Source organism: Hydrogenophaga sp. FW305-3-2-15-A-LB1, assembly GCF_058787875.1.
Genome location: NZ_JBYTAE010000036.1, coordinates 1 through 52,907 on the forward strand (window position 1 = coordinate 1; position 52,907 = coordinate 52,907).

Sequence of the window (52,907 nt, forward strand, 5' to 3'; positions counted from 1 at the left end):
CATCTGGAAATCCCGCAGGGGTTGGGGGTGGGTGAGAATCGGGCACTATAGACCAAACCGCTATGCTTGCGCCCCATGAAACACCTCTCTGAATTCACCCAGGCCGACGTGCAGGAGCTGGCCCGGCGCGACGTGGCGCTGGCGCTGGCCGAAGACGTGGGCGCGGGTGACCTGACCGCCGCGCTGGTGGACGCGCAGCGCCCCGCGCAGGCGCGCATTCTGGCGCGCGAAGCGGCCGTGATCTGCGGCACGCCCTGGGTGGAAGCCGCCGTGCACGCGCTCGACCCCCAGGCCACGCTGACCTGGCACGTGGGCGAAGGCCAGCGCTGCGCCGCCGACCAGACCGTGCTCGCCATCGAAGGCCGCGCGCAGGCGCTGCTCACGGCCGAGCGCACCGCGCTCAACTTCCTGCAGCTGCTCTCGGCCGTGGCCACCAAGACCGCCACCTTCGTCGACACCGTGGCCGGCACGCGCGCGCAGATCGTGGACACGCGCAAGACCCTGCCGGGCCTGCGCCTGGCCCAGAAATACGCGGTGAAGGCCGGCGGCGGCGTGAACCACCGCATCGGCCTGTACGACGCGGTGCTGATCAAGGAAAACCACATTGCCGCGGCCGGCGGCGTGGCCCAGGTGCTGCAGCGCGTGCGCGAGACCGCGCCGGAGGCGCGTTTTGTCGAGATCGAGGTCGAGACCCTGGCCCAGCTCGAAGAGGCCCTGGCCTGCGGCGCCACCATGGTGCTGCTCGACAACATGGACATCCCCACGCTCCACGCGGCGGTGCGGCTCAACGCCGGCCGCGCGATTCTTGAAATCTCCGGTGGCGTGAACCTGGACACCGTGCGGGCCCTTGCAGAAACCGGGGTCGACCGCATCTCTGTCGGCGCCCTCACCAAGGACGTCAAGGCCACCGACTTTTCCATGCGTTTCCAGACGCTCTGAGGCGTCGGAACTCCGAGACACAACGACCCCATGAACACCGCAGATCCTTCCGTCATCGACGTGGAATACGAACAGCCGGCCTGCCCCACGCAGCATGCCTGGGCGCGCGTGCCGGTCGAGCCCGGCCCGAAGCAGCGCGCCGCGCTCAAGGAGCGCATCCGCCAGTTGCTGAAGGAGCGCAACGCGGTCATGGTGTCGCACTACTACGTGCACCCCGACCTGCAGGACCTCGCCATCGAGACCGGCGGCATCGTGAGCGATTCGCTGGAGATGGCGCGCTTCGGCCGCGACCACGCGGCCACCACGCTGGTGGTCTCGGGCGTGCGCTTCATGGGCGAGACCGCCAAGATCCTGAGCCCCGAAAAGACCGTGCTCATGCCCGACCTCGATGCGAACTGCTCGCTTGACCTGGGTTGCCCGATCGACGAGTTCAACGCCTTCTGCGACGCCCACCCCGACCGCACCGTGGTGGTCTACGCCAACACCAGCGCGGCCGTGAAGGCGCGCTCGGACTGGCTGGTCACCTCCAGCTGCGCGCTCGACATCGTGCAGGCGCTCAAGGAGAAGGGCCACAAGATCCTGTGGGCGCCCGACAAGCACCTGGGGGCCTACATCCAGCGCGAGACCGGCGCCGACATGGTGATGTGGACCGGCTCGTGCATCGTGCACGATGAGTTCAAGGCCTTCGAGCTCGAAGCGCTCAAGAAGGAGCACCCCAAAGCCAAGGTGCTGGTGCACCCGGAAAGCCCGGCCGACGTGATCGCGCTGGCCGATGCCGTGGGCTCGACCTCGGCCATCCTGAAGGCCGCGCGCACGCTGGACGCGCCCGAGTTCATCGTCGCGACCGACAACGGCATGATGCACATGCTGCGCCAGCAGAATCCGGGCAAGGTGTTCATCGAGGCGCCCACGGCCGGCAACAGCGCCACCTGCAAGAGCTGCGCGCACTGCCCCTGGATGGCCATGAACGGCCTGGCGGGCGTGGCGCAGATCCTGGAAAAAGGCCTCAACGAGATCCACGTCGACCCGGCGCTGATCCCGTTGGCGCGCCGGCCGATCGACCGCATGCTGGCCTTCACCGGTGCGCAGCGCAACGGTCAGAACCCCGGCGCGCTCATCCCGAACATCGGCGCGGCCTGAACCCGGTTTATCGGCTCGGGGGAACGAGGATCGTCGGTTTCGCCTCGGGCAGCAGCCCGGGGTAGTCGCGGCTGAAATGCAGGCCTCGGCTCTCGTGCCGCAACAGGGCGGACTTCACGATCAGGTCGGCCACCTGCACCAGGTTGCGCAGCTCCAGCAGGTCGCGCGTGACGTGGAACTGCGAGTAGAACTCCTGGATCTCGCGCTGCAGCAGCGCGATGCGGTGGGCCGCGCGCTCCAGCCGCTTGTTGGTGCGCACGATGCCCACGTAGTCCCACATGAAGCGGCGCAGCTCGTCCCAGTTGTGCGAGATCACCACCTGCTCGTCGGCGTCGGTCACGCGGCTGTCGTCCCACAGCGGCGCGGCCGGCGCGGCCGGCGCCGCCGGGGCGTTGCGGATCGCGTTGACCGCGCCTTGCGCGAACACCATGCACTCCACCAGCGAGTTGCTGGCCAGGCGGTTGGCGCCGTGCAGGCCGGTGCAGGTGGTTTCGCCCACCGCGTACAGGCCGGCGATGTCGGTGTGGCCGGCAAGGTCGGTCACCACGCCGCCGCAGGTGTAGTGCGCGGCCGGCACCACGGGAATCGGCTCGCGCGTGATGTCGATGCCCAGCTCGGCGCAGCGCGCGAGGATGTTGGGGAAGTGCTCGTGCAGGAACTCGGGCGGCTGGTGCGAGATGTCCAGGTGCACGCAGTCCAGCCCGTGCTTCTTCATCTCGAAGTCGATCGCGCGCGCCACCACGTCGCGCGGCGCGAGTTCGGCGCGCGGGTCGTGGTCGGGCATGAAACGGTGGCTGCCCAGGTGGGGCGGCAGCTTGAGGTGGCCGCCCTCGCCGCGCACCGCCTCGGTGATGAGGAAGCTCTTGGCGTGCGGGTGGTACAGGCAGGTCGGGTGGAACTGGATGAATTCCATGTTCCCCACCTGGCAGCCGGCGCGCCAGGCCGCGGCGATGCCGTCACCGGTCGCGGTGTCGGGGTTGGTGGTGTAGAGGTAGACCTTGCCCGCGCCGCCCGTGGCCAGCACGGTATGGGTGGCGCTGAAGGTCAGGACCTCGTCGCGCTCGGTGTCCAGCACGTAGGCGCCGAAGCAGCGCGGCTGGCCATCGGTGCCCGGGTGTTTGCGGTCGGTGATGAGGTCGACCAGCATGTGGTGCTCGAACAGCTGGATCTCGGGCGTGGCGCGCACGCGATCGATCAGCGTGGCCTGCACCGCCGCGCCGGTGGCGTCGGCCGCGTGCACGATGCGGCGGTGGCTGTGGCCGCCCTCGCGGGTCAGGTGCAGCTCGCCGTCTTCCAGCGAGAACGGCACGCCGAGTTCCTGCAGCCAGGCGATGGCGGCCGGGGCGTTCTCCACCGTGAACTGCGTGGCTTCCAGGTCGCACAGGCCGGCGCCGGCCACCAGGGTGTCTTCCACGTGCGAGGCCACGCTGTCGCCCTGGGCCAGCACGGCGGCAATGCCGCCCTGCGCCCAGTTGCTCGAGCCGTCGCTGAGCGCGCGCTTGGTGATCACCGCCACGCGGTGGGTCTTGGCCAGGTGCAGCGCGGCGGTGAGACCGGCCAGGCCGCTGCCGATGATGAGGACGTCGAAGCGGTGTTGGTCGGTCATGGCGGAGAGAGGAGGAAGAGGGACAGGGCCGACGCCGGGCCGCTCCCAAGGCGGCCCAGCCCCCTCGGGGGGCAGCGACCCGCGCAGCGGCGGAGCGTGGGGGTGCTCATGCAGGGGTGTAGGCGAGCCGCACGTAGATGGGGGCGAAGGCCTCGGCCTGGGTCAGCTCGATCAGCGTTTCCTTGGCGAGTTCGAGCATGGCGATGAAGGTGACCACCAGCACCGGCGAGCCTTGCGAGGGATCGAACAGTTCGCCGAACTCGACGAACTTGCGGCCCTGCAGGTGGCGCAGCACGATGCTCATGTGCTCGCGCACCGAGAGCTCCTCGCGGCTGATCTTGTGGTGCTGCACGAGCTTGGCGCGCTTGAGGATGTCGCGCCAGGCGCTTTGCAGGTCGATCGCGTTCACGTCCGGGAAGCGCGGCGCCAGCGCCTGTTCCACATAGACCTGGGCGCGCAGGAAATCGCGGCCGTACTGCGGGCTGTCGGCCAGGCGGTGCGCGGCCAGCTTCATTTGTTCGTACTCGAGCAGGCGGCGCACCAGCTCGGCGCGCGGGTCTTCCGGTTCCTCGCCCTCGGCCGTCTTCTTGGGCGGCAGCAGCATGCGCGACTTGATCTCGATCAGCATGGCCGCCATCAGCAGGTACTCGGCCGCCAGCTCCAGGTTGCTGGCGCGGATCTCATCGACGTAGGTGAGGTACTGGCGGGTCACCGCCGCCATCGGAATGTCGAGGATGTTGAAGTTCTGCTTGCGGATCAGGTAGAGCAGCAGGTCCAGCGGGCCCTCGAAGGCCTCCAGGAAGATCTGCAGCGCGTCCGGCGGGATGTACAGGTCGCGCGGCATGGCGAACAGCGGTTCGCCGTAGAGCCGCGCCAGCGCCACGTGGTCCACCACCGATGGCAGGACATCGTCCAGGCCCTGAGGGGCCTCGTTGAGCGTGTGCGGATCGCTCATTCAGGAGGCCGGTCAGGCGTGGTCGGAAGCGGTCTGGTAGACGTAGGGCTGCTGGGGCACGCGGGCGGCCTCGGCCTTGGCCTGGAATTCGCGGTCGATCTGCTTGTCCCAGAGCAGGGCGCGCCCCTGGCGCTGCGACTGCTCCAGCCCCGGCTTGCCGGCCTTGAGCTGTTCGATGAACTGCGTCGTGTCGGATTGGTAGTCGGGGCGGCGGAAGATGGACATGGTGGGCTCGGTGGTGCGCGGGGGGAAAGAGGCCGATTTTACCGGGCCGCCCCGGGGCCTCACTGGAAGGTGTTCAGCCGCCCCGCGAAGCCCGAGCGTTCGATCAGCGAACGCGGCTGGGCGTGCAGGCCCACCATGCCCAGGTGGCCGCCGCGCTTGTGCACCGCCTTGTGCAGCTGTTCCAGCGCGTCCAGCCCGGTGGTGTCGAGCGAGATCATGTGGCTGGCGTCCAGCATCACGTTGATCGGCGTGGGCGAGCGCTCCACGTCCGCGACGATGGGGTCGATCTTGGCCACGGCGCCGAAGAACAGCGAGCCGTAGAGCTTGTAGGTGGCCTGCTGCTCGGTGCGCGCCACCGGCTCGGCGCGGAAGATCTCGCTCTGGCGGCGCACGAACAGCACCACCGCCAGCACCAGGCCGAGCTCGACCGCCACGGTGAGGTCGAAGACGATGGTGACGAAAAAGGTGGACAGCAGCATCAACCGGTAGTGGTTGCTGAACTGCCTCAGGCGCCCGAACTCGCGCCACTCGCCCATGTTCCAGGCCACGAACAGCAGCACACCGGCCAGCACCGCCAGCGGGATGTGGTACGCCAGGGGCGCGGCCACCAGCACCACGGCGGCCAGCGTGAGCGCGTGCACCATGCCGGCCACCGGCGAGGCGGCGCCCGAGCGGATGTTGGTCACGGTGCGCGCGATGGTGCCGGTGGCGGGCATGCCGCCGAAAAACGGCACCACGGCGTTGGCGATGCCTTGCGCCATCAGCTCCTGGTTGGGGTCGTGTTTGGGCGCGTCGCTCAGCTGGTCGGCCACGCGCGCGCACAGCAGCGATTCGATGGCGCCCAGCAGCGCGATGGTCAGCGTGGGCGTGACCAGCAGGCGCACCGTCTCCCACGAGAAGTCGGGCAGCTCGAAGGCCGGCGTGCCGCGCGGGATGCCGCCAAAGCGCGTGCCGATGGTCTCCACCGGCAGGCTCAGGGCCCAGGCCAGCAGCGTGAGCGTGACCAGGGCCACCACCGGGCCGGGCAGGCGCGAGGTGGCCTTGAGCGCGCTCACCCGGTCCAGCTTCTCGATCTGGCGGCGGAACTGGAAGTCCACCGCCCACAGGCGCGGCCAGACGAACAGGCCCAGCACGCACAGGCCGCCGAGCGCGAAGGCGAAGGGGTTGAAGCTGTCGAGGTGCTGCGCCAGGGCCTTCATCTGACCGAAAAAGCTGCCCGGCATCTTCGCGATGTCCAGCCCGAGCAGGTCGCGCACCTGCGACAGCGCGATCAGCACCGCGATGCCGTTGGTGAAGCCGATCACGACACTCACCGGCACGTAGCGCACCAGCGTGCCCAGGCGGAACAGGCCCAGCAGGAACAGCAACACGCCCGCGCTGGCGGTGGCGATCAGCAGGTTGGCCACGCCGTAGCGCTCGACGATGCCGTAGACGATGACGATGAAGGCGCCGGCCGGGCCGCCGATCTGCATCGATGTACCGCCCAGGGCCGAGATCAGGAAGCCCGCGATGATCGCGGTCCACAGACCGGCCTCAGGCTTGAGGCCGCTGGCGATCGCGAAGGCCATGGCCAGCGGCAGCGCCACGATGCCCACCGTGGCACCCGCACCCACGTCGCGCGCGAGCTTGTCGCGGTTGTAGCCTTGCAGGTCTTTCAGCAGGCGGGGGCGGAACGGCGCCAGGGGCGGCAGGCCTTGGAACATGGGCCGATGTTACCTTTGGCTACGGTTCGTGCCGCCCGCCAAGCTTGAGCCATGGGGTCGGGCATTAGACTGGCCTTTTGATCTGGACAAGGACCGACATGCGAACAGCGGCGATGGGCAAGACGTGGCGTGGCGCGCTGGCGTTGCTGGGCGGGCTCGGCCTGGCGGGCCTGCTCGCGGCCTGCGACCCGCAGAACATCAGCGAGCTGGAAGAGGGTGTGTCCACCGAGGCCGACGTGCGCGATCGCTTCGGCGCGCCCGAGGCGGTGTGGGAAGGCGAGGACGGCGCGCAGATCTACGAGTACAACCGCCAGCCCGCGGGCCACACCAACTACATGATCACCATCGGCCCGGACGGCAAGATGGCCTCGCTGCGCCAGGTGCTCAACCCGCGCACCTTTGCCCAGGTGCAGCCCGGCATGCCCATGGAGGCGGTGCGCCGCATGCTGGGCAAGCCCATGAAGATCACCACCTACGCGCTCAAGCGCGAGACGCACTACGACTGGCGCTACTTCGAAAGCCCGAACGTGGGCGAGTCCCAGGTCTTCACCGTGGTGTTCGACGCCGACCTCAAGGTGGTGCGCACGATGTCGGTGCGCGACCCGGACCTGGACAAGAACCGCTGAGCGGCGGCGTCAGGCGGCTGCCCGCAGCCGCTGCCAGTCGTCCAGTGCCGGGCGCATCACCAGCAGCAGGAGCATCAGCGCCAGCGGCAGGGTGCTGATGAAACCCAGGTGCTTGAAGCCCAGCGCGCCGGCCAGCCCGCCGAAGAAGAAGCAGGCGATCAGCTGGCCGTGCACGCGCAGCCGGCCGCGGTGGGCCCGCACCGGCGCGGCGCCCGGTTGCCGGTTCACGTAGAGCAGCTTGCCCAGCTCGATGCCCAGGTCGGTCACCAGGCCGGTGACGTGGGTGGTGCGGATGGTCGCGCGCGAGATCTTGGTGATCACCGCGTTCTGCAGGCCCATGATGAAACACAGCAGCACCACGGTGAGCGGCAGGAAGACCGGCGTCATGAAACCCATGGCGGCACCGAACAGGCCGAACACCAGCAGCGCGGCGGCCTCCAGCACCAGGGGCAGGCCGTAGGCGCTGCGCAGTTCGCGGCGCAGGCCCCAGTTCACCAGCCAGGCCGTGGTCATGGCCCCGAGCAGGAAGGCCAGCACCGAGCCCAGGCCGGCCAGGGCCAGCGTGAGTTCGCCCAGTACCAGGTGGTCGGCCACCGAGGACACGATGCCCGTCATGTGCGAGGTGTACTGGCCCACGGCCAGCAGGCCGCCCGCGTTGGCCGCTCCGGCCACGAAGGCCAGCACCGAGCCGAGCTTCAGATCGGTCTGCGGCGTGCGCTGCAGACTGGTGAAGCCCCGGATCGGTTTGAACACGGGCGGACCGCCGTTCAGCGCACCCGCATGCCCGGCGTGGCGCCCGGCCAGGGGTTGAGCACGTGGATGCCGGGTTCGGCGTTCTCGTCGGCGTGGCTGGCGGCCAGCACCATGCCTTCGCTGACGCCGAACTTCATCTTGCGCGGCGCGAGGTTGGCCACCACCACGGTGAGCTTGCCCACCAGGTCTTCGGGCGCGTAGGCGCTGGCGATGCCGCTGAACACGTTGCGCGTGCGGCCCTCGCCCACGTCGAGCGTGAGGCGCAGCAGCTTGCTCGAACCTTCCACCGCCTCGCAGTTCACGATCTGCGCGATGCGCAGGTCGATCTTGGCGAAGTCGTCGATGGTGATCGTGTCGGCGATGGGCTCGCCCCCCGGCACCGTGGCGGCCTGCGCGGGCGCGGGTGGGGGCTCGAACAGGGCGTCGAGCTGCTTCACGTCCACGCGCTGCATCAGGTGCTGGTAGGCCTTGATCGCGTGCCCCTTGCCGAGCAGGCGCGTGGTGTGGGCGAACTGCAGCGGCGCGGCCTGCAGGAAGTCCTCCACCTGCGCGGCGAGCGCGGGCAGCACCGGCTTGAGGTAGAGCGTGAGCAGGCGGAAAGCCTCGATGCAGGTGGTGCACACGTCGTGCAGGCGGCCGTCCATGCCCTCCTGCTTGGCGAGTTCCCAGGGTTTGTTCTGGTCCACATAGGCGTTCACGCGGTCGGCCAGCAGCATGATCTCGCGCAGCGCCTTGCCGTACTCGCGCTCGGCGTAGAGCTCGGCGACGCTGGGCGCGGCGCTCTGCAGGTGGTCGAGCAGCGCGTCGCCGTCGGCCGAGACCTCACCCAGGCGGCCCTCGAAGCGCTTGGCGATGAAGCCGGCCGCGCGCGAGGCGATGTTGATGTACTTGCCCACCAGGTCGCTGTTCACGCGCAGCATGAAGTCTTCGGGGTTGAAGTCGATGTCTTCGTTGCGGCTGCTCAGCTTGGCGGCCAGGTAGTAGCGCAGCCACTCGGGGTTCATGCCCAGCTGCAGGTACTTCAGCGGGTCCAGGCCGGTGCCCCGGCTCTTGCTCATCTTCTCGCCGTTGTTGATGGTGAGGAAGCCGTGCACGAACACCGCGTTGGGCACCTTGCGGCCGCTGAACTTCAGCATCGCGGGCCAGAACAGGGTGTGGAAGGTGATGATGTCCTTGCCGATGAAGTGGTACTGCTCGGTGCTCGGGTCGGCCATGAAGGCATCGAAGTCGCGGCCGGTCTTGTCGAACAGGTTCTTCAGCGAGGCCAGGTAGCCCACCGGCGCGTCCAGCCACACGTAGAAGTACTTGCCCGGGGCGTCCGGGATCTCGATGCCGAAGTAGGGCGCGTCGCGGCTGATGTCCCAGTCGCCCATCCTGGGCTTGCCGTCCTCGCCGGGTTCGATCCACTCGCTGATCTTGTTGAGCACCTCGGGCTGCACCGCGCCGCTCTGGGTCCACTGGTCAAGAAAGGCCAGGCAGCGCGGGTCGGAGAGCTTGAAGAAGAAGTGCTCCGACTGCTTGAGCACCGGCTTGGCGCCCGAGAGGGCCGAGTAGGGGTTGATCAGGTCGGTCGGGCTGTAGACCTTGCTGCAGACCTCGCAGTTGTCGCCGTACTGGTCCTTGGCGTGGCAGTTCGGGCACTCGCCCTTGATGAAGCGGTCGGGCAGGAACATGTTCTTCTCGGGGTCGAAGAACTGCTCGATGGTGCGCGTCTCGATCAGGCCGTTGGCCTTGAGCGCGCGGTACACGTCCTGGGCCAGCGCGTGGTTTTCCGGGCCGTCGGTGCTGTGCCAGTTGTCGAAGCCGATGTGGAAGCCGTCCAGGTAGGGCTTGCGGCCGGCGGCGATGTCGGCCACGAACTGCTGCGGGGTTTTGCCGGCCTTGTCGGCGGCGATCATGATGGGGGCGCCGTGCGCGTCGTCGGCGCAGACGAAGTTCACCTCATGGCCCTGCATGCGCTGGAAACGCACCCAGATGTCGGCCTGGATGTACTCCATGATGTGGCCGATGTGGAAATGGCCGTTGGCATAGGGCAGGGCGGTGGTGACGAACAGGCGTCGCTGGCTCATGGGAAGGGCTTTCTGTCGGGGAACCGGCCATTTTACGGGCCGATGCCCTCATGGCGCCTGTGTGTATGCCCTTGACCCGGGGGTCACGTTAGACTTCCCCACGCTCCCGCACCCCTCACAACACCGATACCCCACCCCCTCTCAGGAGACCGTTTCCCATGGCCGTTGATTCCCAGGCACTGCTGACCGCGCTGCAAGCCGTTGTCGATCCGAACACCGGCAAGGATTTTGTCTCCACGAAGGCGGTGAAGAACCTGCAGGTGGCCGAGGGCGATGTCTCGTTCGAGGTGGAAATGGGCTACCCGGCCAAGAGCCAGCTGCCGTCGCTGCGCCGCGCGCTGATCGCGGCGGCCAAGAGCGTGCCCGGCGTGGACAACGTCTCGGTCAACATGGGCACCAAGATCGTCGCGCACGCCGTGCAGCGCGGTGTGCAGCTCATGCCCAACGTGAAGAACATCATCGCCGTGGCCTCGGGCAAGGGCGGCGTGGGCAAGAGCACCACCGCCGTCAACCTCGCGCTGGCGCTGGCCGCCGAGGGCGCGAAGGTCGGCATCCTGGACGCCGACATCTACGGCCCCAGCCAGCCCATGATGATGGGCGTGGAAGGCCGGCCCGAGAGTTCGGACGGCAAGACCATGGACCCGCTGGAAAACTACGGCGTGCAGGTGATCTCCATCGGCTTCCTGATCGACCGCGACGAAGCCATGATCTGGCGCGGCCCCATGGCCACGCAGGCGCTGGAACAGCTGCTGCGCCAGACCAACTGGAGCGACCTCGACTACCTCATCGTCGACATGCCGCCGGGCACCGGCGACATCCAGCTCACGTTGAGCCAGCGCGTGCCGCTCACCGGCGCCGTGATCGTGACCACGCCGCAGGACATCGCGCTGCTCGACGCGCGCAAGGGCATCAAGATGTTCGAGAAGGTGGGCGTGCCCATCCTGGGCATCGTGGAGAACATGGCGGTGCACGTGTGCGAGAAGTGCGGCCACGTGGAGCACATCTTCGGCGCCGACGGCGGCAAGAAGATGGCGGCCGAATACGGCATGGACTACCTGGGCGCGCTGCCGCTGAACATGAGCATCCGTGTGCAGGCCGACAGCGGCATGCCCACGGTGGTGGCCGACCCCGAGGGCGAGATCGCCAGCCTCTACAAGGGTGTGGCGCGGCAGGTGGCGATCAAGATCGCGGCCAAGTCCAAGGACTTCTCCAGCAAGTTCCCTTCGATCAAGATTTCGAAGGACACCTGAGGCCTTCCTGCCGTCAGTAGTGGTACCGCAACTGGGCCAGTTGCAGCGCATCGCCTTCGATGCGGTACACCATGCGGTGCTCGTCCGTGATGCGCCGGGACCAGAAACCCGACAGCGCGTGCTTGAGCGGTTCGGGCTTGCCCACGCCGGCAAAAGGCTCTCGCATCACCTCGCGGATCAGCTTGTTGATGCGCTCGACCATTTTGCGGTCTTGCTTTTGCCAGTACAGGTAGTCTTCCCAGGCTTCGTCCGAGAACACCCGCTTCACTCGGCCAGCCCCCGCTCGCTTCCCTTCCCGGCGGCCAGCTGGGATACCGACGACAGCAGGCGCCGTGCGTTGGTGGGGTTGCGCAGCAGGTAGGCGGTTTCTTCCAGCGCCTTGTAGTCTTCCAGCGAGAGCATCACCACCGAACGTTCTCCGCCCCGGGTGATGATCATGGGCTCATGGTCCTCGCACACCTGGTCCATGGTGGTGGCCAGGTTGGCTCGGGCGGCGCTGTAGCTGATGGTGTTCATGCGTACTCCTTCTTGTACAGGTACGCATTATTGTACGCTTCTGTCGTCCGGCCTGCTTGGCCAGGTCGTCAGGTCCCTGTCTCCCGCTCCCGCAACCGGAAGCGCTGGATCTTGCCCGTGGCCGTCTTCGGCAGTTCCGGCAGGAACTCGATGAAGCGCGGGTACTTGTAGGGCGCGAGCTTTTCCTTCACGAAGGCCTGCAGTTCGGCTTCGGTGGCCTGAGCGCCGGCCTTGAGCACCACGAAGGCCTTGGTCTTGGTCAGGCCGTCGGCGTCGGTCTTGCCGATCACGGCGGCTTCGAGCACGGCGGGGTGCTGCACCAGCGTGGCCTCCACCTCGAACGGGCTCACGTAGATGCCGCTGACCTTGAGCATGTCGTCGTTGCGGCCCGCGTAGGTGCAGTAGCCGTCCACGTCGCGCGTGTACTTGTCGCCGGCCTTGGTCCAGCCGCCCTGGAAGGTGTCGCGGCTCTTGCCGCGGTTGTTCCAGTACATCAGCGCGGCGCTCGGGCCCTTGATGTAGAGGTCGCCGATCTCGCCGTCGGCCACGGGCTGGCCGTGCTCGCCACGCAGTTCGATCTGGTAGCCCGGCACGGGTTTGCCGGTGGTGCCGTAGCGCACGTCGCCGGGGCGGTTGGAGAGGAACACGTGCAGCATCTCGGTGGAGCCGATGCCGTCGATGATCTCGACGCCGAAGTGGTTCGTCCAGCGCTGGCCGATGTCCTGCGGCAGGGCCTCGCCGGCCGAGGAGCACAGGCGCAGGGCCACCTCGCTCTTCTTCGGCAGGTCGGCAGCGGCGAGCATGCCGCCGTAGCCGGTGGGCGCGCCGTAGAACACCGTGGGCTGCTGGTCCTTGAAGCGCTTGAAGCAGGCCTGCGGCGTCGGGCGCTCGGCCATCAGCACCACGCTGGCGCCCACGGTGAGCGGGAAGCTCAGCGCGTTGCCCAGGCCGTAGGCGAAGAACAGCTTGGCGGCGGAGAACACCACGTCGTTCTCGCGCAGCGCCAGCACGCCCTTGCCATACAGCTCGGCGGTCCAGTACAGGTTGGCCTGGGTGTGCACCGTGCCCTTGGGCGCGCCGGTGGAGCCCGAGGAATACAGCCAGAACGCGGGCTCGTCGCCGTGCGTGTCGGCGGCCTGCGCCGCCGGTGCGTGGCTGCCCACCAGGGTGGTGAAGTGGTGCACGCCCTCGGGCAGGGCGCCCGTGGCGCGCGAGGCGATGACGTGTTTCACCTCGTGGCCGCCCTGGGCACTCAGGTGGTCCAGCGCGGTCTGCAGCGTGGGCAGCAGCGCGGCCGACACCAGCGCGGCCTGGGCGCGGCTGTTGGCCATCATGTACGCGTAGTCCTGCGCGGTCAGGAGGGTGTTCACCGCCACCGGCACCACGCCCGCATGCAGCGCACCGAGGAAGGCCACCACCCAGTCGCTGCTGTCGTGCATGAGCAGCAGCACGCGCTCTTCGCGGCGCAGGCCCAAGGCGCTGAGCGCGGCGGAAAACCGCCGCACCTGGTCGGCGAGCTCGCCGTAGCTCAGCTGGCCCTGGTCGTCGATCAGGGCGGTCTTGGCCGCGCGGCCGCTGTTGAGGTCCAGCAGGTGGCGCGCGAAGTTGAAGCGCTCGGGGGGCGGCGCGACGGTGGTGTCCATGGGGTTGTCTCCTCTGCGGTTCGCGGGGTTCGGGCTCAATACTTCAAGGCTACCGCCGAGGCGGCCAGGGCGTCCAGCGCGGCGCTGCTGGCCTGCACCGCGCTGCGGCGGTGGTAGAAGCCGAGCGCGCGCAGGCCGCCGAGTTCTTCACCGCCACCGGCGCGGCCCGGGCCGCCGTGCAGCGACATGGGCATCACGTTGCCGTGGCCGGTCTGGCTGGCCGCCACGTCGGGCGAGATGGCGTGCACGCGGCCGTGGGCCGAGCCCAGCTCCAGCGCGGCGCTGGCGGTGAAGGCCGGGTCGGCGCTGTAGACCGAACACACCAGCGATCCCTCGCCGCGGCGAATGAGTTCGTAGGCCTGTTCGATGCCGTCGTAGGCCATCAGCGTGGCCACCGGGCCGAACACCTCGACCTCGTGCAGCACCTTCGCCTTCGCGGGTTCGCGCGAGCCGAGCAGCGTGGGCGCCACGCAGGCCGCCACGGCCGCGTCGGCGTCCACCAGGGCAGCGCCGCTGCCGTCGAACAACACCTCGGCTTCGGTGCGCAGCCTGGCGATGCCTTCGAGCACGCTGGCCTTCTGCTCCTGGCTCACCAGCGAACCCATGCGCACGCCCTCGTTGCGCGGGTTGCCCACGCTGGTCTTGGCGAGCTTGGCGCCGATGGCCTGGGCGGCCGCGTCGTACAGCGCGCGCGGCACGAACACGCGGCGGATCGCGGTGCACTTCTGGCCGGCCTTCACCGTCATCTCGCGCACCACCTCGCTCACCAGCAGGTTGAAGGCCTCGCTGTCGGCCGTGGCGGCCGGGTCGAGCAGGGCGCTGTTGAGGCTGTCGGCCTCGATGTTGCAACGCACCGAGCGCTCGGCCACGGCCGGGTGGCTGCGGATGATGCGCGCGGTGTCGGCCGAGCCGGTGAACGAGACCACGTCGAAGGGTTGCAGCTGGTCCATGAGGCCTGCGGAGGAGCCGCAGACCACCGAGAGCGCGCCCGGCGGCAGGATGTTCGCGTCGATCACATCCTTGACCATGCGCTGGGTCAACCACGCGGTGGCCGTGGCGGGCTTGATGATCACCGGCACGCCCGAGAGCAGGGCGGGCGCGGCCTTTTCCCACAGGCCCCAGCTCGGGAAGTTGAAGGCGTTGATGAACAGCGCCACGCCGTGCGTGGGCTGCAGCACGTGCTGGGTCTGGAACACCGGGTCCTTGCCCATGCGGATGCGCTCGCCGTCGAGCAGCGCGCGCGCGCCGCCCAGGGCCTCGCCCTGCTTGGCGTAGTAGCCCAGCGTGAAGATGCCGCCGTCGATGTCCACCGCCGAGTCCTTGGTGGTGGTGCCCGAGTTGGCGGTGGCGATCTCGTCGTAGGCGTCGCGGTTGGCTTGCAGCACCTTGACGATGGCCGCCAGCAGCCCGGCGCGTTCCCCGTAGCTCAGGGCGCGCAAGGCCTGGCCGCCCTGTTCGCGGGCGAACCGGAAACCGGCGGCGAGGTCCAGCCCGGCGCTGCTCACACGGGCGAGTTCGGTGCCCAGCACCGGGTCGAACAAAGGCGTGCCCGCGCCGGTGCCGGTCTGCCATTGGCCGCCGAGGAAGTTGGGGAGCAGGGAAGAGGGGGTCATGGTGGTTGTCTCGGTGGGTGATGGCGGACCCCGGGGCACTGGCCGCGGGGGGAGAATGGCGCTATAAATGCACTATCTTGCGTTTTGCGGATTGTGCATTAAAGTGCATGTTTTGCCGAATGGCAAGCCCTCAAAGGGTTTTTCCCGCCCAACCGATCCACAGAAAGGTCAGCCCACCATGGACATCGACGCGACCGGCGTGATGGCCGCCAGCGAGGCCAAGCAGCCCGGCGCCGAAGAAGAGCGCCACCCGTTTCTGGTGGCGCTGGGCGAGCGCGTGCGCACTCTGCGCTCGCGCCGGGGCATGACGCGCAAGGCGGTGGCGATCGCGGCCGATGTGTCCGAGCGGCACCTGGCCAACCTCGAGTACGGCACCGGCAACGCGTCCATCCTCGTGCTGCTGCAGGTGGCACAGGCGCTGCAATGCTCGTTGGCCGAGCTGCTGGGTGATGTGAGCACAAGCTCACCGGAATGGTTGCTGATCCGTGAGCTGCTGGAAAAACGCAACGAAGCCGACCTGCGCCGGGCCCGCATCGCCATCGGCAGCCTGCTGGGCGGCGGCGCGGCCAGTGGCGGCGACCCCGGGCGCAAGGCGCGCATCGCCCTCATCGGCCTGCGCGGGGCGGGCAAGTCCACCCTGGGCCAGCGGCTGGCCGACGACCTGGGTTTTGCCTTCATCGAGCTCAGCCGCGAAATCGAGAAATTCGCCGGCTGCAGCATCAACGAGATCCACTCCCTCTACGGCACGCCGGCCTACCGCCGCTACGAGCGCCGCGCGCTGGAAGAGGCGATCCAGATCTACCCCGAGGTGGTGATCGCCACCCCCGGTGGCCTGGTGTCCGATGCGGCCAACTTCAACCTGCTGCTGTCCCACTGCACCACGGTCTGGCTGCAGGCCGACCCGGCCGACCACATGGGCCGCGTGGCGGCCCAGGGCGACCTGCGGCCCATGGCCGCGAGCCGCGAGGCCATGGAAGACCTCAAGCGCATCCTGGCCGGGCGTTCGGCCTTCTATTCCAAGGCCGACATGGCCTTCGACACCAGCGCCTACAACCTGGAAGACGCTTTCCACGCGCTGCGGGCCCAGGTGCGCGAGGCGATCGGGCTTGAAGAAAAACATGCATGAAAGTGCATTGACGTTTTTGACTTTGTGAATTATTATTCACATCACCAGGTTCGGACCGGCGTTTGAGTGCAGGTCTTCGGGCCTGATCCCGCCGCAGTCCCCTGCGGACCGCCATCGACCTCAGACACCTGCCCGGAGACACCCCATGAGCGCCACCGCCACGCCCCCCGCCGTCGACTACCGCACCGACCCCAGCCAGTACCGCCACTGGAAGCTGTCGTTTGAAGGCGATGTCGCCACCCTGGCCGTCGACATCAACGAAGACGCCGGCATCCGCCCCGGCTACAAGCTCAAGCTCAACAGCTACGACCTGGGCGTGGACATCGAGCTGCACGACGCGCTCAACCGCGTGCGCTTCGAACACCCTGAAGTGCGCACCGTGGTCGTCACCAGCGGCAAGGACCGCGTGTTCTGCTCCGGCGCCAACATCTTCATGCTCGGCCTCTCCAGCCACGCCTGGAAGGTGAACTTCTGCAAGTTCACCAACGAAACCCGCAACGGCATCGAAGACTCCTCCCAATACAGCGGCCTGAAGTTCGTCGCCGCGCTCAACGGCGCCTGCGCCGGCGGTGGCTACGAGCTGGCCCTGGCCTGCGACGAGATCGTGCTGGTGGACGACCGCTCCTCCGCCGTGTCCCTGCCCGAAGTGCCGCTGCTCGGCGTGCTGCCCGGCACCGGCGGCCTGACCCGCGTGACCGACAAGCGCCACGTGCGCCACGACCTGGCCGACATCTTCTGCACCACCAGCGAAGGCGTGCGCGGCCAGAAGGCCGTGGACTGGCGCCTGGTCGATTCCATTGCCAAGCCGCAGCAGTTCGCCGCCCACGTGAAAGAGCGCGCCGCCGCGCTGGCCGCCAAGAGCGACCGCCCGGCCGCCGGCAAGGGCGTGGCCCTGACCCGCGTCGAGCGCACCGACAGCGCCGACGGCATCAGCTACCAATATGTGAACGTGGCGATCGACCGCGCCAAGCGCAACGTCACCCTCACCGTGAAGGCGCCCACCGGCGCGCAGCCGAAAGACATCGCCGGCATCGAGGCTGCGGGCGCCGCCTGGTGGCCGCTGCAGATGGCGCGCGAGCTCGACGACGCCATCCTCTGCCTGCGCACCAACGAACTCGACATCGGCACCTGGCTGCTCAAGACCGAAGGCGACGCCGCCGCCGTGCTCGCCAGCGACGCGCTGATGCTCGCGAACAAGGACCACTGGCTGGTGCGCGAGACCCTGGGCCTGATGCGCCGCACCTTCGCCCGCCTGGACGTGTCCTCGCGCAGCCTGTTCGCGCTGATCGAGTCCGGCTCCTGCTTCGCCGGCTCGTTGGCCGAGCTGGCCTTCTGCGCCGACCGCGCCTACATGCTGGCCCTGCCCGACGACGCCGATGCCGCGCCCAAGCTGCAGCTGGGCGAGTTCAACTTCGGCTTCCTGCCCATGGTCAACGAGCAGTCGCGCCTGCAGCGCCGCTTCTACGAAGAAACGGCCCCGATGGAAGCCGCGCGCGGTGCCATCGGCCAGGCGCTGGACGCCGACGCCGCGCTGGCCCTGGGCTTGGTGACGGCCGCGCCCGACGACATCGACTGGGCCGACGAAGTGCGCATGGCGCTCGAAGAGCGCGCCTCCATGTCGCCCGACGCGCTCACCGGCCTGGAAGCCAACCTGCGTTTCGCGCAGAAGGAAAACATGGCCACCCGCATCTTCGGCCGCCTCACCGCCTGGCAGAACTGGATCTTCATCCGCCCCAACGCCGTCGGCGAAAAGGGCGCACTCAAGGTCTATGGCAAGGGCGACAAGGCCGCCTTCGACTTCAACCGCGTCTGATTTCATTCCAGCCACCGAACCCGAGGAAGCACGACATGAGCTCGATCAACTACAGCGAGAAGATCCCCAACAACGTCAACCTCAGCGAAGACCGCACGCTGCAGCGCGCGCTCGAAGGCTGGCAGCCCAACTTCATCAACTGGTGGGACGACGTGGGCCCCGAGGGTTCGACCAACCACGAGGTCTACCTGCGCACCGCGGTCAGCGTGGACCCGCAAGGCTGGGCCCAGTTCGGCCACGTGAAGATGCGCGACTACCGTTGGGGCATCTTCCTGAACCCGGGCGACGCCGAGCGCAAGGTGCACTTCGGCGACCACCTGGGTGAAAAGGCCTGGCAGGACGTGCCCGGCGAACACCGCGCCAACCTGCGCCGCATCATCGTCACGCAAGGCGACACCGAGCCCGCGTCGGTCGAGCAGCAGCGCCACCTGGGCCTGACCGCGCCCAGCATGTACGACCTGCGCAACCTGTTCCAGATCAACGTGGAAGAGGGCCGCCACCTATGGGCCATGGTCTACCTGCTGCACAAGCACTTCGGTCGCGACGGCCGCGAAGAGGCCGAGGCGCTGCTGCAGCGCACCTCGGGCAGCCAGGACAACCCGCGCATCCTGGGCGCGTTCAACGAGAAGACGCCAGACTGGCTGGCCTTCTTCATGTTCACCTACTTCACCGACCGCGACGGCAAGTTCCAGCTGTCGGCCCTGGCCGAATCCGCGTTCGACCCGCTGGCCCGCACGACCAAGTTCATGCTGACCGAAGAAGCCCACCACATGTTCGTGGGCGAGAGCGGCGTCTCGCGCGTGCTCACGCGCACCGCGCAGGTGATGAACGAACTCAAGACCGACGACGCGCAGAAGGTGCGTGCCGCCGGCGCCATCGACCTGGGCACCATCCAGCGTTACCTGAACTTCCACTACAGCGTCACCATCGACCTGTTCGGCGCCGACCAGTCGAGCAACGCCGCCATCTTCTACAGCTCGGGCCTCAAGGGCCGCTACGAAGAAGGCAAGCGCACCGACGACCACGTGCTCAAGGGCCAGACCTACAAGGTGCTCGAAGTGAAGGACGGCCAGCTCGTCGAGAAGGACGTGCCCATGCTCAACGCGCTCAACGAAGTGCTGCGCGACGACTTCATCGCCGACTCCGTGGCTGGCGTGAACCGCTGGAACAAGGTGCTGGAAAAAGCCGGTATCCCCACGCGCCTGACCGTGCCGCACAAGGCCTTCAACCGCCAGATCGGCGCGCTCGCGGGCATCAAGATGTCGCCCGAAGGCCGCGTGGTGAGCGAGGCCGAGTGGGCCGCGAAGAAGAGCGAATGGCTGCCGACGCCGGAAGACTTCGCTTTCGTCGCCTCGCTCATGGGCCGCGTGGTCGACCCCGGCAAGTTCGCCGGCTGGATCGCGCCGCCCGTGATGGGCATCAACCGCCAGCCGGTGGATTTCGAATACGTCCGGTTTGGTTGAACCTCTGCGCGCCGCACCCCGCGGCGCGCCCCTCTCTCCTACACTGTCTCGACCGCATGGAGACACCATCATGAACGCTGTTGCCGAAGCCGCTGTCATCAAGCAGCACCTGATCGACCCCGAGATCTGCATCCGCTGCAACACCTGCGAAGCGATCTGCCCGGTGCAGGCGATCACGCACGACAACCTCAACTACGTGGTCGACGCGTCCAAGTGCAACCTGTGCATGGACTGCATCTCGCCGTGCCCCACGGGCTCGATCGACAACTGGCGCATGATGCCGCGCGTGCGGGCCTACACGACCGCCGAGCAGCTCACCTGGGAATCGCTGCCGGCCGAGCTGCCGCCCGAAGAGCTCGAAGGCCTGGCCGATGCCGATGCCGACGTGTCCGTGGCCGCGCCGCCCGCCGCCGCGCCCGCGGTGGCGAAAGACCCCAGCGGTGAGGAGGCCTTCAACTCGTCGGCCTTCGGCGCGACGCTGCCGCCCTGGTCGGCCGCGCACGCCTACAGCAACCTCTACGGTCCCAAGGCCACGCAGAAGACCGTGACCGCCACCGTGGTGGGCAATGTGCGCGTGACCGAAGTCGGCAAGACCGCCGGCAGCGACTACGACACCCACCACATCGTGCTCGATTTCGGCGCCATGCCCTTCCCGGTGCTGGAAGGCCAGAGCATCGGCGTCGTGCCGCCGGGCGTGGACGACATCGGCCGCCGTCACCACGCGCGCCAGTACTCCATCGCCAGCCCGCGCAACGGCGAGCGCCCGGGGTACAACAACCTGTCGCTCACCATCAAGCGCGTGCTCGAAGACCACGACGGCGAACCGGTGCGTGGCGTGGCGAGCAATTACATGTGCGATCTCAAGGTGGGCGACAAGGTGGAGGTGATCGGGCCGTTCGGCACCAGCTTCCTCATGCCCAACCACCCGCGCTCGAACATCGTGATGATCTGCACCGGCACCGGCAGTGCGCCCATGCGCGCCATGACCGAGTGGCGCCGGCGCCTGCGCGCCTCGGGCAAGTTCGAAGGCGGCAAGCTGCTGCTGTTCTTCGGCGCGCGCACGCAGGAAGAGCTGCCGTACTTCGGCCCGCTGCAGAGCCTGCCCAAGGATTTCATCGACACCAACTTCGCGTTCAGCCGCACGCCCGGTCAGCCCAAGCGCTACGTGCAGGACGTGATGCGCGAGCGCGCGGCCGACCTGGCCGTGCTGCTGCAGGACCCGAACACGTATTTCTATGTGTGCGGCCTCAAGAGCATGGAAGAGGGCGTGGTGCTCGCGTTGCGCGATGTGGCGCAGGGCGCTGGCCTGAATTGGGAAACGATCGGCGGCGCGTTGAAGCGCGAAGGACGCCTGCACCTCGAGACGTACTGAGTTGCGTTTCGCGTTGGCGTGGCGGCGGTCGGTGGCGACCGGGTGGCCCGCCTCCGCGAATGTCCTCCGGCGGCTGGTGCCGCCTCCCCCTTGACTTCGCTGCGGCGGGCCACCCGGTCACCACCGACCTTCGGGCTGGCGTTGCACTCAGGGTTTCCCCGCGCATGTCACACCGTGGGGCGGGGAGAAACGCCCGAAGGGGTACTTCTCCCAGGGGTATGGCTTACAGTCGGTCTCCGTATGCAGATCGAACATATGTCGTCCCCCACCCGCAGCCGACCCGCCATCGAGGTCGATGTGGTGATGCGGCGCGAGCCGGTGAGTGGGCCCATGAGCCGCTGGCAGGCCTGGCGCTGGGTGCTGGCCGACGTGATGGTGCGCAGCGATCCCGACGAGACCGGCCCGGCACCCGAGCACGAGAGCCACGAACCGCAGGCGGTCGAGCCCGTGAACACCCAGGGCGTCGACGCGCAGGCCACGCACTGGCTGTTCCCGCGTTTTCGTGTCGAACTGTTCCGCGACGACGCCGAGGGTTACTTCCTCAACCTCAACAGCCCGAACCCCTGCTTCTGGGTGTTCTGGCGCGCTGACGAAGCGCGCCTGCTCGACGGCGAGCCCATGGCGGTGCCGCAGATCGTCACGCTGAGTTACCACGATGCCGGCCGCTGGCTCGACGCGCAGGAGCGCGTGGACCAGGTCGCCGCGCCCGACGAGGTGGTGGGCTGGCTGCGCGCTTTTGTGGACACCACCTACCAGCCCGAACCCAAGCGCCGCAAGCGGCCCGACAGCTTCAAGCCGCTGACCGACCGCTTCGGCCAACCCGTACGCATCAGCACCAGCAAGCTGCGTGGCGGTGGGCCGCCCGGAGAGTGAGCATGGCCGCCGAAGACGACAGCAGCAATTTCTTCTCGCGCTGGTCGCGCCGCAAGGTGCAGGTGCGCAGTGGCGAGCCCCTGCCGCCCGAGCCGCCCGCCCCACCCGTGGCCCCGGTCGCGGCCGCGGCCGCGGTGGTGGCGCCGCCGATGCCTGAGCTGGTGACCGCGCCCGCCGAAACACCTGCCGAGCCGCCACCCGCGCTCACGCTGGACGACGTGGCCCGCCTCACGCCCGAATCGGACTACTCGGCCTTCGTCGCGCGCGACGTGCCTGCCGACGTGCGCAACGCCGCCGTGAAGAAGCTGTTCACCGACCCGCACTACAACGTGATGGACGGGCTGGACATCTACATCGACGACTACTCCCAGCCCAGCCCCATCACGGCCGCCGAGATGGCCAAGATGGTGGGCGCGCAGTTCCTCAAGCTGGTGGACGACCCCAACGAGCCCAAGCCCGCCGCCGCCACCGCCACACCGGCCACCGATACACCACCCGACACAACGGCCGCCGAACAGGCCGAAGCCAACGACGCCGTCGACGACGCCCCTGTCGCCGCCGACCCCCGCGAGCCCACTGCTGCCGCCCACGACGCGGCACCCCACGATGACCACGCTGATCTGCAATTGCAACCAGACGATGTCCCTGAACCCCCAGGTTCTGGGCGACGCGCTGGATGAAGACCTGAGCCTGCACACCACGCTGTGCCGCCGCGACGCGCCCGCTTTCCAGAAGGCCTGCCGCAGCAAGGATGAGCTCGTGGTGGCCTGCACGCAGGAAAGCCGGCTCTTCACCGAACTCTCGGAACAGACCGAGGGCGCGGTGCCGCTGGACGTGCGGCCGATCCATTTCGTGAACATCCGCGAGACCGGCGGCTGGGGCCGCGAAGGCGCGCAGGCCATGCCGAAGATGGCCGCGCTGCTGGCGGCGGCGCGCCTGCCCGATCCCGAGCCGGTGCCCACCGTCACCTACCACAGCGCGGGGCGCCTGCTGATCATCGGCGCGCTGGACGAGAGCGAGCGCATCGCCGGCTTGGTGGGCGACGTGCTCGAGGTCAGCCTCCTGGCCACGGGCGGGCAGGGCATGCAGGCGCGGCGTTACCCCGTGATCGCGGGCGCGCTGGAGCAGGTACAAGGCTGGCTGGGCGCGTTCGACGTGCAATGGCGCAGCGACAACCCGATCGACCTCGACCTCTGCACGCGTTGCAACGCCTGCGTGGCGGCCTGCCCGGAAGGCGCCATCGGCCTGGACTACCAGATCGACCTGGCCAAGTGCCAGGACCACCGCGCCTGCGTGAAGGCCTGCGAGGCCGTGGGTGCGATCAACTTCCAGCGCGAGCCGCAGACCCACAGCGAGCGCTTCGACATCGTGCTCGACCTGCGCGACGCTCCCGCCTTCACCCAGCACGCGCACCCGCAGGGCTACTTCCACCTGCGCGGCGGCCTGCAGGCCGAGGCCGCCATGGCCACCGTCGTGCAACTGCGCGACCTGGTCGGCGAGTTCGAGAAACCCAAGTTCTTCACCTACAAGCAGAAGCTGTGCGCGCACGGCCGCAACGAGACCGTGGGCTGCAACGCCTGCGTGGAGATCTGCTCGGCGCTGGCGATCCGCAGCGAGATCAAGCGCAACCAGATCGTCGTCAACCCCAACCTCTGCGTGGGCTGCGGCGCCTGCACCACGGTGTGCCCCACCGGCGCGCTGTCGTACGCCTACCCGCGAGCGAGCGAGCAGGGCGTGAAGCTGCGCACCCTGCTGGCCACCTACGCCAAGGCCGGCGGCAAAGACGCCGCCGTGCTGCTGCACAGCGAGGAAGCGGGCGGCGCGCTCATCGGTGAACTCGGGCGCGCGGCCTCGCTGGACAAGAAGGCCGTGCGCGGTGTGCCCGCGCGCGCGATCCCGGTGCCGCTGTGGCACACCGCCTCCATCGGGCTGGACGTGTGGCTCTCCGCCTTCGCCTATGGCGCCTCGCAGGTCTGGGTGCTGATGACCGGCGACGAAGCGCCGCAGTACCGCGACGCGGTGCGCGCGCAGATGGACGTGGCGCAGGCCATCGTGAGCGGCCTGGGCTACGGCGGCCGTCATTTCCGCCTGATCGAAGCGAAGGACGTGAAGGCGCTGGACGCCGAGCTCGGCGACGCACCGGCGCAGACCGTGAAGCGCCGCGGAACCTTCGCCATCCAGGCCGAAAAGCGCGCGACCGTGGAACTCGCGCTCGACCACCTGATGCAGGACAGCGCGGTCCAGCGCGCGCCGATGGACGCCATCGCGCTGCCCGGCGCGTCCTTGCTCGGCACGATCGCGGTCAACAAGGACACCTGCACCCTGTGCCTGAGCTGCGTGAGCGCCTGCCCGGCCAGCGCCTTGCAAGACAACACCGAGCGCCCGCAGCTGCGCTTCATCGAAAAGAACTGCGTGCAGTGCGGCCTGTGCGCCAGCACCTGTCCGGAGGACGCGATCACGCTGCAACCGCGTCTCCTGCTGGGTGAGCAGCGCAAGCAGTTGCGCGTGCTCAACGAGGCTCAGCCGTACCACTGCATCCGCTGTGCCAAGCCTTTTGGCACGCTCAAGGGCATCGAGGTGATGCTGGCCAAGCTCTCGGGCCATGCGATGTTCCAGGGCGAGGCCTTGGAGCGCCTGAAGATGTGCGGCGACTGCCGCGTGGTGGACCTGTATTCCAACCCGGGTGAGACCCGGATTCACGATGTCTGACATGAACAACGCCATTCCCGTCTCGTCGTCTTCCGCGCTGGACGAAGAAACCGCCCGTGCCGAGGTGTACGGCCTGCTGGCGGCGCTGTATTACGCGCCGCCGCCGGCGGAGCTGATGGCGCAGCTGCGCGTGGCGGTGACCGAGGCGCCGGCGGCCGGCGGTTTTCTGGAGGAGCCGTGGCGCGAGGTGGTGGCGGCTGCGCGTGCGCTGAGCGATGAGGCGGTGGCGGCGGAGTACGACGCGCTGTTCGGTGGTGTGGGCAAGCCGGATGTGTTCGTGTTCGGTTCGCACTACCTCAGCGGTTTCCTGAACGAGAAACCGTTGGCGGCCTTGCGCAACGATCTGGCGGCGCTGGGTCTGGCGCGCGACGAGACGATGCCGGAGACGGAGGACCACATCGCTTACCTCTGTGAAGTGATGCGTTATCTGATCGCGGGTGACGAGGTGGAGGTGGCCAACCTCACGCAACAGCAGAAGTTCTTCACCACGCATCTGCAGCCGTGGGTACTGCAGATGTGCGATGCGATTGCCGGGCATCCCAAGGCTTCTTTTTATGCGGCCTTGGCTGGGTTCACCCGGGCTTTTGTCAACGTCGAGGCGCAGGGCTTCGATATGTTGGCCTGAGTTTCTCCTAGGCGTTTCGCTCTGCCGGGTTGGCGGGGTCGGGTGGTCCGGTCATGCTGGCGCCGGCCGCTCGCGGGAGACTGCCCGTGTCCGCTCACACCACTTCGTCAACACCGGGTGGGCGCGCAAGCTTTTGTGGCAACCGCGAATGGGGCCGGCGCCCTCATGCCCAAACCACCCGCCCCCATGAGATGGTGGCGCGCCAAGCTGGGTGTGCCTGCGTTGTTTCGCAGGCCGGTGGCGGCGTCCGAATGCGCAGGCCCCCATTCGCGGTTGCCACAGAGCCTGCGCGCCGTCCCGGTGTTGACGAAGTGGTGTATGCGGACCCGGGCAGACGTCCGTGAGCAGGGCCGGAGCATTCGGATCCCGCCACCGGCCTGACGCGAGGTCGACGAGCGAAAAACCAAAAAGAAACTCAGAGCCCCCCAGGCCGCCCATCCCGGGTAGGCGCAGCCTCAGGCGCATGAGGTTCCGTCAACAAAGCCACGCAAAAAGAAGCACCGGAACCAGCAGAGAGGTTCTCGGCCGTGATGTGCCCCCCATAGCGCTCCACCAGGCCCTGACTGATCCACAACCCCAACCCATTCCCATCGTTCTTCGTCGTGAAAAACGGCCGGAACAAACGCTCCAGCACCTCGGCGGAAAGACCCGGGCCACTGTCCTGCACCCACAACCTCACACCCCCGCGCCCCAACTCATCCACCCAATCCCGCGTCACCAACCGCAACACCCCACCCTGCGCCATCGCCTGAATCGCGTTGATCAACAAATTGATCACCACCTGCTGCAACTCCTGCCGATTGCAACCCGCGCGCCGCGCCGCCTGCAGATCCCGCTCCACGCGAATGTGCGTCTGCGCCAGCAGATGCCCCACCAGCACCAGACAGTCTTCCATCGTCCGGTTGATGTCCAGCGTCTCCACATACCCCGCGTACTCCGTCGGCCGCGCGTACTGCAACAACTGCGTCACGATGATGCGCATGCGCTCCACCTGCTCGTCCAGCAACTTCAGCTCCGACGCCACCGGCCGGCTCGCCGCCCCCAGCGTCTCGCGCATCAGATCCAGATTGCCCTGCATCACCGCGATCGGGTTGTTGATCTCGTGCGCGATGCTCGCCGTCAGCTGACCGATCGCCGCCAGCTTCTCGCTCTTCACCAACTGCTGCTGCGCCAGTTGCAACGACGCGTTGCTCGCCTCCAGCTCCGCCGTGCGCTCCGCCACCTTGTGGTCCAGCTCCTCGCCCCAGCGCTGCAAGGCCGCCGTCTTGTCGTCGATCACGTCCAGCAACTCGTCCAGATGGCCCGCCAACGCGCCCAGCTCGTCGCGCGCCGAAATCTCGCCCACGCGCGCGCCCGACTGGCCTTCCTCCACCAGCTGCATCGTGCGGTTCATGCGCTGCACCGGCTGGAAAATGCTGCGCGCCCAGCGCAGCGAGAACCAGGCCGAGAGCGCCATCACGCCCAGGAAGATCAGGCCCATCACCCCCAGCATCGCGTAGCGCACCAGCCGGAACGGCGCCTCCAGGTACCCCACGTACAACATGCCGATGCGCTGGTCGTGCGCGTCCAGCAAGGGCTCGTAGGCCGAGACGTACCAGTCGTTCACCACGAAGGCGCGGTCCAGCCAGGTCTGGCCCCGGCCCAGCACCGCGTCGCGCACCGTCTGCGACACGCGTGTGCCGATCGCGCGCTGGTCCTGGAACAGGCGCACGTTGGTGGTGATGCGCACATCGTCCATGAACAGCGTGGCCGTGCCCTGGCTGCCGAACGGCAAGGAGCCTTCGGGGTACACGATGCGGTTGATGTGGTCGATGAAATCCAGGTTCTGGTTCAGCAGCAGGCCGCCCGCGAGCAGCGCGATCGTCTGGCCCGCCGCGTCGCGCACCGGGTGGGTGGCCAGCATCACCATGGCGCGGTGCTCGGCCTCGCGCGTGTCGGGCGCGGCGTTGCGCGTGGCCACCAGCGAAATGCGCAGGCGCGGCGAGAGGTGCGGCGCCAGGGCCTCCAGTTCTTCCGGCTCCAGCACCAGCAATCGCGCGCGCGCGGCCGAGCGGCCGTTGTCGCTCACCGAACCCCCGAGCGCGGGGGGCATGAGCGGGATCGGCGCGCTCGCATCCGCGTTGCTCAGCCCGGCGGGCACCGCGCGCGCCAGCGGCTGGCCTTGTGGCGTGTAGAGCAGCAGGAAGTCCAGCCCGAGCCGTTCGCGGGCCAACGCCAGTTGCTCGCTCACGTCGCGCCGGTCCGTGGGGTTCGCGGGCCGCAGCGCGGTGTAGAGCGCCTGTGAGCCGGCCACGCCCTGTGTGCCCGAGCCGACCTCGCTGAGCACCTGCTCGAAGTAACCGTGCGCCACCGCCAGGTCGCTGCGCACCTTGGTGATCAGCAGCCGGTCGTAGGCCACGTTGCCCCACAGGGCCAGCGCCAGCACCAGCATCGGGAACGCCAGCAACAGCGGCAGCAGCGCCATCGCCAGCAGCTTGTTGCGGACCGAGCCGGCCAGCCAGCGGGGGGCGCGCCAGAAGCTCATGCGCAGGGTGTCGGTGTCATGTCGCGCCCCATTCGGCCACGCGGCGTTCCAGTGTGCGGCGCGAGACGCCGAGCAATTGCGCCGCGCGCGTCTTGTCGCCCTGCACCGAATCGAGCACCGAGAGAATGTGCATCTTCTCCAGCGTGTGCAGATCGGTGGGCGCGGCGCTGCTGGCCTCGGGGCGGCGGGTCTGGCCCGGGTACAGCGCCGACACGTTGAGGCTGCCCAGGATCAGCGAGCGCTCGATCAGATTGCGCAGCTCGCGCACGTTGCCGGGCCAGTCGTACTGGCGCAGGAAGTCCATCTCGGGTTCGCTGATGACCAGGGGCTCCACGCCGAGCGAGGGCGCGAGCTGGGCGATGAAGTGCGCCACGAGTTCGGCGATGTCGTCCTTGTGCTCGCGCAGCGGCGGCAGCGTGAGGTCCACCACCTGCAGGCGGAAGTAGAGGTCCTTGCGGAAGCGGCCGGCCGCCACCTCCTCGCTGAGCTGGCGGTTGGTGGCGGCGACGATGCGCAGGTTCAGCGGCACCAGCTGTTCGCTGCCCACCGGGCGGATGTTGAGGTCTTCGATCGCGCGCAGCAGCGTGGCCTGGATGGACAGCGGCAGCTCGGCGATCTCGTCGAGGAACAGCGTGCCGCCCTGCGCGTAGTGGAACAGGCCGTCGCGCGCGCGCGTGGCGCCGCTGAACGCGCCCTTGGCGTGGCCGAACAGCTCGCTCTCGATCAGCTCGGGCGAGACCGCCGCGCAGTTGACCGGCACGAAGGGGCCGCCCGCGCGGCTGCTGAGCGCGTGCAGCTCGCGCGCCACCAGCTCCTTGCCGGTGCCCGACTCGCCCTGCAGCAGCACGGTGCTGTTGACCGGGGCCACGCGCGCGATCGACTCGCGCAGATGCTGCATGGCCGGCGAGGCACCGACCAGCGCCGCGCGCCCGGGCGCGCTGGTGACCACCGCGCGGCGCAGCACGAAGTTCTCGCGCCGCAGGCGCGAGCGCTCGTAGCAGTGCTTCACCGCGTTGAGGATCTGCGGCACGCGAAACGGTTTGAGGATGAAGTCCGACGCGCCCGCGCGCAGCGCTTCGATGGCGGTGTCCAGGTCGGCGAAGGCGGTGATCAGGATCACCTCGCCGGTGAAGCCCTGTTCGCGCAACTCCTTGAGCCAGACCACGCCGCTCTTGCCGGGCAGCGAGATGTCGAGGATCACCAGGTCCACGTGGTGGCCGCGCAGCCACTGCGCGCCGTCCTCGGCGCTGGAGGCGCTCATCACGAAGTGGCAGCGCGGTGCCAGCGTCTTGACGAGGAAGTTGAGCATGCCCTGTTCGTCGTCGACGATCAGGATCGACCAGTCGGGCCAACCCTCCAGGGTTCTTTCGGGCGAGGGGGGAAGAAAGGGGGTGTCCACCCCGAAGGATTCTACGGAGTAAGCCTACGAAATCACTGGGGTATTGGCGCATTTCCGACCCCGCGCGCGGGAGGGCGGTCGCGACAATTTGTCGCATCGACGATGGACAGTTTGACGGTCCACGCCAGCGCGTAATGGATTCGTTCCATGGGTTATCCCTAGGCCGTGAAGCGCATCGCCCCGCAACCCCCCGGGGTCCGTGCGAGGGGTGGTCCACGCCGGCACCATGGCACGGTTCTGGCTATGAATTCGGAAGCGCGGCAGCATGCTGCGCTGCGACATGCGGCGATGAGAACCGATCGCATTTCACGCGGAGGGCGCCCTTATGGATGGCTTGCATAGGGGGTGGGGGCCGGTTAGATTCGACGTATGCAAAAGGCCCGCATGTTGTGATGCGGGACCGAACCCCACAGGAGACATGCATGAACAAGTCCCCACGATCCACGCCCGAAGAAGGCCGTCCGAACCTCAAGCGCCGCACTCTGTTTGCGGGCGCGTCCACCGTGGGCGCGCTGGCCGCCGCGGCCACCCTGTTGCCCCGCGTCGCGCCTGAAGACGCGGCCGCCGTGGCCGAGCCCAAGCCGGCGCCCACCAAGGGCGGTGGTTACTCGCTGAGCGATCACGTCAAGCAGTACTACCAGACCACCCGCATCTGAGCGAACAGGAGCGCCTCCCATGTTGCTGACCAAAAAATCCCCGTCGGGTGCGCACGCTTCGCGCGCACCCTCTTCCACGTCCTCCGGCTTCGTGCACCGCCTGCAGCGTGGCCTGTCGACGGCCCTGCCCACCATGGACCGCCGCGCCTTCCTGCGCCGCTCGGGCCTGGGTGTGGGCGTCGGCCTGGCCGCGAGCCAGCTCACGCTGGTGAAGAAGGCCGAGGCCGCGTCGGGCGGCAAGTCCATCGACGGCACCGGCAAGATCGAGGTCAAGCGCACCGTCTGCACGCACTGCTCGGTGGGCTGCGCGGCCGATGCCATCGTGGAGAACGGCGTCTGGGTGCGCCAGGAACCGGTGTTCGACTCCCCCATCAACCTCGGTGCGCACTGCGCCAAGGGCGCATCGCTGCGCGAGCACGGCCACGGCGAGTACCGCCTGCGTTACCCGATGAAGCTGGTGAACGGCAAGTACCAGCGCATCAGCTGGGACACCGCGCTCAACGAGATCACCGCGAAGATGAAGGAACTGCGCGAGGCCAGCGGCCCCGACTCGGTGTACTTCATCGGCTCCTCCAAGCACAGCAACGAACAGGCGTACCTCATGCGCAAGTTCGTGAGCTTCTGGGGCACCAACAACTGCGACCACCAGGCGCGCATCTGCCACTCCACCACGGTGGCCGGCGTGGCGAACACCTGGGGTTATGGCGCCATGACCAACTCGTACAACGACATGCAGAACAGCAAGTGCGCGTTGTACATCGGCTCCAACGCCGCCGAGGCGCACCCGGTCTCCATGCTGCACATGCTGCACGCCAAGGAAACCGGCTGCAAGATGATCGTGGTGGATCCGCGCTTCACCCGCACCGCGGCCAAGGCCGACGAGTACGTGCGCATCCGCTCCGGCACCGACATCCCCTTCCTCTTCGGCGTGCTGTACCACGTCTTCAAGAACGGCTGGGAAGACAAGCAGTACATCAACGACCGCGTCTACGGCATGGAAGCCGTCAAGGCCGACGTGATGGCGAAGTGGACGCCGGCGGCCGTGGAAGAGGCCTGCGGCGTCAAGGAAGAGCAGATGTTCAAGGTGGCCAAGATGCTGGCCGAAGCCAAGCCGGCCACCATCGTCTGGTGCATGGGCCAGACGCAGCACACCATCGGCAACGCCATGGTGCGCGCCTCGTGCATCCTGCAGCTGGCGCTGGGCAACGTGGGCAAGAGCGGTGGCGGCACCAACATCTTCCGCGGCCACGACAACGTGCAGGGCGCGACCGACGTCGGCCCCAACCCCGACTCGCTGCCCGGCTACTACGGCCTGGCCGCCGGCTCGTGGCGCCACTTCGCCAACGCCTGGGGCGTGGACTACGAGTGGATCAAGAAACAGTACGCCGACGGCACGATGGAGAAGCCCGGCATCACGGTCTCGCGCTGGATCGACGGCGTGCTCGAGAACAACGAGCTGATCGACCAGGGCCCGAACCTGCGCGGCGTGTTCTATTGGGGCCATGCGCCCAACTCGCAGACCCGCGGTCTGGAGATGAAGCGCGCGATGGACAAGCTGGACCTGCTGGTGGTGGTGGACCCGTACCCCTCGGCCACCGCCTCGATGGCTGCCATGCCCGGCAAGCCCGAGGACCTCAACCCCAACCGCGCGGTGTACCTGCTGCCGGCGGCCACGCAGTTCGAGACCAGCGGTTCCTGCACCGCGTCCAACCGCTCGCTGCAGTGGCGCGAGAAGGTCATCGACCCGCTGTGGGAGAGCCGCAGCGACCACATGATCATGCACCAGTTCGCTGAAAAACTCGGCTTCGCCACCGAGCTCAGCAAGAACTACAAGATGCAGAAGATCAAAGGCCTGGACGAGCCCATGCCCGAAGACATCCTGCGCGAGATCAACAAGTCGGTCTGGACCATCGGCTACACCGGCCAGAGCCCGGAGCGCCTCAAGGCCCACATGCGCAACATGAACGCCTTCGACGTGAAGACGCTCAAAGCCAAGGGCAAGGTGGTGGACAAGGAAACCGGCTACGACATGACCGGCGACTACTTCGGCCTGCCCTGGCCCTGCTACGGCACGCCGCAGATCAAGCACCCCGGCTCACCCAACCTGTACGACACCTCCAAGCACGTGATGGAAGGCGGCGGCAACTTCCGCGCCAACTTCGGCGTGGAGCGCGAGGGCAAGTCCCTGCTGGCCGAAGACGGTTCCTACTCGGTCGGTTCGGAGATCACCACCGGCTATCCCGAGTTCGACCACGTGCTGCTCAAGAAGCTGGGCTGGTGGGCCGACCTCAGCGAGGCCGAGCAGAAGGCCGCCGAGGGCAAGAACTGGAAGACCGACCCGACCGGCGCCATCATCCGCGTGGCCATGGCCCACGGCTGCCACCCGTTCGGCAACGCCAAGGCGCGCGCCGTGGTGTGGAACTTCCCCGATGCCGTGCCGCAGCACCGCGAGCCGATCTACGGCACGCGCCCGGACCTGATCGCCAAGTACCCGACCCACGACGACCGCAAGACCGTCTGGCGCCTGCCCATCCTCTACAAGTCGCTCCAGCAGAAAAACGTGGACGACAAGATGCACGAGAAATTCCCGCTCATCATGACCTCGGGCCGCCTGGTCGAGTACGAGGGCGGTGGCGAGGAAACGCGGTCCAACCCCTGGCTGGCCGAACTGCAGCAGGAGATGTTCGTCGAGATCAACCCGAAGGCGGCGGCCGAGCGTGGTGTGCGCAACGGCGAGCGCGTGTGGGTCAACACCCCGACCGGCGCGCGCCTGAACGTGCAGGCGCTGGTGACCGAGCGCGTGGGACCCGACACGGTGTGGCTGCCGTTCCACTTCTCGGGCCGCTGGCAGGGCGTGGACATGAAGCCCTACTACCCCGACGGCGCCTTCCCCGTGGTGCGCGGCGAGGCCGTCAACACCGGCACGACCTACGGTTACGACATCGTCACGATGATGCAGGAAACCAAGACCACGATCTGCAACGTCGAAAAAGCATAAGACCAGGAGCACCACATGGCACGAATGAAATTCATCTGTGACGCCGAACGCTGCATCGAATGCAACGGCTGCGTCACCGCCTGCAAGAACGAGCACGAGGTGCCCTGGGGCGTGAACCGCCGCCGCGTGGTCACGCTCAACGACGGCATTCCGGGCGAGAAGTCGATCTCGGTGGCCTGCATGCACTGCAGCGACGCGCCCTGCATGGCGGTCTGCCCGGTCAACTGCTTCTACCGCACCGACGAAGGCGTGGTGCTGCACGACAAGGACGTCTGCATCGGCTGCGGCTACTGCTCCTACGCCTGCCCGTTCGGCGCGCCGCAGTTCCCTTCGCAGGGCACCTTCGGCGTGCGCGGCAAGATGGACAAGTGCACCTTCTGCGCCGGCGGCCCCGAGGCCCACGGCAGCCAGAGCGAGTTCGAGAAGTACGGCCGCAACCGCCTGGCCGAAGGCAAGCTGCCGGCCTGCGCCGAGATGTGCTCGACCAAGGCCCTGCTCGCCGGTGACGGCGACGTGGTGGCCGACATCTTCCGCAACCGCGTGCTGCAACGCGGCAAGGGCGCCGAAGTCTGGGGCTGGGGCACCGCGTACGGCACCGCACAAGGGACCAAGTCATGATGCGCCGCTTCGCACTCACCACCACCGTGGCCGCCGCCTTGCTCGCGCTCACCGCCTGCGGCGAGAAACCGCAGGAAATGAACGCGGCCGGCGTCAAGCAGGACAGCGCGCCGTACCAGGGCGTGGGCAGCAGCCAGTACGCCAACACCAACTGGAAGGCGGGCGACAAGACCAGCTGGGAACAGCAGCTCAAGACGCGCGCGCAGTACGGCCAGAACGACTACACCCGCATGGGCGGCAACAAACCCTGAGGCCCCCACCATGTACAGCCTCCTGACTCAAGGCCTGCGCCACCTGGCGTCGCCCAAGGTGTGGTGCATGGCGCTGCTGACGCTGAGCGCGGCCTGGGCCAATGCCCAGACGCTCAAGGTGGAGCCACCGCAGGAAGACCCGGCGCCCGCCGGCGCGGCCGCACCGGCCAGTGGCCAGATGGGTGGCATCAAGGGCGCCAACATCTTCGAGATCGCACCCGACGCGAACAAGGACCCGAAGTACCCGGAGCAGACCAACGCCGAACGCGGCAAGGTGCAGCCCGGCAACAACGCGCCGATGTGGCGCGACGTGGGCAAGGGCGTGACCGGCTATTCCAGCCTGCCGTACCCCGAGGCCGGCAACCTGATCCAGCCGTTCGTGAACTACCCCGGCGCGCGCCTGACCAACGCGGGCGAAGCCTGGCGGCAGGTGCGCAACCAGTGGATCATTCCCTACGGCGGCTCGGTGCTGCTCATCGTCGCGGTCGCCATCGCGCTGTTCTATTTCGCCAAGGGCGCGATCCCCGTGCACGGTCAGCCCACCGGCCGCGTGATCGAGCGCTTCACCTACTTCGAGCGCGCCGCGCACTGGGTCAACGCCATCGCCTTCGTGGCGCTGGCGGTCTCCGGCATCATCATGGCCTTCGGCAAGTTCTTCCTGCTGCCCATCATCGGCAGCACGCTGTTCGGCTGGCTGACCTACGCGCTGAAGAACCTGCACAACTTCGCCGGGCCGCTGTTCGCGGTGTCGCTGGTGGTGGTGATCCTCACCTTCATCAAGGACAACCTGCCGGCCAAGGAAGACATCACCTGGCTGCTCAAGGGCGGTGGCCTGTTCAGCGGCCAGGAAGTGCCTTCGCACCGCTTCAACGCGGGCGAGAAGGTGGTGTTCTGGGCCGGCGTGTTCTTCTTCGGCCTGATCGTGGTGGGCTCGGGCCTGTTCCTGGACAAATTGCTGCCCTCGGTGGACTACACGCGCGGCAACATGCAGATCGCGCACATGATCCACGCCAGTGCCGCGGTGCTGATGATGGCGCTGTTCATGGGCCACATCTACCTGGGCACGATCGGCATGAAGGGCGCCTACAAGGCCATGAAGACCGGCTACGTGGACGAGACCTGGGCCAGGGAACACCACGAACTCTGGTACGACGACATCAAGGCCGGCAAGATCCCCGCGCAACGCACGGCGGGCCCGGTGGACGCGGCCAGCGCGGCCGAGGCCTCGCGCGCCGTCAAGGCCTGAACACAACGAGACAACGAGGACAACCCATGAAACGCAGCCTCCTGTGCCTGACCCTGCTGCTGGCCGCCACGGCCCACGCCAAGCTGCCCGCGCCCCCGCCGCCGACGGAAGAGGCCAAGGCCAAGGCCGCCGAAGCGGCGGCCAAGACGGCCTGGGCCGCCAAGGTCGATGGCTACAAGCTGTGCGCCTACATGGACAAGGCCGCCGCCAATTACTTCAAGACCGCCGCGGCCACCGGCAAGAGCGTGCCACCGGCGACGGCCAATGCCCCGGCCTGCACCGACCCGGGCCCCTTCGCCTACACCGCCCCCAAACCGATCGAGGCTGCGGGTGCCCACTCACCGGCGGAAACCGCCAAGGGCCCACCGAGCACGAACACCCCCGCCGCGGTGACCACGCCGGCCAAGAAATAAACCGCTTTCCCTGTCTTGCCATGGGCCGCACCCTCGGGTGGCGGCCCTTTTCATGCGGTAGTCTTCGCCCATGCCCCTGTTGCCCCAACTGACCCAGGCGCGCGCGCCGCTGACCCGTGAAGTCGAGGTCATGAACGAGCACGGCGCGCGCGAGACCATCTCCATCCCCGCCGAGCGCGACCTCACGGTCTACGTGGACAAGCGCGAGCTGGTCACGCTCATGACGCTGGGCGCGCAGCCCGAGTGGCTGGTGCTGGGCTACCTGCTCAACCAGCGGCTCATCGCTTCGGTGGAGGAGGTCGAATCCATCACCGTGGACTGGGACGTGAACGCCGCGTCGGTCAAGACCCGGCACGGCATCGACCGCATCGAGGAGCGCACCTCCAAACGCGTGGTCACCACCGGCTGCGGCCAGGGCAGCGTGTTCGGCAACCTCATGGACGAGATCGACAGCATCCGCCTGCCCGACGAGGCCGGGCTGACGCAGTCGCAGCTCTACGCCATCGTCAACGCGATCCGGCTCAAGGAGAGCACCTACAAGTCGGCCGGCTCGGTGCACGCCTGCGCGCTGTTTCATGGGCAGGAGCTGCAGCTGTTCGTGGAAGACGTGGGCCGCCACAACGCGGTGGACACGATCGCGGGCTGGATGGCTCTGCAATCGGACGCGCCTACGGGCGAGAAGATTTTCTATACCACTGGCCGCCTCACCAGCGAGATGGTGATCAAGTCGGCCCAGATGGGCGTGGCGGTGGTGGTCTCGCGCAGCGGCATCACGCAGATGGGGCTGGACGTGGCCTTGCGCGTGGGCCTGTGCGCCATCGGCCGCGCCACCAACCAGCGCTTCCTGTGTTACGCCAACCCCCAGCGCCTGGTGCTGGACGCGGTGCCGCCGGCCGCGCCCGTGGCCCGTGAGCGCGCCGCCCCCGCGTCCTGAAGCGGCGGCGCCCGCGCGTTCGGGCATAAACTCGGATCACCCCCCTCCGAGAGACCCCTCCCATGAGCCGAGACGTCCACGTCATTGACCACCCCCTGGTGCAGCACAAGCTCACCCTCATGCGCCGCAAGGACACCAGCACCAAGAGCTTCCGCGAACTCGTGCACGAGCTCAGCGCCCTGCTGGCCTACGAGATCACGCGCGACATGCCGATGCAGGAGATCGAGATCGAGACCCCGCTGGAGAAGATGACCTCGCGCGTCATCGACGGCAAGAAGGTGGTTCTGGCCTCCATCCTGCGCGCGGGCAACGGTTTCCTGGACGGCATGCTGCAGGTGATCCCGGGCGCGCGCGTCGGCCACATCGGCCTGTACCGCGACCCCGCCACCCTCAAGGCGGTGGAGTACTACTTCAAGATGCCGCACGACATGCACGAACGCGACGTGATCGTGCTCGACCCCATGCTCGCCACCGGCAACTCCGCCGTGAGCGCGGTGGACCGGCTCAAGAAGACGAACCCGCGCTCGATCCGCTTCGTCTGTCTGGTGACCTGCCCCGAAGGCCTCAAGACCTTCCACGACGCCCACCCCGACGTGCCGGTCTACACCCCCGCCGTGGACCGCGGGCTGAACGAACACGGTTACATCGTCCCGGGTCTGGGCGACGCGGGCGACCGAATCTTTGGGACGAAGTGAACCAGTCGGGCCGCGCGCGCTCGAACCCCGCACCATGACACCGCCCACCCCCTCCTTGCCCATCCGCTTCTGGACCCTGGGCTGGTCCTCCCTGGTCCGCGACTGGCGCGCCGGCGAACTGCGCCTGCTGATGCTCGCCGTCACCCTCGCGGTGGCCGCGCTCACGGCGGTGGGTTTCTTCGCCGACCGCTTGCAGGGCGGCCTCACGCGTGACGCCAGCGCGCTGCTCGGCGGCGACGCGGTGATCAGCAGCGACCACGTGCCGCCGCCCTCGTTCGAGGCCCGGGCGCGCGAACTGGGCCTGAGCACCACGCAGACGCTGGGCTTTCCCACCATGGGCCGCGCGCGCGAAGAAGAAGGCGGTGCCGCGCGCCTGGTGGCGCTCAAGGCCGTGGGTGAGGGCTACCCGCTGCGCGGCAGCCTGCGCGTGGCCGAGGCCCAGGGCGGGCCCGACAGCGCCACCCGCGAGATTCCCGCCCCCGGCACCGTGTGGGTGGACGAAGCCCTGCTGGTCGCGCTCGACCTGAAGATGGGCCACACGCTGCTGCTGGGCGACTCGGCGCTCACCATCGCGCGCCTCATCACGGTCGAACCCGATCGGGGCGCCGGCTTCATGAGCTTCGCGCCGCGCGTCATGCTCAACGCGGCCGACCTGCCCGCCACCGGCCTGGTGCAGCCCGCCAGCCGCCTGACCTACCGCCTGGCCGTGATCGGCAACGAGGCTCGCGTGGCCGATTTCAGCCACTGGGCCACGAAGGCCATGGAGCAGCCCGACGTGCGCGGCATGCGGCTGGAGTCGCTCGAAGGCGGCCGGCCCGAGATGCAGCAGACGCTGGGGCGCGCCGAAAAATTCCTCAACCTCGTGGCCCTGCTGGCCGCGCTGCTGTGCGCCGTGGCCGTGGCGATCGCCGCGCGCGGCTTCGCCCAGCGCCACCTGGACGACTGCGCCATGCTGCGCGTGCTCGGCCTGTCGCAGGGCACCATGGCGCGCGCCTACACGCTCGAATTCGCGCTCATCGGCCTGTTCGCCAGCGCCCTGGGCGTGGCCATCGGCTACGCGGTGCACCACGCCTTCGTGCTGCTGCTGGCCGGGCTGGTCGAAGCCAGCCTGCCCGCGCCCAGCATCGCGCCGGTGCTGCTCGGCCTGGGCATGGGCCTCACGCTCATGATGGCCTTTGGCCTGCCGCCAGTGCTGCAGCTGGCCCAGGTGCCGCCGCTGCGCGTGATCCGCCGCGACGTGGGCCAGCTCAAGCCCGCCACCCTGGCCGTGCTGGGCCTGGGCGTGGCCGGTTTTGCCGCGCTGCTGCTCGCGGCCAGCCGCGACCTGCTGCTCGGCGCCATCGCCGTGGGCGGCTTCGCGGGCGCGGTGCTGCTGTTCGCCGCCGCCAGCTACGCGGCGGTGCGCGTGCTGCGCGCCAGCGTGAACGAAGCCACCGCGCCGCGCGCGCTCGTCATGGCCACGCGCCAGCTCTCGGCGCGCCCGGCCTATGCCGTGGTGCAGATCAGCGCGCTCGCCGTCGGCCTGCTGGCCCTGGTGCTGCTGGTGCTGCTGCGCACCGACCTCATCTCCAGCTGGCGCAACGCCACGCCGCCCGACGCGCCCAACCGCTTCGTCATCAACGTGCAGCCCGACCAGGGCGAGGCGTTCCAGCAGGCGCTGCGGCAGGCCGGGGTGCAGCGCTACGACTGGTACCCCATGATCCGGGGCCGGCTGGTCACCATCAACGGCAAGGCCGTGGTGCCCGAAGACTTCACCGAAGACCGCGCGCAGCGCCTGGTGGACCGCGAGTTCAACCTCTCCAACTCCGCCACCGTGCCTGAGCACAACCCCGTGATCGCCGGCCGCTGGACCGACAACGAGCCCGATGCGCTGAGCGTGGAAGAAGGCCTGGCCGAAGAACTCGGCCTCAAGCTCGGCGACCGCCTGGGCTTCGACATCGCGGGTCAGGTGACCGAAGGCCGCATCACCAGCCTGCGCAAGGTGGACTGGGGCTCGATGCGGGTGAACTTCTTCGTGGTGTTCCCGGTGGCCCAGGTGCCCGACGTGCCGCTGAGCTACATCAGCGCGTTCCGCGCGCCCGAGCCCACGAACGGTTTCGACAACGGGCTGGTGCGCCAGTTTCCCAACATCACCAACGTCGACATGAGCCAGACCATCGCCCAGGTGCAGCGCGTGCTGGGCCAGGTCATCAGCGCGGTGGAATTCCTGTTCGCCTTCACGCTCGCGGCCGGTCTGGTGGTGCTGCTCTCGGCCGTCACGGCCACACGCGGCGAGCGCGAGCGCGAGTTCGCCATCCTGCGCGCCGTGGGCGCGGGCTCGAAGCTGCTGCGCCAGGTGCAGCGCATCGAGCTGCTCGGCGTGGGCCTGCTGGCGGGCTTCCTGGCCTCGGCCGTGGCGGTCGCGGTGGGCTGGGCGCTGGCGCGCTTCGTGTTCCAGTTCTCGTGGACGGCTTCGCCCTGGGTGCCGCTGGGCGGCGCCGTCGCGGGCGCCTTGCTGGCGCTGCTGGCGGGCTGGTGGGGGCTGCGCAGCGTGCTGCGCACGCCGGTGGTGGAAACCTTGCGCAAGGCAGCAGTCTGAACAACGGCATGAGCGATCTGATTCAACCCCAGGAACCCACGCAGCACGCCACGCCCTTCGACTGGATCGGCGGCGAGGGCCAGGTGCGCGCACTCGTCGACCGCTTCTACGACCTCATGGACATCGAGCCGCGCTACCGCGAACTGCGCGCCGCGCACGGCAACTCGCTGGACAGCGCGCGCCAGAAACTGTTCTGGTTCCTCTGCGGCTGGCTCGGCGGCCCGCAGCACTACACCGAGCAGTTCGGCCACCCGCGGCTGCGCATGCGGCACATGCCGTTCGCCATCGGCATCATCGAGCGCGACCAGTGGCTGGCCTGCATGGACCAGGCCATGGGCGAGACCGGCGTGGACGCGCCGCTGCGCGAGCGGCTCAAGACCAGCTTCTTCCAGACCGCGGACTGGATGCGCAACTCGCCGGGCTAGCGTCTCAACCCGCGGCGGCCAGCTGCGGGATGTCCTCGTGCAGGCACAGGTAGTTGCCTTCGGTGTCCTTGAACCACGCGGCCTTCTCGGCGCCGAGCACGCACACGTGGTCCACGGTCTTGAAGTCCGGGAAGTCGTAGTCCTCGAACACCACGCCGGCCTGCTTCAGCTTCGCGATGGTGGCCGCGATGTCCGCCACCTGGAAGCTGATCGCCGTGTGCTCGGCCTTGGTGCCTTCGGGCTTGGGGAACAGCGCCAGGGTGCTGCCGCCCACCCGGTACACGAATTTGCCATCCGGTCGGGAGCCGCCGGGCACCAGCCCGAGCCCTCCTTCGTAGAACTTGCGGGCCCGTGCCATGTCGACGACGGGGAGCATGGTGGTCACTGCAGCGTTGGCCAGCATATGCGGTCCTTTCCAACAGCGGGCATGCAGTATGGACCTGCGTCAGCCCGAGCGCAACAGCACCACCAGCGCGCCGGCGCCGCCCTCGGCCGGGCGCGCCTGCACGAAGGCGATCACCTCCTTCTTCTGCACCAGCCAGCGCAGCACGCGGTTCTTCAGCACCGGGGTGCGCCCGGGCGAGCCCAGGCCCTTGCCGTGCACCACGCGCACGCAGCGCAGGCCGGCCAGGTGGGCCTCGCGGATGAAACGGCCCAGGGCCTCGCGGGCTTCGTCGGTGCGCAGGCCATGCAGGTCGATCTGGCGCTGGATGCTCCAGCGGCCCTCGCGCAGCTTGCGCACGATCTCCGGCCCCAGGCCCGGGCGGCGGTAGCTCAGCAACTCGTCGGTGTGCAGCAGGGTCTCGACATCGAACTCATCCGACAGCGCCTCGCGCATCACCGAGGCTTCGTCGCGCTGGCGCTGCAGGGGCAAGGGGTCCACCGGCACTGGGCGCGGCTCGATGTGGCCCCGGTGGGGCAGGCGTTGCACCGGGCCCACCGCCAGCTCGAACAGCCGGTGCTCGCGCTCGCGGCGGGCCGCGGCCAGGCGTTCGGCCTCGCGCTCGGCGGTTTCTCGCGCGCGGCCCTCGGCCAGCGCGTTGCGGATGGCCTTGAGTTCGCCGAGGGTGGTCGCCTTCATGTCCGCCATTGGGGCGCCAGGGCCGTCGCCTTACAAGACATTTCTATATCCATCGGCTGCATGAATGCTTCATTAAAAGTAGTAATAAGTATTTATTAAAAATATATATACGCAAAATATGATTTATAAAGTAGTACTTTATAAGACCAAAAAGGAGGTTCTACTTGACATCAGGTTCCCAGTATCTCCGCTATGGCGGGGCTGCGTACGACAAAACTTCAGACGCCTTGATGGCGCGATTCGTCGACAGCTGGTACGCGCGAGCGACAGTGCGACGGCCATGGGTTTGGGAGCCGGCCCTCGATCCCGAAGCGCCTGACTTCGTGACGGCGCTGCTGCCCTTCCGGGATGACCCTGCCTTTCATCAATGTCCGCAGCACCTTCAGTCCGCGTGCCTGTCGGCGGCTTGGCTGGTCTACAGCCACAAGACGATCTCGATCGAGACGCAGATCATCATTCCTGCCTGTCTCGACCTAATGCAACTGAGCACGTCTCACCGACTGTCGGATCGCGAGTTGAGCGCGGTCGCAGAAACCATCACCGATGAAGGCTTTCACACGCTCGTGGCGGCCGAGTTGTGCCGGATGACCTCGTCCTTCCGAGGCATCGACGTGCGCATGCCCGCGTTCGATCTCACCTTGCGGCTGGACGAGCAGCAGCGCGAGATCGCGGACACCCGCCGCTTCGCTCTCGTGCGCTTGGCCTACGCGACCGTATCGGAGATCTTCATCAGCGACTACCTATCGCTTTTGAGCGAGGCTGACGATATCCAGCCCCTGTTCCGCACCGCCGTAGCGCTGCACAAGGCCGATGAGGTTTGTCACAAGCGCCTATTCCCGATGCTGGTGCGGCCGGTCGTGCAGGACTGCAGCGCCGATGAGAGGGCGTTGTTCGTGCGTTCGCTCTACGAGGCCCAATCCGCCTTCGCCAGCCGGGAAACGCGCCTATGGGCAGATGTGTTGGATCAGCTCTACCGAGGCCTTCCCGATAGTGACGGCCTGCGCCCGCCGCAATGTACCGAACAGTACGGTAGTGGCGACTTCGAGGGCGTGGCGGACCTAGTGTCCGAGCTGGGGCTGACGAGGCCCAATCTTCTCGAGGTGCGCGCTTCATCGATTGCCTGAGCCCCCGCTGATCAGGCGGGCACTTTACGCACCGCCACTTTCCGTTTGCGTTAACCCCCAATTGTGTTCGAGGAGAACCGAGGCATGTGTTCCATTTTTGGCATTTTCAATCCCGCAGTTTCCGAGCGGGAGGCGCGGCGGATCGCGGTAGATCAGTCCAATCTCATGATCCACCGCGGGCCCGACTCGCACGGCGTCTTCTCATGTCCGGGCGGCGTCCTAGTACACAACCGCATCTCGATCGTCGATGTGTTTACCGGTGGCCAACCTCTCTACAGCCAGGACCGATCGGTCGCACTCGTGGCCAACGGCGAGATCTACAACCACCACGAGATCCGTCAGACGTTCGCGCAGTACCCTTTCGCAACAGCGTCGGACTGCGAGGCCATCCTAGCTGCGTACATGGAAGAAGGCGTGGCCTGCCTGCAGCGCCTGCGGGGCATGTTCGCTTTCGCCATCCTGGACCAACGCACCGGGACCTACTTGATCGGCCGGGATCACATGGGCATCCTCTCCCTCTACTACGGCCATGACGCCAGTGGCGCCCTGTACGTGGCCTCAGAGATGAAAGCCTTGGTGGGCGTGTGCGAGCGCATCGAGATCCTTCCACCCGGGCACTACCTGAATAGTGCATCGCCGGCGCCTGTCCGATACTACGAACGGGATTGGCAGAACTTCGAGGGCGTGAGCGGCTGGTCGAGCGAAGTCGCGGCCTTGCGCGAGGCGCTGGAGGAGTCGGTCGAGTCGCACATGATGTCAGATGTGTCGTTCGGCTTGTTGCTGTCGGGCGGACTCGATTCGTCGCTGGTGTCCAGCATCGCGGTCCGCAAGTACGTTCAAGCCGGTGGCCGGGCGTCGGACCTGTGCTCCTTCTCCATTGGCCTGGAGGGATCGCCCGACCTTGCCGCCGCGCGTGAGATGGCCGCCTTTCTCGGCACCCGCCACTTCGAGCACGTCTACACGATCGAAGAAGGTTTCGACGCCATTCGGAAGACCATCTGGCACATCGAGTCGTACGACGTGACGACGGTCAGGGCGTCGACGCCGATGCAGATGCTGGCGAGGAAGATTCGCGGCAATGGCGTGAAGGTCGTGCTCACCGGTGACGGATCCGACGAGGCCTTCGGAGGCTATCTGTACTTCCACAAGGCACCGGGTCCTCGCGAGCTTCATGAGGAGTGCCTTCGGAAACTGTCGATGATGCATCTCTATGACTGCCTGAGGGTCAACAAGACCCTGCTGTCCTGGGGCGTGGAACCCCGGGTGCCCTTCCTGGACCGGCGGTTCCTTGACGTGGCGATGCGTATCGACCCCCACTTCAAGATGTGCGGTGACGGTAGGATGGAAAAGCACATCCTGCGCGAGACCTTTGCCGACTACTTGCCGCCCAGCATCGCATGGCGTCAGAAGGAGCAGTCGTCCGATGGTGTCGGTTATGGGTGGATCGATGGCTTGAAGGCCATGGCCGCGCAGGCAGTGACGGATCGCGCGCTGCAAGCGGCGGGGCACCGCTTCCCCCACAACACCCCAGGGTCCAAGGAGGCCTACCTGTACCGCTCCATCTTCGAGGAGCTCTTCCCGCATCGATCGGCGGTGTTTTGCGCACCTGGCGGCAAGTCGGCGGGCAACGCTACCGAGGCAGCTAGTGCCTGGCTGAGAGGGCAATTGATCGACGATCCTTCCGGTCGCGCGGTGATTGGCATCCACGCGAGCGCCATGGTGGCCCACTGAGGCTTCGAGGAAAACGCCATGCAAAACCCAAACGAACAGCAGAACATCGGCCTGGGTATCCATGCCGGTGTCGGTGCCTCTCTCATATGGGGCACATACCCCTTGTGGTACCGGCCGCTCTCCCATATTCATACTTATGAGTTGCTGGCCAACCGGATCCTGTGGTCCATCGTGTTTCTGATGCCCCTGCTGTTCTTCGTCTATCGCAAGGGTGTGCAGTTTCGGCAACTCGTTAGAGACGTCACCAAGCTGCCTATCGTGGCCATCTGCGCCGCCATCCTGGCCGTCTGGTGGTTTCTTTATATGTACTGCGTAACTAACAACCGCGTGCTGGAGGCGGGTCTCGGGTACTATCTCGGGCCCATCTTCACCGTGGTGATGGGCATGGTGTTCCTGAGGGAGCGCATCGACCGCTGGTCGGCGGCATCGGTGTTGGTTTCTTTTGCGGGCATTGGGTACTACGCCATCGCCACCCAAGGCAGCTTTCCGTTCTTAGCCATCGGCCTCGGCCTGTGCTACGCGGGCTATACGGTCTACAAGCGTGCCAACGTCAACTTTGATGCGCAGGTTTCGGTCGCCCTCGAGTTGCTTGCCTTACTGCCGGCGGCGATGCTCATATTCGCGCACTACGCACAACAGGGCTCCTTGCAGTCCTTCCGGACCACCAGCCTGACCGACAACGTCCTGCTGTTCATGCTCGGAGTGATCAACGTGTTGCCCATGTGGTGGTACACGGTGGCCACGCGAAACTTGCCCACCGTGCCTATGAGCTTTCTCCAGTACATCTCACCTACCTGCAATTTCCTGCTGGCCGTGTTCTGGTTCGCCGAGCCTTTCTCGCGGCACTCCCTCATCATGTTCCTGCTGGTGTGGGTGGGTGTGGGCATCTACACCGTAAGGACGATCCACCGCATGCGCAGCGCCCGCGCATCACTGCCGCCAGGAATGCGGCCCGTGCGATGAGTCAGTCTGGTTCGTGGCTCCGATGAATCTGCCCAACGGCCTGGGCGATGGGGGCGGGGCACGTGGGGCGTATGTCTCGCTGGTCCGTCTGTTAACTGCTGCCTCGCCCATGGCGTCGATCATCCATGCCTCAGGGGACATGCTTGGCGCCGCTCTGGTGGCGCCCGTGCTCGAATGGCGGGACGGTCACCTGATGCTAGGCTTCTCCGAGGGCGATGCGCCCGAGCGGGTGTCGCAGGCGCTGATCGTGTGGACGGTGAGCGCCCGAGTACCACCCGGCCTGTGGCCGTCTCCCGCGCCGCTGGCGGCCTTGGCGGGCTATCTGCACGTGTCCCTGCGTTGTTCCTTGCTGGAGCCGGTCGCTCCGCAGCGCTTTCGGGCTCGGCAGGCGCTGGTGCAGGGCAACCTGGGCGACCTTGGCACGGCCGACCTCGGCCGGGTCGTGCGGGGGCTGTGGCTAGGTGGGGACGATGCTCAGCGCGCTGCCGCGGGCGTCTTCAGCGCCTGGACGCGCTACGCGGCCAGCGCCCAGTAGGGCTCGACCTGCGGGCGTCAATCGGCATGCTGATGGCTGTTCATCCGTCTTCTGTCCTGAGTTGCGATGGTGTGGTAGCTACAGCTTCTCAGCTCGGGGACGGATGAACAGTTCTTTGAGACTTCACTACTAGTGCCGGCACCAGACGGCGGCGACATCGCCACGGATTCAACCACCAGCCGCGTAAGAGCCGCAGTCGGCCATGACAACTTCCTGAGACACGGCCTTACATCATGCCTTCCTGGGCCATGGAAACGGCCTTGTCTCGCGTGACCACGAAATGGTCCAGCACGCGCACATCCACCAGGGCCAGGGCAGTGAGCACGGTGCGGGTCAGTTCGATGTCGGCCAGCGAGGGCTCGGCGTTGCCGCTGGGGTGGTTGTGCGCCAGCACCACGGCCGAGGCGTGGTGGTGCAGGGCGCGCACCACGATCTCGCGCGGGTACACGGTCGCCTGGGAGAGCGTGCCCCGGAACATGTCTTCCATCGCGATCAGGCGGTTCTGGCTGTCCAGGAACATCACGGCGAACACCTCATGGGGCCGTGCGCCCAGCTGCAGCTGAAGGTATTCCCGCGCGGCTTTGGGGCTCTCGAAGACGGGTCGTTTCTCCAGCTTCTCGGTCAGCGCGCGGCGCGCGATCTCCAGCACCGCGACCACTTCCGCGCGTTTGGCGGGTCCCAACCCCTTGATCTGCTTGAGGGAGTCGGCACCGGCGTCCAGCAGGCCTCTGATGCCGCCAAAACGGCTCAGCAGTTCATGGGCCAGCTGCAGCACGTCCTTGCCGGTGATGCCGGTGCGCAGCAGCAGGGCGAGCAACTCGACATCGCTCAGCGCGGTGGGGCCTCGGGCGAGCAGTTTTTCGCGGGGGCGTGATTCGCGCGGCCAGTGCTTGACGCCATTGATCGACAGGCCATTCATGGGCGGTCCTTCCTGATTGGGTGGGGTTTTTACAATAGGGGCTGTGTCGGCCCCCAGCCGCCTTTTTCGCATACTTTTTACTGACATACTCCCCCACCTATGCCCCAAGTCCAAGAAGGTTCCTTCCTGACCCTGCACTACCGCATGTCCGGGCCGCAGGGACAGGTGATCATTGACACCTTCGAAGGCAAGCCCGCCACGCTCAGCCTGGGGGCTGGCGAACTCTCGCCCGCGATCGAGCAGCGCCTGATCGGGCTGGAGGAGGGCACGCGCACGGTGATCGAACTCGCCGCGGGCGAGGCCTTCGGCGATCGCCAGCCGGACATGGTGCAGTGGGTGGCGCGCAAGCTGCTCAACGAGCTGGGCGACCCGCACGAGCAGTACGCCGCGGGCGACGTGGTGCAGTTCCCCACGCCCGACGGCCTGGGCAGCTACGCGGGCGCGGCCGTCCAGGTGCGCGAGGACGGCGCGGTGCTGTTCGACTTCAACCACCCGCTGGCGGGCCAGCCGGTGCGCTTCGAAGTGCAACTGATCGGGGTGCTGTGATGGGCGATTCACCCGAAATCATCATGGCCGAACCCCGGGGCTTCTGCGCCGGGGTGGACCGCGCGATCGAGATCGTCGAGCGCGCGCTGGCCAAGTTCGGCCGGCCGATCTACGTGCGCCACGAGATCGTGCACAACACCTACGTGGTCAACGACCTCAAGTCCAAGGGCGCGATCTTCATCGAGGAACTCTCCGATGTGCCGCCCGGTGCCACGCTGGTGTTCTCGGCGCACGGCGTGAGCAAGGCGATCCAGGAGGAAGCCCGGCAGCGCGGCTTCCAGATCTTCGACGCCACCTGCCCCCTGGTGACCAAGGTGCACGTGGAGGTGGCCAAGCTGCACCGCGAGGGCTACGAGTTCATCATGATCGGCCACAAGGGCCACCCCGAGGTGGAAGGCACCATGGGCCAGCTCGACAGCGGCATCCACCTCGTGGAAGACGTGGCCGACGTGGCCCGCGCCGCACCCGCGCAGACCGAGAAGCTCGCCGTGGTCACGCAGACCACGCTGTCGGTGGACGACGCGGCGGAGATCCTCGACGCCGTGAAGGCGCGCTTTCCCAGCGTGCGCGAACCCAAGCAGCAGGACATCTGCTACGCCACGCAGAACCGGCAGGACGCGGTCAAGCTGCTGAGCCCGCAGGTGGACATCGTGATCGTGGTGGGCAGCCCCACCAGCTCCAACAGCAACCGCCTGCGCGAGCTGGCGGTGAAGCTGGGCACGCCCAGCTACATGGTGGACAGCGCCGACGAGATCCAGGCCGAGTGGTTCGAAGGCAAAAGCCGCGTGGGCCTGACGGCGGGGGCCTCGGCGCCCGAGATCCTGGTGCGCCAGGTGATCGAGCGCATCAAGGCGCTGGGCGCGATCTCGGTTCGCACGATGGACGGCTTGACCGAGACCATCAAGTTCCCGCTGCCCAAGGGCCTGAAGATCGACGGCGAAGACACCAAGCCGCTGGAACACCTGCGCTGAGGCGCGCCCGCCGCGCCCGACCGGGGCGCAAAACTACAATCGCCGCATGCTAGACATCGTTCAACTGAGAAAAGACCTCGACGGGGTCGTGGCGCGCCTGCAGACCCGCAAGCAGCCCCAGCCCTACCTGGATGTGCCCGCCTACCAGGCGCTGGAGTCCGAGCGCAAGGCGCTGCAGACGCGCACCGAGGACTTGCAGAGCCAGCGCAACACGCTGTCCAAGCAGATCGGCATACTCAAGGGCAAGGGCCAGCACGCCGAGGCCGACGCGGCCATGGCCCAGGTGGCGGCGTTCAAGGCCGAGCTGGAAGCCTCGGCCGCGCGGCTGGAGGTGATCCAGGCCGAGCTGCAGAACCTGCTGCTGGCCGTGCCCAACCTGCCGCACGAGAGCGTGCCGGTGGGCGAGGACGAAAACGGCAACGTGGAGCTGCGCCGCTGGGGCACGCCGCGCGCGTTCGACTTCAAGCTGCGCGACCACGTCGACATCGGCGAAAAACTCGGGCTGGACTTCGAGACCGGCACCAAGCTCGCGGGCTCGCGCTTCACCTTCATGCGCGGCCCCATCGCCCGCCTGCACCGCGCGCTCGCGCAGTTCATGCTGGACGTGCAGACGCAGGAGCACGGCTACACCGAGTGCTACACGCCCTACATCGTCAACGCCGAGACCCTGCTGGGCACCGGGCAGCTGCCCAAGTTCGAGGGCGACATGTTCGCCGTGAAGAAGGGTGGCCAGGAAGGCGAGGAAGTGCCGGACACGCAGGCGCTCTACCTCATCTCCACCAGTGAAATCACGCTGACCAACACCGTGCGCGACACGGTGCTGGCCGAAGCCGAGCTGCCGATCCGCCTGACCGCGCACACGCCGTGCTTCCGCTCCGAAGCCGGCAGCGCCGGGCGCGACACGCGCGGCATGATCCGCCAGCACCAGTTCGACAAGGTCGAGATGGTGCAGATCGTGCACCCCGAGAAGAGCTACGAGGCGCTGGACGCGATGACCGGCCACGCCGAGGCCGTGCTGCAGAAGCTGGGCCTGCCCTACCGCGTGATCGTGCTGTGCACCGGCGACATGGGCTTCGGCTCGACCCGCACGCACGACCTGGAGGTGTGGGTGCCCGCGCAGGGCACTTACCGCGAGATCAGCTCGGTCTCCAATTGCGAAGCCTTCCAGGCGCGGCGCCTGCAGGCGCGCTTCAAGAACGCGCAGGGCAAGAACGAACTCGTGCACACGCTCAACGGCTCGGGCCTGGCGGTGGGCCGCACGCTGGTGGCGGTGCTGGAAAACTTCCAGAACGCCGACGGCAGCGTGACCGTGCCCGAGGTGCTGCGGCCTTACCTGGGCGGTCTGGAGCGGCTCACGCCGCAGTGACCAGACACCCGGTGGGCGCTGCCGCTCCCCGGATGTCGAAAGCGCCCTGGCCCGTTCGTCGTGAGGGTGGGGCGCCCATGTTGGCGGCGGCCCCTTTGCACCAGAAAGGAAACGCCATGGCCAAGCTCGTGTTCGGCATGAACCAGTCCCTCGACGGCTACGTCGACCACACGGGTTTCGCGCCCGGCCCCGTGCTCTTTCGCCATTTCATCGAGCAGGCCCAGGGGCAGACGGGGAGCGTCTATGGTCGCGTGATGTACGAGATCATGCGCTACTGGGACGACGAGCATCCGGAATGGAACGCCGAGGAACGCGCCTTCGCGGCGGCGTGGCGCCGGCAGCCGAAGTGGGTGGTCTCGCGCACGCTGAAGTCGGTCGGCCCCAATGCGACACTGGTGGGGGATGACCTCGAGGGCGCGATCCGCGCGCTGAAGGCGGGGCACGACGGCGAGATCGAAGTGGCCGGCCCGAACCTGGCCAAGCGCCTCACCGAGCTGGGCCTGATCGACGAGTACCGGATCTACCTGCACCCCGTGGTGCTGGGCCAGGGCCAGCCCTATTTCGCCGGACCCCGGCCGCCGCTGCGGCTGGTGAGCCACGAGCCGATGGGCGAGGACGTGCTTCGGTTGACCTACGTGCCGGCCTGAGTTCGTGAGGGTGGTCGGCGTCAGCGCGGCTGGCGCATGAGGTGCCGCGCCACCGCGTCGAAGGCCGGCAGCGTGGTCGGGTCATTGGCGGCATTGCTCGCCACCGGGTGCGAGGCGTAGCGCACGATCACCACGCCGGCCTGCGGGTTCACGTAGATGCGCTGGCCGTGCACGCCGCGCGCCATGAAGGCGCTGTCGGGCTGGTGGGTGACCCACCACATGTTGCGGTAGCTCCAGCCGGGCAGCAGGCTGTAGCCGGCCTGGGCGAAGGCCTCGCGGCTGCCGCCGCGCCGGATGTCGTCCACCACGGCCTTGGGGATGATCTGCTGGCCGTTGAAGCGGCCGTTCTGGCGCAGCATCTCGCCAAACCGCGCGAGGTCGCGCAGGCCGGTGTTGAGGCCGCCGCCGGCGAAGGGGGTGCCGGTGGCGTCCACCGTCAGGTAGGCGTCCTGCTCCGCGCCCAGCCGGCTCCAGATGCGCTCGGACAGCAGTTCGGCCACGTTGCGCCCGGTGACGCGCGCGATGACCCAGCCCAGGGCATCGGAGTTGACGGTCTTGTAGCCGAAGGCCGCGCCGTGCCGGCCTTCGGGCAGCACGGTCTGCAAGTACTCGTAATAGCTGCGCGGGCCGGTGTAGTCCTTCGGCTTGGGCAGCGGGTTGCCGGCTTGCGAGAAGGCCCAGACTTCCGCGTTGGGGTCGGCATAGTCTTCGCTGTACTTGAGGCCCGTGGTCATGTCGAGCACCTGCCGCACGGTGGCGTTGCCGAAGGCCGAGCGCGCCAGCTCGGGCACGTAGTCCGCGACCCGCTTGTCCGCGTCCAGCCGGCCTTCGGCCACCAGCATCGCGCCCAGCGTGCCGGTGACGGATTTGGTCACCGACATGGCGCCGTGCTGCCCCTGCGCGTTCAGCACGCCGAAGTAGCGCTCGTAGACGACGCGGCCCTGGTGCAGCACCAGGATGCCGTCGGTGTAGTTGGCGGCCAGCGATTCGGCCCAGCTCATCGTGGCCGCGCCGCCCAGGGGGGTGAAGCGCACGGCGTCGATGTCCTGTCGCAGCGCGCGCGGCAGCGGCGTGGGCGCGCCCACACCGCGGGAGACGTTTACCGTGGGCATGAGCTGGCGGAAGTTCGACACGCTCCAGCGCATCGCGGGAAACTGGAAGTAGCTCCCGTCGTCGAAGCGCAGTTGCCGCTCCGGTGGGGGCGGGGAGCCCACCATCCAGCCCAGCCTGGCGGGGTCGCTGGCCGCGGCGTCCAGTGGCGCGGTCTGGGCGGCGGCGGTGTGGGCCACGCCCAGCGCGAGCGCGAACAGAAGGAGGGAGGATGTCATGGCGGTCCTTTGCGAACAAGGGGCCATGAAGGTTAACTCCCCAGCTGGGCGCGGGTTAGCAGGTCTTTCAGGTCGGACAGCTTGACCGGCTTCTGAAGGCGCGCGTCAAAGCCGTCGAAGTCGGCGCGGCCGGCTTTTTCGTCTTCGCTGCCGTAACCCGTGACGGCGGCGGCGAAGAGGGTGTCGCCACCGGGCAGGTCGCGCAGTTCCTGCAGGACCTGCGCGCCGTTCTTGTCCGGCATGCCAATGTCGAGGAAGGCCACGCGCGGGCCGTCCTGGCGGGCGGCTTCGAGCGCGGCCTTGCCATCGTAGGCGGTGCGCACGCGAAAACCCAGCATGCGCAGGAGGTCGGCGAGGCTGTCGGCGGCGTCCCGGTTGTCGTCCACGACCAGGAGCCAGGGGGTTTCCGGCTGGCTCGCTGTCGCGTCCACGAAGGCGCCGGGCAGTTCGAAGTGAAAGACGCTGCCTTGGCCCAGGCCGGGGCTGGTGGCGGCGATCGTGCCGCCATGCATCTCCACGATCGAGCGCGCCAGCGCCAGCCCGATGCCCAGGCCGGACTGCCGCGACGCGGCAATGCCATCGCCCTGGGAGAACAGCGCGAAGATGTCGTGGATGGCCGTGGCCGAGATGCCCTCGCCGTTGTCGGCCACCTCCACCCGCAGGCGGGTGCCGTTCACGCGGGCGCTCAGCTTGATGGTGCCGCCGATGGGCGTGAACTTGGAGGCGTTGCCCAGCAGGTTCTGCAGCACCTGGGCGAGTCGGATTTCATCGGCGTTCACCCAGAGGTTGGCGGCCGGGATGTCGACGTCGAAGGCCTGGGCCCGGGCGTCCATCGCGGGCCGCGCCACCTCGATGGCCCGGGTCGCGATCTGGTTGAAGGACACGCGCTCGGGCTTGACGCGGATCTTGCCGCTGGTCAGGCGCCCGGCGTCCAGCAGGTCGTCGATCAGCCGCGTGAGGTGGGTCAACTGCCGGTCGATCATGTCGCGGCTGGTGCGCAGCGTGGGGCTGGGCGAGCCCTCCAGCTGCAGGATCGACACCGCGTTGCGGATGGGCGCGAGCGGGTTGCGCAGCTCGTGGGCCAGCATGGCGAGGAACTCGTTCATGCGCTTCAGAGAATGCTCCAACTCGCGCAGCTTGCTGCGCTCGCTCATGTCGCGCGTGACCTTGGCGAAGCCGAGCAGGGAACCGTCCGCGCTGTGGATGGGCGTGACGATGATGTTGGCCCAGAAGGTCGAACCGTCCTTGCGCACGCGCCAGCCTTCGTCTTCGGTCCGGCCGTGGGCCAGGGCTTCCTTGAGTTCCCGGACAGGCAGGCCCGCCTGAACGTCCTCCTGCCGGAAGAACATGCCGTAGTGCTTGCCGATCACCTCGCTGGCCGCGTAGCCCTTGATGTCCTCGGCCCCGCCGTTCCAGCTCTGGATGATGCCGTCGGGGTCGAGCATGTAGATGGCGTAGTCGCGCACACCCTCGATCAGCAGGCGGAAGCGCTCCTCGCTTTGCCGAAGGGCTTCTTCGTGGGCGCGCCGTTCGGTGAGGTCGCGCGTGACCTTGCCGAAGCCGGTGAGCGTGCCGTGGGCATCGCGCATCGCGGTGATGACCACGTTGGCCCAGAACGGCGTGCCGTCCTTGCGGACGCGCCAGCCTTCTTCCTCGTACTTGCCGACCGCCGCGGCCTGCCGCAGCTCGTGGTCGGGCCATTGCCGTGCGCGTGCCGACTCCGGGTAGAACATCGAGAAGTGCCGGCCGATCACCTCGTCGGCGCGGTAGCCCTTGATGCGTTCGGCCCCCGCGTTCCACGACATCACGTGGCCCGCCGGGTCGAGCATGAAGATGCCGTAGTCCTGGACGGCCTCCACCAGCAGCTGGAAGCGGTCGGCGGTGGACGGTTCGCGCGTGTCGGGGTCAGTCACTGAAGTGCGCTCCAGGGGATGGGAGGG

At 67.7% G+C, this 52,907-nt stretch carries 47 protein-coding genes; 30 read left to right on the top strand and 17 right to left on the bottom strand.

What is annotated here, in order from left to right:
- The first annotated feature begins 75 nt into the window (after positions 1 to 75).
- Together nadC and nadA are read left to right on the top strand one after the other, a co-directional pair.
- Positions 76 to 939 carry a carboxylating nicotinate-nucleotide diphosphorylase gene (gene nadC, locus AC3WPZ_RS12760; RefSeq protein WP_444688413.1) on the top strand — a complete coding sequence of 288 codons (864 nt, stop codon included), beginning with the start codon at positions 76 to 78 and terminating at the stop codon, positions 937 to 939.
- 30 nt (positions 940 to 969) lie between these two features.
- Positions 970 to 2,079: a quinolinate synthase NadA gene (gene nadA / locus AC3WPZ_RS12765; protein WP_382323408.1), complete on the top strand. Its 1,110-nt coding sequence runs from the start codon at positions 970 to 972 to the stop codon at positions 2,077 to 2,079.
- A 7-nt stretch (positions 2,080 to 2,086) separates the two neighbouring features.
- Here the strand turns inward: nadA and nadB are convergent, their stop codons facing one another.
- The 4 genes from nadB to AC3WPZ_RS12785 form a co-directional block, all read right to left on the bottom strand.
- Entirely contained in the window at positions 2,087 to 3,685 is a 1,599-nt protein-coding gene (gene nadB, locus AC3WPZ_RS12770; RefSeq protein WP_492433025.1) for an L-aspartate oxidase, read from the bottom strand.
- Between the two features lie 106 nt (positions 3,686 to 3,791).
- Positions 3,792 to 4,640: a segregation and condensation protein A gene (locus AC3WPZ_RS12775; protein WP_382161177.1), complete on the bottom strand. Its 849-nt coding sequence runs from the start codon at positions 4,638 to 4,640 to the stop codon at positions 3,792 to 3,794.
- A 12-nt stretch (positions 4,641 to 4,652) separates the two neighbouring features.
- Entirely contained in the window at positions 4,653 to 4,865 is a 213-nt protein-coding gene (locus tag AC3WPZ_RS12780; protein WP_492439905.1) for a DUF3460 family protein, read from the bottom strand.
- 59 nt (positions 4,866 to 4,924) lie between these two features.
- Positions 4,925 to 6,568, bottom strand: coding sequence for a SulP family inorganic anion transporter (locus tag AC3WPZ_RS12785; RefSeq protein ID WP_492433028.1), 1,644 nt, complete (start codon positions 6,566 to 6,568; stop codon positions 4,925 to 4,927).
- Between the two features lie 98 nt (positions 6,569 to 6,666).
- Here AC3WPZ_RS12785 and bamE point away from each other — a divergent pair, with 98 nt between their 5' ends.
- On the top strand, positions 6,667 to 7,194 hold the full coding sequence (bamE, locus tag AC3WPZ_RS12790; RefSeq protein ID WP_382323411.1) for an outer membrane protein assembly factor BamE domain-containing protein: 528 nt from the start codon (positions 6,667 to 6,669) through the stop codon (positions 7,192 to 7,194).
- Positions 7,195 to 7,203: 9 nt separating this feature from the next.
- Here the strand turns inward: bamE and AC3WPZ_RS12795 are convergent, their stop codons facing one another.
- A complete protein-coding gene (locus tag AC3WPZ_RS12795; protein ID WP_291115017.1) occupies positions 7,204 to 7,947 on the bottom strand; it encodes a YoaK family protein in 744 nt (247 codons plus the stop codon).
- Between the two features lie 14 nt (positions 7,948 to 7,961).
- Positions 7,962 to 10,016: a methionine--tRNA ligase gene (metG, locus tag AC3WPZ_RS12800; protein WP_492439907.1), complete on the bottom strand. Its 2,055-nt coding sequence runs from the start codon at positions 10,014 to 10,016 to the stop codon at positions 7,962 to 7,964.
- Positions 10,017 to 10,174: 158 nt separating this feature from the next.
- Between metG and apbC the strand changes: the two genes are divergently transcribed.
- Complete coding sequence (gene apbC, locus AC3WPZ_RS12805; RefSeq protein WP_492439909.1) at positions 10,175 to 11,266, top strand: iron-sulfur cluster carrier protein ApbC; 1,092 nt, start codon at positions 10,175 to 10,177, stop codon at positions 11,264 to 11,266.
- 13 nt (positions 11,267 to 11,279) lie between these two features.
- On the opposite strand, the gene AC3WPZ_RS12810 is transcribed toward apbC, so the two are convergent.
- The 4 genes from AC3WPZ_RS12810 to AC3WPZ_RS12825 all read right to left on the bottom strand — a co-directional run bounded on the left by AC3WPZ_RS12810 (position 11,280) and on the right by AC3WPZ_RS12825 (position 15,038).
- Positions 11,280 to 11,534, bottom strand: a complete 255-nt coding sequence (locus AC3WPZ_RS12810; RefSeq protein WP_382323413.1) for a Txe/YoeB family addiction module toxin — start codon at positions 11,532 to 11,534, stop codon at positions 11,280 to 11,282.
- The gene (locus AC3WPZ_RS12815; RefSeq protein WP_382323414.1) at positions 11,531 to 11,782 is read right to left on the bottom strand and encodes a type II toxin-antitoxin system Phd/YefM family antitoxin; all 252 of its coding nucleotides are present in this window, start codon (positions 11,780 to 11,782) and stop codon (positions 11,531 to 11,533) included. The genes AC3WPZ_RS12810 and AC3WPZ_RS12815 overlap by 4 nt, the downstream gene beginning before the upstream one ends.
- A 68-nt stretch (positions 11,783 to 11,850) precedes the next feature.
- Positions 11,851 to 13,425, bottom strand: a complete 1,575-nt coding sequence (locus AC3WPZ_RS12820) for a benzoate-CoA ligase family protein (protein ID WP_492439910.1) — start codon at positions 13,423 to 13,425, stop codon at positions 11,851 to 11,853.
- 35 nt (positions 13,426 to 13,460) lie between these two features.
- On the bottom strand, positions 13,461 to 15,038 hold the full coding sequence (locus tag AC3WPZ_RS12825) for a 3,4-dehydroadipyl-CoA semialdehyde dehydrogenase (protein WP_492439912.1): 1,578 nt from the start codon (positions 15,036 to 15,038) through the stop codon (positions 13,461 to 13,463).
- A 178-nt stretch (positions 15,039 to 15,216) separates the two neighbouring features.
- Between AC3WPZ_RS12825 and AC3WPZ_RS12830 the strand changes: the two genes are divergently transcribed.
- The 8 genes from AC3WPZ_RS12830 to AC3WPZ_RS12865 all read left to right on the top strand — a co-directional run bounded on the left by AC3WPZ_RS12830 (position 15,217) and on the right by AC3WPZ_RS12865 (position 25,019).
- On the top strand, positions 15,217 to 16,164 hold the full coding sequence (locus AC3WPZ_RS12830) for a helix-turn-helix transcriptional regulator (protein WP_382323417.1): 948 nt from the start codon (positions 15,217 to 15,219) through the stop codon (positions 16,162 to 16,164).
- A gap of 145 nt (positions 16,165 to 16,309) precedes the next feature.
- Positions 16,310 to 17,977, top strand: coding sequence for a 2,3-epoxybenzoyl-CoA dihydrolase (boxC, locus tag AC3WPZ_RS12835; protein ID WP_444688405.1), 1,668 nt, complete (start codon positions 16,310 to 16,312; stop codon positions 17,975 to 17,977).
- Between the two features lie 35 nt (positions 17,978 to 18,012).
- Positions 18,013 to 19,440, top strand: coding sequence for a benzoyl-CoA 2,3-epoxidase subunit BoxB (gene boxB, locus AC3WPZ_RS12840; protein ID WP_382323418.1), 1,428 nt, complete (start codon positions 18,013 to 18,015; stop codon positions 19,438 to 19,440).
- A gap of 70 nt (positions 19,441 to 19,510) precedes the next feature.
- Positions 19,511 to 20,812, top strand: coding sequence for a benzoyl-CoA 2,3-epoxidase subunit BoxA (gene boxA / locus AC3WPZ_RS12845; protein WP_382323419.1), 1,302 nt, complete (start codon positions 19,511 to 19,513; stop codon positions 20,810 to 20,812).
- 255 nt (positions 20,813 to 21,067) lie between these two features.
- Positions 21,068 to 21,685, top strand: a complete 618-nt coding sequence (locus AC3WPZ_RS12850; protein ID WP_382323420.1) for a DUF3305 domain-containing protein — start codon at positions 21,068 to 21,070, stop codon at positions 21,683 to 21,685.
- 2 nt (positions 21,686 to 21,687) lie between these two features.
- Positions 21,688 to 22,365 carry a DUF3306 domain-containing protein gene (locus tag AC3WPZ_RS12855; RefSeq protein WP_382323421.1) on the top strand — a complete coding sequence of 226 codons (678 nt, stop codon included), beginning with the start codon at positions 21,688 to 21,690 and terminating at the stop codon, positions 22,363 to 22,365.
- On the top strand, positions 22,325 to 24,394 hold the full coding sequence (locus AC3WPZ_RS12860) for a 4Fe-4S binding protein (protein ID WP_492439914.1): 2,070 nt from the start codon (positions 22,325 to 22,327) through the stop codon (positions 24,392 to 24,394). The genes AC3WPZ_RS12855 and AC3WPZ_RS12860 overlap by 41 nt, the downstream gene beginning before the upstream one ends.
- A 1-nt stretch (position 24,395) precedes the next feature.
- Positions 24,396 to 25,019 carry a TorD/DmsD family molecular chaperone gene (locus tag AC3WPZ_RS12865; RefSeq protein WP_382327281.1) on the top strand — a complete coding sequence of 208 codons (624 nt, stop codon included), beginning with the start codon at positions 24,396 to 24,398 and terminating at the stop codon, positions 25,017 to 25,019.
- Positions 25,020 to 25,434: 415 nt separating this feature from the next.
- Here the strand turns inward: AC3WPZ_RS12865 and AC3WPZ_RS12870 are convergent, their stop codons facing one another.
- Positions 25,435 to 27,543 (bottom strand): sensor histidine kinase, encoded by a 2,109-nt coding sequence (locus AC3WPZ_RS12870; RefSeq protein WP_492439915.1) that lies wholly within the window; start codon positions 27,541 to 27,543, stop codon positions 25,435 to 25,437.
- Between the two features lie 16 nt (positions 27,544 to 27,559).
- Positions 27,560 to 28,942, bottom strand: a complete 1,383-nt coding sequence (locus AC3WPZ_RS12875) for a sigma-54-dependent transcriptional regulator (RefSeq protein WP_382323425.1) — start codon at positions 28,940 to 28,942, stop codon at positions 27,560 to 27,562.
- Between the two features lie 422 nt (positions 28,943 to 29,364).
- On the opposite strand from AC3WPZ_RS12875, the gene AC3WPZ_RS12880 reads away from it, so the two are divergent.
- The 10 genes from AC3WPZ_RS12880 (at position 29,365) to AC3WPZ_RS12925 (ending at position 39,756) form a co-directional block, all read left to right on the top strand.
- A complete protein-coding gene (locus AC3WPZ_RS12880; protein ID WP_382323426.1) occupies positions 29,365 to 29,598 on the top strand; it encodes a formate dehydrogenase in 234 nt (77 codons plus the stop codon).
- A gap of 19 nt (positions 29,599 to 29,617) precedes the next feature.
- Positions 29,618 to 32,596, top strand: a complete 2,979-nt coding sequence (locus tag AC3WPZ_RS12885) for a formate dehydrogenase subunit alpha (RefSeq protein ID WP_492439917.1) — start codon at positions 29,618 to 29,620, stop codon at positions 32,594 to 32,596.
- A gap of 15 nt (positions 32,597 to 32,611) precedes the next feature.
- Positions 32,612 to 33,214 carry a formate dehydrogenase FDH3 subunit beta gene (gene fdh3B, locus AC3WPZ_RS12890; protein ID WP_291115509.1) on the top strand — a complete coding sequence of 201 codons (603 nt, stop codon included), beginning with the start codon at positions 32,612 to 32,614 and terminating at the stop codon, positions 33,212 to 33,214.
- On the top strand, positions 33,211 to 33,465 hold the full coding sequence (locus tag AC3WPZ_RS12895) for a hypothetical protein (protein WP_291115507.1): 255 nt from the start codon (positions 33,211 to 33,213) through the stop codon (positions 33,463 to 33,465). Before fdh3B ends, AC3WPZ_RS12895 begins: the two co-directional genes overlap by 4 nt.
- A 10-nt stretch (positions 33,466 to 33,475) precedes the next feature.
- Positions 33,476 to 34,711 carry a formate dehydrogenase subunit gamma gene (locus AC3WPZ_RS12900; protein WP_492439919.1) on the top strand — a complete coding sequence of 412 codons (1,236 nt, stop codon included), beginning with the start codon at positions 33,476 to 33,478 and terminating at the stop codon, positions 34,709 to 34,711.
- Positions 34,712 to 34,737: 26 nt separating this feature from the next.
- Positions 34,738 to 35,124 carry a hypothetical protein gene (locus AC3WPZ_RS12905; protein ID WP_382323427.1) on the top strand — a complete coding sequence of 129 codons (387 nt, stop codon included), beginning with the start codon at positions 34,738 to 34,740 and terminating at the stop codon, positions 35,122 to 35,124.
- Positions 35,125 to 35,194: 70 nt separating this feature from the next.
- Complete coding sequence (locus AC3WPZ_RS12910; protein WP_382323428.1) at positions 35,195 to 36,058, top strand: formate dehydrogenase accessory sulfurtransferase FdhD; 864 nt, start codon at positions 35,195 to 35,197, stop codon at positions 36,056 to 36,058.
- A gap of 62 nt (positions 36,059 to 36,120) precedes the next feature.
- Positions 36,121 to 36,753, top strand: coding sequence for a uracil phosphoribosyltransferase (gene upp, locus AC3WPZ_RS12915; RefSeq protein WP_382323429.1), 633 nt, complete (start codon positions 36,121 to 36,123; stop codon positions 36,751 to 36,753).
- Positions 36,754 to 36,787: 34 nt separating this feature from the next.
- Entirely contained in the window at positions 36,788 to 39,331 is a 2,544-nt protein-coding gene (locus tag AC3WPZ_RS12920; RefSeq protein ID WP_492439921.1) for an ABC transporter permease, read from the top strand.
- 8 nt (positions 39,332 to 39,339) lie between these two features.
- On the top strand, positions 39,340 to 39,756 hold the full coding sequence (locus AC3WPZ_RS12925) for a group II truncated hemoglobin (protein ID WP_382323430.1): 417 nt from the start codon (positions 39,340 to 39,342) through the stop codon (positions 39,754 to 39,756).
- Positions 39,757 to 39,760: 4 nt separating this feature from the next.
- Here AC3WPZ_RS12925 and AC3WPZ_RS12930 read toward each other — a convergent pair whose 3' ends face one another.
- Together AC3WPZ_RS12930 and AC3WPZ_RS12935 are read right to left on the bottom strand one after the other, a co-directional pair.
- Complete coding sequence (locus tag AC3WPZ_RS12930; protein WP_382323431.1) at positions 39,761 to 40,159, bottom strand: VOC family protein; 399 nt, start codon at positions 40,157 to 40,159, stop codon at positions 39,761 to 39,763.
- Between the two features lie 42 nt (positions 40,160 to 40,201).
- The gene (locus AC3WPZ_RS12935; protein ID WP_492439924.1) at positions 40,202 to 40,846 is read right to left on the bottom strand and encodes a Smr/MutS family protein; all 645 of its coding nucleotides are present in this window, start codon (positions 40,844 to 40,846) and stop codon (positions 40,202 to 40,204) included.
- A 155-nt stretch (positions 40,847 to 41,001) separates the two neighbouring features.
- Between AC3WPZ_RS12935 and AC3WPZ_RS12940 the strand changes: the two genes are divergently transcribed.
- The 4 genes from AC3WPZ_RS12940 (at position 41,002) to AC3WPZ_RS12955 (ending at position 45,190) form a co-directional block, all read left to right on the top strand.
- Positions 41,002 to 41,961, top strand: a complete 960-nt coding sequence (locus tag AC3WPZ_RS12940) for a diiron oxygenase (protein ID WP_492439926.1) — start codon at positions 41,002 to 41,004, stop codon at positions 41,959 to 41,961.
- 84 nt (positions 41,962 to 42,045) lie between these two features.
- Positions 42,046 to 43,692, top strand: a complete 1,647-nt coding sequence (gene asnB, locus AC3WPZ_RS12945) for an asparagine synthase B (protein WP_492439928.1) — start codon at positions 42,046 to 42,048, stop codon at positions 43,690 to 43,692.
- Positions 43,693 to 43,710: 18 nt separating this feature from the next.
- A complete protein-coding gene (gene rarD, locus AC3WPZ_RS12950) occupies positions 43,711 to 44,655 on the top strand; it encodes an EamA family transporter RarD (protein WP_492439930.1) in 945 nt (314 codons plus the stop codon).
- 139 nt (positions 44,656 to 44,794) lie between these two features.
- A complete protein-coding gene (locus tag AC3WPZ_RS12955) occupies positions 44,795 to 45,190 on the top strand; it encodes a hypothetical protein (RefSeq protein ID WP_492439932.1) in 396 nt (131 codons plus the stop codon).
- A gap of 226 nt (positions 45,191 to 45,416) precedes the next feature.
- Here AC3WPZ_RS12955 and radC read toward each other — a convergent pair whose 3' ends face one another.
- Complete coding sequence (radC, locus tag AC3WPZ_RS12960; RefSeq protein ID WP_492439934.1) at positions 45,417 to 46,109, bottom strand: RadC family protein; 693 nt, start codon at positions 46,107 to 46,109, stop codon at positions 45,417 to 45,419.
- Between the two features lie 99 nt (positions 46,110 to 46,208).
- Between radC and AC3WPZ_RS12965 the strand changes: the two genes are divergently transcribed.
- From AC3WPZ_RS12965 to AC3WPZ_RS12980, 4 genes are all read left to right on the top strand, one after another.
- Entirely contained in the window at positions 46,209 to 46,655 is a 447-nt protein-coding gene (locus AC3WPZ_RS12965; protein ID WP_492439936.1) for an FKBP-type peptidyl-prolyl cis-trans isomerase, read from the top strand.
- Positions 46,655 to 47,626 (top strand): 4-hydroxy-3-methylbut-2-enyl diphosphate reductase, encoded by a 972-nt coding sequence (gene ispH / locus AC3WPZ_RS12970; RefSeq protein ID WP_492439938.1) that lies wholly within the window; start codon positions 46,655 to 46,657, stop codon positions 47,624 to 47,626. The genes AC3WPZ_RS12965 and ispH overlap by 1 nt, the downstream gene beginning before the upstream one ends.
- Positions 47,627 to 47,672: 46 nt before the next feature.
- Entirely contained in the window at positions 47,673 to 48,992 is a 1,320-nt protein-coding gene (gene serS / locus AC3WPZ_RS12975) for a serine--tRNA ligase (RefSeq protein ID WP_492439940.1), read from the top strand.
- 116 nt (positions 48,993 to 49,108) lie between these two features.
- Positions 49,109 to 49,639 carry a dihydrofolate reductase family protein gene (locus tag AC3WPZ_RS12980; RefSeq protein ID WP_444688395.1) on the top strand — a complete coding sequence of 177 codons (531 nt, stop codon included), beginning with the start codon at positions 49,109 to 49,111 and terminating at the stop codon, positions 49,637 to 49,639.
- A 20-nt stretch (positions 49,640 to 49,659) separates the two neighbouring features.
- Here the strand turns inward: AC3WPZ_RS12980 and AC3WPZ_RS12985 are convergent, their stop codons facing one another.
- Both AC3WPZ_RS12985 and AC3WPZ_RS12990 read right to left on the bottom strand, forming a co-directional pair.
- Entirely contained in the window at positions 49,660 to 50,967 is a 1,308-nt protein-coding gene (locus AC3WPZ_RS12985) for a serine hydrolase domain-containing protein (protein ID WP_492433052.1), read from the bottom strand.
- Positions 50,968 to 50,999: 32 nt separating this feature from the next.
- The gene (locus AC3WPZ_RS12990; RefSeq protein ID WP_492439943.1) at positions 51,000 to 52,895 is read right to left on the bottom strand and encodes a PAS domain-containing hybrid sensor histidine kinase/response regulator; all 1,896 of its coding nucleotides are present in this window, start codon (positions 52,893 to 52,895) and stop codon (positions 51,000 to 51,002) included.
- Between the last annotated feature and the right edge of the window lie 12 nt (positions 52,896 to 52,907).

What these genes read in the sequence shown, in the direction of transcription:
- ispH (WP_492439938.1), top strand. Translation starts at nt 46,655, where the DNA reads ATGGGCGATTCACCCGAAATCATCATGGCCGAACCCCGGGGCTTCTGC.
- AC3WPZ_RS12920 (WP_492439921.1), top strand. Translation starts at nt 36,788, where the DNA reads ATGACACCGCCCACCCCCTCCTTGCCCATCCGCTTCTGGACCCTGGGC.
- nadC (WP_444688413.1), top strand. Translation starts at nt 76, where the DNA reads ATGAAACACCTCTCTGAATTCACCCAGGCCGACGTGCAGGAGCTGGCC.
- boxB (WP_382323418.1), top strand. Translation starts at nt 18,013, where the DNA reads ATGAGCTCGATCAACTACAGCGAGAAGATCCCCAACAACGTCAACCTC.
- AC3WPZ_RS12880 (WP_382323426.1), top strand. Translation starts at nt 29,365, where the DNA reads ATGAACAAGTCCCCACGATCCACGCCCGAAGAAGGCCGTCCGAACCTC.
- AC3WPZ_RS12870 (WP_492439915.1), bottom strand. Translation starts at nt 27,543, where the DNA reads ATGAGCTTCTGGCGCGCCCCCCGCTGGCTGGCCGGCTCGGTCCGCAAC.
- nadA (WP_382323408.1), top strand. Translation starts at nt 970, where the DNA reads ATGAACACCGCAGATCCTTCCGTCATCGACGTGGAATACGAACAGCCG.
- AC3WPZ_RS12980 (WP_444688395.1), top strand. Translation starts at nt 49,109, where the DNA reads ATGGCCAAGCTCGTGTTCGGCATGAACCAGTCCCTCGACGGCTACGTC.
- AC3WPZ_RS12830 (WP_382323417.1), top strand. Translation starts at nt 15,217, where the DNA reads ATGGACATCGACGCGACCGGCGTGATGGCCGCCAGCGAGGCCAAGCAG.
- AC3WPZ_RS12905 (WP_382323427.1), top strand. Translation starts at nt 34,738, where the DNA reads ATGAAACGCAGCCTCCTGTGCCTGACCCTGCTGCTGGCCGCCACGGCC.
- fdh3B (WP_291115509.1), top strand. Translation starts at nt 32,612, where the DNA reads ATGGCACGAATGAAATTCATCTGTGACGCCGAACGCTGCATCGAATGC.
- AC3WPZ_RS12815 (WP_382323414.1), bottom strand. Translation starts at nt 11,782, where the DNA reads ATGAACACCATCAGCTACAGCGCCGCCCGAGCCAACCTGGCCACCACC.
- AC3WPZ_RS12935 (WP_492439924.1), bottom strand. Translation starts at nt 40,846, where the DNA reads ATGGCGGACATGAAGGCGACCACCCTCGGCGAACTCAAGGCCATCCGC.
- AC3WPZ_RS12825 (WP_492439912.1), bottom strand. Translation starts at nt 15,038, where the DNA reads ATGACCCCCTCTTCCCTGCTCCCCAACTTCCTCGGCGGCCAATGGCAG.
- nadB (WP_492433025.1), bottom strand. Translation starts at nt 3,685, where the DNA reads ATGACCGACCAACACCGCTTCGACGTCCTCATCATCGGCAGCGGCCTG.
- AC3WPZ_RS12855 (WP_382323421.1), top strand. Translation starts at nt 21,688, where the DNA reads ATGGCCGCCGAAGACGACAGCAGCAATTTCTTCTCGCGCTGGTCGCGC.
- AC3WPZ_RS12930 (WP_382323431.1), bottom strand. Translation starts at nt 40,159, where the DNA reads ATGCTGGCCAACGCTGCAGTGACCACCATGCTCCCCGTCGTCGACATG.
- AC3WPZ_RS12850 (WP_382323420.1), top strand. Translation starts at nt 21,068, where the DNA reads ATGTCGTCCCCCACCCGCAGCCGACCCGCCATCGAGGTCGATGTGGTG.
- AC3WPZ_RS12820 (WP_492439910.1), bottom strand. Translation starts at nt 13,425, where the DNA reads ATGGACACCACCGTCGCGCCGCCCCCCGAGCGCTTCAACTTCGCGCGC.
- AC3WPZ_RS12885 (WP_492439917.1), top strand. Translation starts at nt 29,618, where the DNA reads ATGTTGCTGACCAAAAAATCCCCGTCGGGTGCGCACGCTTCGCGCGCA.
- bamE (WP_382323411.1), top strand. Translation starts at nt 6,667, where the DNA reads ATGCGAACAGCGGCGATGGGCAAGACGTGGCGTGGCGCGCTGGCGTTG.
- metG (WP_492439907.1), bottom strand. Translation starts at nt 10,016, where the DNA reads ATGAGCCAGCGACGCCTGTTCGTCACCACCGCCCTGCCCTATGCCAAC.
- AC3WPZ_RS12860 (WP_492439914.1), top strand. Translation starts at nt 22,325, where the DNA reads ATGTCCCTGAACCCCCAGGTTCTGGGCGACGCGCTGGATGAAGACCTG.
- AC3WPZ_RS12785 (WP_492433028.1), bottom strand. Translation starts at nt 6,568, where the DNA reads ATGTTCCAAGGCCTGCCGCCCCTGGCGCCGTTCCGCCCCCGCCTGCTG.
- asnB (WP_492439928.1), top strand. Translation starts at nt 42,046, where the DNA reads ATGTGTTCCATTTTTGGCATTTTCAATCCCGCAGTTTCCGAGCGGGAG.
- serS (WP_492439940.1), top strand. Translation starts at nt 47,673, where the DNA reads ATGCTAGACATCGTTCAACTGAGAAAAGACCTCGACGGGGTCGTGGCG.
- AC3WPZ_RS12985 (WP_492433052.1), bottom strand. Translation starts at nt 50,967, where the DNA reads ATGACATCCTCCCTCCTTCTGTTCGCGCTCGCGCTGGGCGTGGCCCAC.
- AC3WPZ_RS12780 (WP_492439905.1), bottom strand. Translation starts at nt 4,865, where the DNA reads ATGTCCATCTTCCGCCGCCCCGACTACCAATCCGACACGACGCAGTTC.
- AC3WPZ_RS12895 (WP_291115507.1), top strand. Translation starts at nt 33,211, where the DNA reads ATGATGCGCCGCTTCGCACTCACCACCACCGTGGCCGCCGCCTTGCTC.
- apbC (WP_492439909.1), top strand. Translation starts at nt 10,175, where the DNA reads ATGGCCGTTGATTCCCAGGCACTGCTGACCGCGCTGCAAGCCGTTGTC.
- boxA (WP_382323419.1), top strand. Translation starts at nt 19,511, where the DNA reads ATGAACGCTGTTGCCGAAGCCGCTGTCATCAAGCAGCACCTGATCGAC.
- rarD (WP_492439930.1), top strand. Translation starts at nt 43,711, where the DNA reads ATGCAAAACCCAAACGAACAGCAGAACATCGGCCTGGGTATCCATGCC.
- AC3WPZ_RS12775 (WP_382161177.1), bottom strand. Translation starts at nt 4,640, where the DNA reads ATGAGCGATCCGCACACGCTCAACGAGGCCCCTCAGGGCCTGGACGAT.
- AC3WPZ_RS12965 (WP_492439936.1), top strand. Translation starts at nt 46,209, where the DNA reads ATGCCCCAAGTCCAAGAAGGTTCCTTCCTGACCCTGCACTACCGCATG.
- AC3WPZ_RS12865 (WP_382327281.1), top strand. Translation starts at nt 24,396, where the DNA reads ATGAACAACGCCATTCCCGTCTCGTCGTCTTCCGCGCTGGACGAAGAA.
- AC3WPZ_RS12900 (WP_492439919.1), top strand. Translation starts at nt 33,476, where the DNA reads ATGTACAGCCTCCTGACTCAAGGCCTGCGCCACCTGGCGTCGCCCAAG.
- AC3WPZ_RS12955 (WP_492439932.1), top strand. Translation starts at nt 44,795, where the DNA reads ATGCTTGGCGCCGCTCTGGTGGCGCCCGTGCTCGAATGGCGGGACGGT.
- boxC (WP_444688405.1), top strand. Translation starts at nt 16,310, where the DNA reads ATGAGCGCCACCGCCACGCCCCCCGCCGTCGACTACCGCACCGACCCC.
- AC3WPZ_RS12925 (WP_382323430.1), top strand. Translation starts at nt 39,340, where the DNA reads ATGAGCGATCTGATTCAACCCCAGGAACCCACGCAGCACGCCACGCCC.
- upp (WP_382323429.1), top strand. Translation starts at nt 36,121, where the DNA reads ATGAGCCGAGACGTCCACGTCATTGACCACCCCCTGGTGCAGCACAAG.
- AC3WPZ_RS12910 (WP_382323428.1), top strand. Translation starts at nt 35,195, where the DNA reads ATGCCCCTGTTGCCCCAACTGACCCAGGCGCGCGCGCCGCTGACCCGT.
- radC (WP_492439934.1), bottom strand. Translation starts at nt 46,109, where the DNA reads ATGAATGGCCTGTCGATCAATGGCGTCAAGCACTGGCCGCGCGAATCA.